Below are 49,669 nucleotides of genomic sequence, written 5' to 3' on the forward strand. Positions count from 1 at the left end.
CGGGACGGGGCGGGCCGCCCGCCGGCTCCGGCGGCGCGGCCGGCTTGAGGCCGGCGGCGGCGAGCCGCAGCGTCAGCGCGCGCAGCCGGTCGCGGGTCGGCGCGTCGTGCACCTGCTCGGCCAGCGCCCGCAGCTCGGCGTGCACCGCGCGGACCTCCTCCCACCGCGCCGCCGCGTCCGGCGGGACGGTGGGCGTCCGCGCCAGCGCCTCGTCGGCCCGGTCGCGGACGGCGAGGTCCTGCTCCAGGTCGCGGGCCGCCTGCACGGCAGCGCCGACGATCCGGTCGGCGAGCGACAGCGGCTCGCGCAGCGCCCCGTACAGCACGCCGCGGACGCGCCGCCGCACCACGACCGGCACCGCGACGATCGACAGCAGCCCCTCGCGCCCGACCGGCTTGTCGTAGTCGTGGCTGATCGACGCCGCGCACGGGTAGTTGCTCACCCACATCGGCCGGCCCGTCGCCATCGCCTTGCCGCCGAGCCCGTTGCCGTGCCGGACGACCAGGCCGTTCAGCGAGTCGGTGGTGTTGCCGACGAGCTCGGTGATGCGCAGCCGCTCGCGGCCGCTGAGCGCGCCGCCGAACACCATGGGCAGGCCCGTCGTGCGGTGCAGCGTCAGCACCGCCGACCGGACCGCCCCGGCGTCGTCGCCCATGGTGGACAGCATGCCCGCAGGCGGCCGATCACGGAAGGTCACGCGCGCGGAAATCGCACCGGCGCGACCTCACGCGTGCTCGCGGGCGGCCACGTCGCCGAGCCCGAGGATGTCCACCGCCTCGGCGCGCATCTGCACCTTGCGGATCTTCCCGGTGACGGTCATCGGGAACTCGTCCACGACGTGCACATACCGCGGGATCTTGAAGTGCGCGAGCTTGCCCCGGCAGAACGCGCGCAGCGCCTCGGCGGTGAGGTCCGGCGCGTCCTGGCGCAGCCGCACCCACGCCATCAGCTCCTCGCCGTACTTCTCGTCGGGGACGCCGATGACCTGCGCGTCGACGATGTCGGGATGGGTGTAGAGGAACTCCTCGATCTCGCGCGGGTACACGTTCTCGCCGCCGCGGATCACCATGTCCTTGATCCGGCCGGTGATGTTGACGTAGCCCTCGTCGTCCATGACCGCGAGGTCGCCGGTGTGCATCCAGCGGGCCGCGTCGATCGCCTCGGCCGTCTTGTCCGGCTCCTCCCAGTAGCCGAGCATCACCGAGTAGCCGCGCGTGCAGAACTCGCCGGGGGTGCCGCGCGGGACGGTGACGCCGGTCTCCGGGTCGATCACCTTGATCTCCAGGTGCGGCATGACGGTGCCGACCGTGGAGACGCGGCGGTCCAGGGAGTCGCCCGCGCGGGTCTGCGTCGACACCGGCGAGGTCTCCGTCATGCCGTAGCAGATCGCGACCTCCGCCATCCCGAGGCGGTCGATGACCTGCTTCATCACCTCGACCGGGCACGGCGACCCGGCCATGATCCCGGTGCGCAGGCACGACAAATCCAAGGTGTCGGCGGACGGCTCGTTCAGCACCGCGATGAACATCGTCGGCACGCCGTACAGCGACGTGCAGCGCTCCGCCGCGACCGCGTCCAGCGTCGCCTTCGGGTCGAACGCGGGCGCCGGGATCACGATGCACGCGCCGTGGCTGGTCGCCGCGAGGTTCCCCATCACCATGCCGAAGCAGTGGTAGAAGGGCACCGGCACGCAGATCCGGTCCTCCTCGTCGTAGCCGCACAGCTCGCCGACGAAGAACCCGTTGTTGAGGATGTTGTGGTGCGACAGCGTCGCGCCCTTCGGGAAGCCGGTCGTCCCCGACGTGTACTGGATGTTGATCGGGTCGTCCGCGCCGAGGCCCTCGCCGATGCCGTGCAGCAGGTGCCGGTCGCCGGCCCGGCCCGTCTCCACCAGCGCGTCCCAGGCGCCGGTGCCGACGAGGATCACGTCGGTCAGCCCGGCGCAGCGCGGCCGGACCTCCTCGATCATCGCCGCGTAGTCGGACGTCTTGAACGACTCCGCCGCGACGAGCGTGCGGATGCCCGCCTGGTTCAGCACGAACTCCAGCTCGTGCACCCGGTAGGCGGGGTTGATGTTGACCAGGATCGCGCCGAGCTTCGCCGTCGCGTACTGGACGAGCATCCACTCCGCGCAGTTCGGCGCCCAGATCCCGACCCGGTCGCCCTTCGTCACGCCGAGGTCGCGCAGGCCGAGCGCGACCGCGTCGACGTCGGCGGCGAACTGGTCGTAGGTCCAGCGGCGGCCCGTCGCCATCTCCACGAGCGCTTCGCGGTCGGCGAACGCGGCGACCGTCTTATCCAGGTTGGCGCCGATCGTGTCGCCGAGCAGCGGCGTCGCCGAAACGCCGGACGCGTACGAGAGGGTCATCGGTGGTCCTCCTCGCGGAACTCGCCGGGCGGCCGGTCGTCCGCGCCGGGATGCTTGCCGATCTCCGCGGTCCGCAGCTCCACCCGGCGGATCTTCCCGGAGATCGTCTTCGGCAGCTCGCCGAACTCCAGCAGCCGCACCCGCTTGTAGGGCGACAGCTGCGCCCGGCTGTGCTCGAAGATCGCCTGCGCGGTCTCCGCGGTCGGCTCCCAGCCCGCCGCGAGCGTCACGTACGCCTTCGGCACCGCGAGCCGCACCGGGTCCGGCGACGGGACCACCGCCGCCTCGGCCACCGCCGGATGCTCGATCAGCACGCTCTCCAGCTCGAACGGGGAGATCTTGTAGTCGGACGCCTTGAACACGTCGTCCGCGCGCCCGACATAGGTGATGTATCCGTCCTCGTCCCGGGAGCCGATGTCGCCCGTGTGGTAGAAACCGCCCGCCATCGCCTCCTCGGTGCGCGCCTCGTCGCCGTGGTAGCCCGTCATCAGCCCGAGCGGCCGGTCCTCCAGATCGAGGCAGATCTCGCCCTCCTGGCCCTGCTCCCCGGTCAGCGGGTCGATCAGCACCACCTGGTAGCCCGGCACGGGACGTCCCATCGAGCCGGGCTTCACCTCCTGGCCCGGCGTGTTGGCGATCTGCACGGTCGTCTCGGTCTGCCCGAACCCGTCGCGGATCGTCCGGCCCCACGCGTCCTTCACCCGCTGGATGACCTCGGGGTTCAGCGGCTCGCCCGCCGCGACCACCTCGCGCGGCGGCGTCGCCAGCCGGCCGAGATCGGACTGGATCAGCATCCGCCACACCGTCGGCGGCGCGCAGAAGCTCGTCACGCCGCACCGCTCCATCGCGTCCAGCAGCCTGTCGGCGTCGAACCGCGCGTAGTTGAAGATGAACACGCACGCCTCGGCGTTCCACGGCGCGAAGATGTTGCTCCACGCGTGCTTCGCCCATCCCGGCGACGAGATGTTCAGGTGGACGTCCCCGGGCCGCAGCCCCAGCCAGTACATCGTCGACAGATGCCCGGCCGGGTAGGACGCGTGCGTGTGTTCGACCAGCTTCGGCTGCGCCGTCGTCCCGGACGTGAAGTACAGCAGCAGCGTGTCCGACGACATCGTCATCCCGTAATGGGACAACTCGTCACCGCCCTCATAGGCGTCGGCGTACCGCAGCCACCCGTCCACCGGCTCGCCGACCGCGATCCGCGTGAACTCGCCCTCCAGACCGTCGAACTTCCCGGCATCCGTCGAGGCCGCCACCACATGGCGGGCCCGGCCCCTCGTGAGCCGGTCCTGGAGATCCGCCGGGCCGAGCAGCGGCGTGCACGGGATCAGCACCGCGCCGAGCTTCATCGCCGCGAGGACCGTCTCCCACAACTCGACCTGGTTGCCGAGCATCAGCACGATCCGGTCGCCGCGCCGCACCCCGGCCGCCCGCAGCATGGTCGCGACCTGGTTCGACCGCCGCGCCATCTCCGCGAACGAGTACCGCTCCTCCGCCCCGTCCTCCTGGACGATCCACAGCGCCGGCGCGTCGTTCCCCTCGGCGATCTTGTCGAACCAGTCGAGCGCCCAGTTGAACCCCGTCAGCACCGGCCAGCGGAACTTCTCGTACGCGGTCGCGTGGTCGTCGCGATGCGCGAGCAGGAAGTCGCGCGCCGCGCGGAACTCGACAGCGGGCATGATCTCTCCTCGTCACCGCACGGACACCTGGTCAGGGGCATGGTCGGACATCCCGAGTGACCCACGCCACCCCCGAACGGGGGTAGGCGAGTCAATCTGGGAGGGGCGACCCCCCAGACCCCCCGGCAACTGCTTCCTACCCGCCCGCGACGAACGTGGACCGCAGAAGACGCGCCATGTGCTCGCCGACGGCCGCCATGGTCGTCGCCGCCATGCCGTGCTCCTCGACGAGCTCGCGCGCCGCGCGCGGCAGCGCCCCCCGGGACCGCCGGCTGCGCGCGTTCCGCGGCTCCTCGATCGACCTCGCCATGGCCCCATGCTCGCACCCGGTGCCGCCGCCGTAGGGTCGTCGTCCATGACCGCCTCCCACCTGGACGGCACCCGTACCGCCTACGACGGTGTCGCCGACCTCTACGCCCGCCTGTTCACCACCACGTTCCTCGACCGGCCGCTGGATCTCGCGATGATCAACGCGTTCGCGCAGCTCACGCGGGATTCCGGGCCGGTCGCCGACCTCGGCTGCGGGCCCGGGCACTTCACCGGCCACCTGCGCTCGCTCGGCTGCGACGCGTTCGGCGCGGACGTGTCCGCCGAGATGATCCGGATCGCCCGCGCGGCGCACCCGGGCGTCCGGTTCGACCAGGCCCCGATGACCGAGCTGGACGTGCCGGACGGCTCGCTCGGCGGCGTCCTGGCCTGGTACTCGATCATCCACACGCCGCCGGAGGAGGTGCCGGAGCTGCTCGCCGCCTTCCACCGGATGCTGGCGCCCGGCGGCCACCTGCTGCTCGGCTTCTTCACCTCCGACACCGCCGAGTGCGTCCCGTTCGACCACAAGGTGGCGCCCGCGCACCGCTGGCCCATCGACACCGCCGCCGAACTGGTGGAGAAGGCCGGCTTCACCGAGATCGGACGGCTCCGCCGCGAGCCCGCCGAGGGCGAGCGCTACCGCCAAGGCCACCTCCTCGCCCGCAAGGAGCCGCGACGGCGAGGGTGAGGCGGCGGAGGCGCGGCGGGTCGGCGATCACGGTGTAGCCGGCGACGCGGTCGCCCTCGACGGTGATCTGGAGGACGGCGGCGAGGCGGCCCCGCGGCGCGACGACCAGGCCGATCGCGCCGTCGACCAGGGCGATGCGGGCGTTCCGGGCGCGCGCCGGGTTGGCGGCGGTCTCCCCGGCGATGCGGTGGGCGCCCCGGAGCTCCGCCGCCGGCTCGGCCCGCCGGAACGCGTCCGGCGCCAGCACCGCGAGCAGCGCGTCCATGTCGCCGGAGCGGGACGCGGCGAGGAACGCCTCCACCACCTTCCGCTGGCGCGCGAGGTCGGCGGCGGGCAGCGCGGGCGCCCCGTGCACGCGCAGCCGCGCGCGGCTCGCCAGTTTCTTCGCGGTCGCGGGCGTCCGCTCCACGATCCCGGCGATCTCCGCGAACGGCACGGCGAACAGGTCGTGCAGGACGAACGCGACGCGCTCGGCGGGCGCCAGCCGGTCGAGGACGACCAGCATCGCCAGCCCCACCGCGTCGGCGAGCAGCGCCTCCTCCTCGGGGTCGCGGCCGTCCGCCCGCTCGACTCCGGTGAGGCCGCCGAACTCCTCGCCCCTGCGCCGCCGCGCCCGGAGCATGTCGAGGCAGATCCGCCCGGCGATCGTGGTCAGCCAGCCCGTCACGTTGGCGACGTCTCCGGCGCCCGCGCGGGACGCCCGTAGCCAGGTCTCCTGGACCGCGTCGTCCGCCTCGTCCAGCGATCCGAGCATGCGGTACGCGACCGCCCGCAGGTGGCCGCGGCACTCGTCGAACCGCTCGGCCAGCGCCTGCTCGTCCATCGGTCCCCTTTCGTCGTCGCGGGTCGTCATATCGGTGGGAACCAAGGACGACATCGGAACGAAGGGGCGCTCACTCATGCTATCGGCCCGTGACCAGGCCACCTCGCTGCTGCACCTGGACTCCAGCCACTCCGGCGACTCGATCACCCGGCGGCTGTCCGCGCGGTTCGCGGAGGTCTGGAAGGAGCGGCACGGCGCGTCCGAACACCGGTACCGCGACCTCGTCGCCGAGCCGGTGCCGCCGATTTCCGCGGCCTATTGCGCGCTGGGACGCCGCGTGGAGAGGAACGGATACGTCCCGCCCGCGAAGGTGGACGCGCTCATCGAGAACGGCGCCGAGGAGCGGGAATGGGCGCTGACCCTTCCGCTGATCGAGCAGTTCCGGGACGCGGGCACCGTGCTGATCGGCGCGCCGATGTACAACTTCTCGGTGTCCGCGTCGCTGAAGGCGTGGATCGACCGGGTCACCTTTCCCGGCGCGTACTCCGACCCGGACACCGGCCAGAGCCTGCTGCGCGGCAAGCGGATCGTCGTCGTCACCGCGCGCGGCGGCGCCTACGGCCCCGGCGCGCCGCGCGAGGGCTTCGATTTCCAGGAGCCGTATCTGCGCGCCTACTTCGCCAATCTCGGCATCGCCGACGACGACGTGGAGTTCGTCAACGCCGAAATGACGCTCGCCGACCTCGTCCCGCACCTGGCGCGGTTCAGGGAAATGGCGGCGGAATCGCTCGCCGCGGCGCGGGAGGCCGTGACCGAACTGGCCTCCCGCTAGCGGCGGCGGGTCACTTGGACGGGACGTACGGCGGGGCGACGCCCCAGCCCCAGTGCGGCATGGGCGCTTCGAGGGGCGGCGTCGCGCCGGGCTGGGAGTTGGCCAGCGCGATGCGGGTACCCCACTCGATGTAGGACGCGAACGCGGCGCGGAACTCGGGGTCGGCGGGCAGGCCGACCTCGTCCGCCGCGTCCATGAGCAGGGTCGCCCAGCGGCGGCGCTGCGCCTCGGTGATCGCCTTGCCGAGGTGCTGGCGGACCATGTGGTGGTAGCCGCCGCGCTCCTGGCTGTAGCGGTCGGGGCCGCGGAACACCTCGCTCAGCCAGATCGCGACCCACGTGGGGTGGTCCGGGGGCATGTGCTCGAACAGCGGGATGAGCAGCTCGTCCTTGAGGACCTTGCCGTAGAAGACCTTGGTGAGGTTCTCCAGTGCCTCCGTGCCGCCGGCCCAGTCGTACATCGTCGGGACGGACGAGCCGGCGCCGCGTACGGGCGTCCGCTCGTAGTGCCGCATCTCCTCGATCTGCTGGACGTACGGCTTGATCTCGGCGAAGAAGGCGGGGAAGTGCTCGCCGGAGCGGAAGCCCTGCGAGTGGTCCTCGGCGGACGTCCAGCAGATCCGCAGGATGTAGCACTCGGGCTCGTCCACGCAGCGGGACAGTTCGAAGTCGACGCACTGCGGCGCGGCGGCGAGGGGGACGGCGGCGCGCGCGTAGGCGGCCTCGAACTCCTCCGCCTTCGCCCGGTCGATCCGGTAGCGGATGTACTCGACGATCACTGAACCCCCAAGGCGCGAGCTTCCGGTCGGGTCATCAATGTAATCCTGTAATCACCCGACCGGAAGCCCCATGATCATTTTTCGCCGGAAGCTCCCGACGAGCGCCGGTACCAGGCGAACCCGCCGCCCACGACCACCACGACGGCGGCGATCAGGCCGATCCACAGCCACCCGGACGAGCCGTCCGAGGCCCGCCCGGACGCCTTGGAGGCCGACGCCGAGGCCGACGCAGCCGGTGCCGCGCCCGCCGATCCGGTGACGGTGAACTTGTAGGTACCGCTGATGGGGTGGCCGTCCGGCGACACCACGCGCCAGCCGACCGTGTAGACCCCGTTCGGCAGCGTGCCCTTCACCGCCTCGGTGACCTTGTTGTCCACCGCCTGCGGCGCGCCCGACTCGTGCCGGCCGCCCTTGGCGTCGGTGATCACCACCTGCGGCAGCTGCACCGGGTCCGCGTAGGTCAGGACGACCTGCGCGGGCGGCGCGACCGTCGCGTCCTGCCCCGGGCTGGCCCCGGTGAGCGAGGTGTGCGCGGAGGCGGGGGACGCGGTCAGGGCGAGCGCGGCGCCGGCGGCGGCGATCCCGGCGGCGGCGCGCCGGACGGCCCGGGTCACGCCCGGCTCCGCGCGCGGGACAGGCCGTAGCCGCCGACCGCGATGCCGATCACGCCTACGCCGATGCCGACGCCGCCGAGCACCCGCGCGGTGCCGTCGTCCGAGTCCGCCTCGGCCTTGGCGGCGGCGGGCTTCGACTGCGCGGTGAGCCCGGCGGCCGCGGTGTCGGCGGCGCCCTTCGGGGTGAGCTTCAGCGTGGGCGCCGGGTGCTCGGGCTCGTTCGAGCCGTCGCCCGGGTCCTGCTCCCACTTGACGACCTGGCCGTCGGAGTAGGTCTGGTCGGCCTTGAAGGTCATCGTGTCGGTGTTGGTGGGCAGCGGGCCGAGCGAGACGTCGAACTCCTGGAACTGGCCGGGTTCGATCTTCCCGCCGGACCAGGTGATCTGGGTGACGGCCTTGGTCAGCTCGCCGCCCTCGGTCTTGACCGGCGCCGGGAGCTTGGACTCCACGACCTTCGCCGTCCAGCCGGGGACGGGGCGGACCGACACCGACGAGACCGGGTGGTCGGCGGGGAGGTCGACGACGAGCTTGGTCGTGTCGGCCTTGTCCTCCTCGTTCGGCACCCGGAACGAGATCTTGGCGTAGGAGCCCTGCTCGGCGGTCTTGGGGTTGACGGTGACGTGCGCGGACGCGGCGGTGGCGAGCGCGATGACGCCGAGGCCGGCCAGCGACGCGACCGCGCCCAGGCGGCGGGCGTGCGACAGGGAAGGCAAAACGGAACTCCGTTCGAGTCGTACGGGTCGGACCGGACACGCCGGGACCGGCGTCCGGTGACGTACGGCGCTCCGCTCAGAGGTGAGCGAGCGCCCTCGAACGCGGCGGGGGTCCCCGCCGGACGACCTGGTGCCGGAGCGCACGTCCCGTGGCCATGGCGCCGGCCGCCACCGGCACCACGGGGGTACGGACCGGACGCTCCGCCGGTTCAACGAGCAGCAGGGCGAGCAGCAGCCGGATCGGGCGGTCGGCGGCGGACGCCACGCGCCGCGCCAGCGACCACGCGGCCCGCTCGCCGCGCCGCAGCCACCACGCCGCGACCACGGCCGCCGCGCAGTGCGCGAGCGTCATCGAGGTGCCGGGGCCGTGCATCGGCATCGCCGCGCCGTGCCCCGCCTGGACGGCGGCCTCGCAGTGGCGCATGCCGTCGGTCGCGCCCGTGAACAGCGCGTGCAGCGCGAACTGCCCGCCGAGCAGCCCGCCCGTGATCGTCGGGAGGGACCGCTCGTGGCCCGCGAGCGCCAGCGTGACCACCAGCACCGCGCCGAACCCGGCGAGCACCGCCCAGCCGGGCACCGGCTCGTGCGACGCCAGGGCGTGGCCGAGGGTCGCCAACGACACGCAGACGGTCGCGAAGACGACTGCGCGCGCGGTGCGGAAGACCGGCTGCCGGGGACGCGGGGACATGACGGGGACATCGTCCCACCTCCGTCCGGCCGGCCGCATCCGACCCCGGGAACCGGTCCCGACGCGCCCTACATGTTGGGGTTGCGCAATGAGGATCAACAAGATGTAGGGTTCAACCCCGTGCTGGTTCGCCCCCGCCGCTCGCGGCGGGGGCGTCGTGAGAGGGAACCCGGTGAGAGTCCGGGACTGCCCCGCAGCGGTGAGCGGGAACGACCGCCGTCACAGGCACTGAACCGGGCGACCGGATCGGGAAGCGACGGCCAGTAGGTCGCGTCTCCGGCAGGAGGCGCGGGCGCCCGCGAGTCCGAAGACCTGCCATGCACGCCGTACGTCCGAGGCTTCGCGGGTGAGCCGGGGGACGGTGCGCGGCAGCATGCCGTCGCGCCCGTTCGCACGCCCTCGCGAGGCCGGCTCACGAGGGAGAGAACGTGACAGTCACCATGCGGGCTCCGGCGGAGGCGGCCGCCACCGGGGGGATCGCCGCCGAGGTCGCGGCGGCCTGCGCCGGCATCGAGGGGACCGCGCCGGAACGGGTGCTCGGCGCGGTCCGGGGCGGCGCCGGCGCGAGCGCCGCCGACCTGCGCGACCTGGCGACCCGGGAGGCCGCCGCGCTCGTCGCGGTGGAGCCGGGGTACTCCCGGGTCGCCGCGCGGCTGCTGGCCGCCCGCGTCCGCGACGAGGCGGCCGAGGCCGGCGTCCGGACGTTCGCCGGGTCCGTCGCCGCCGCGCACGCCGAGGGCCTCCTCGCGGACGGCCCCGCCGCGTTCGTCGCCGCCAACGCCGCGGCCCTGAACGCGCTCATCGACGAGGACGCGGACGACCGGTTCGGGTACTTCGGGCTCCGCACCCTCTACGACCGCTACCTGCTGCGGCATCCGCGCACCCGGCTCGTCCTGGAGCGCCCGCAGCACTTCCTGCTCCGCGTCGCCGTCGGGCTCTCCGAGAGCGTGGACGAGGCGGCGGAGCTGTACGGGCTGCTCAGCACGCTGTCGTATCTGCCCAGCTCACCGACGCTGTTCAACTCCGCGGCCCGCCGCCCGCAGCTGTCGTCCTGCTTCCTGCTGGACTCGCCGCGCGACGAGCTGGAGGCGATCTACGAGCGGTACGGGCAGGTCGCGCGGCTCAGCAAGTACGCGGGCGGGATCGGGATCTCCTGGACGCGGGTCCGCTCGCGCGGGTCGCTGATCCGGGGGACGAACGGGCACTCGAACGGGATCGTCCCGTGGCTGCGCACCCTCGACGCGTCCGTCGCCGCCGTCAATCAGGGCGGCCGCCGCAAGGGCGCCGCCTGCGTGTACCTGGAGCCGTGGCACGCCGACGTCGAGGAGTTCCTCGAGCTGCGCGACAACACCGGCGAGGACGCGCGCCGCACCCACAACCTGAACCTGGCGAACTGGATCCCGGACGAGTTCATGCGCCGCGTCGAGGCGGACGAGACGTGGTCGCTGTTCGACCCGAAGGAGGTCCCGGAGCTGACCGACCTGTGGGGCGACGCCTTCGACGCCGCGTACCGGGCGGCCGAAAAGGAGGGCCGGTACGTCCGGCAGGTCCCGGCCCGCAAGCTGTACGGGCGGATGTTGCGCACGCTGGCGGAGACCGGCAACGGGTGGATGACCTTCAAGGACGCCGCGAACCGGGCCTGCAACCAGACCGCCGAGCCGGGCCGGACCGTCCACCTGTCCAACCTGTGCACCGAGATCCTGGAGGTCACGGGGGACAACGAGGCGGCCGTGTGCAACCTCGGGTCGGTGAACCTGGCCGCGCACGTCTCGCCGTCCGGGGTGGACTGGGACCGGCTGCGCGCGACCGTCCGGACCGCCGTCCGGTTCCTGGACCGCACCATCGACCGCGGCTTCTATCCGACGCCCGAGGCGGAAACGGCCAACCGCAAATGGCGTCCCGTCGGGCTCGGGGTCATGGGCCTCGCCGATGTGTTCTTCACGCTGCGGCTGCCGTTCGACTCCGCCGAGGCCCGCGAGCTGTCCACCCGGATCGCCGAGGAGATCGCGCTCGCCGCCTATGCCGCGTCCGCCGACCTCGCGGAGGCGCACGGGCCGCTTCCGGCCTACGCCGAGACCCGCACCGCGCGCGGGAAGCTGCACCTCGACCACTTCCCGGACGCCGCGCCGACCCGTCCCGCCGAATGGGACGCGCTCCGCGCCCGCATCGCCGACGTCGGCCTGCGCAACTCGCTGCTGATCGCGATCGCGCCGACCGCCACGATCGCGTCCATCGCTGGCTGCTACGAGTGCATCGAGCCGCAGGTGTCCAACCTGTTCAAGCGCGAGACGCTCTCCGGCGAGTTCCTGCAGATCAACGGCTACCTCGTCGACGACCTGAAATCGCTCGGGCTGTGGAACGACGCCGTCCGCGAGGCGATCAAGCGCGCCAACGGCTCGATCCAGGGCCTGGTCGACCTGCCGGAGGAGATGCTCAGCCTCTACCGGACGGCCTGGGAACTGCCGCAGAAGGCGCTCATCGACCTCGCCGCCGCCCGCACCCCGTACATCGACCAGTCCCAGTCGCTGAACCTGTTCATGGAGACCCCGACGATCGGGAAGCTGTCCTCGATGTACGCCTACGCGTGGCGCAGCGGCCTCAAGACCACCTACTACCTGCGCTCCCGCCCCGCCACGCGGATCGCGCAGACGACCGTCGCCGCGGCGGTCTGCTCCCTGGAGAACCCCGAGACCTGCGAGGCCTGCCAATAATGCCGCTGCTCGACCCGGGCATGGACCTGACCCTGCGGCCCATGCGCTACCCCGACTTCTACGAGCGCTACCGCGCCGCGATCCGCAACACCTGGACGGTCGAGGAGATCGACCTCGCCTCCGACCTGCCGGACCTCGCCCGCCTCACGCCGGCCGAACGGCACCTGGTCAACCGGCTGGTCGCGTTCTTCGCCACCGGCGACTCGATCGTGGCGAACAACCTCGTTCTCAACCTCTACAAGCACGTCAACGCGCCCGAGGCTCGGCTGTACCTGTCGCGGCAGCTGTTCGAGGAGGCCGTGCACGTCCAGTTCTACCTGACCCTCCTCGACACCTACCTGCCCGACCAGGACGAGCGGGCCCGCGCGTTCGCGGCGATCGAGCACATCCCGTCCATCCGGGCGAAGGCGCGATTCTGCTTCCGGTGGATCGACGCGCTCGGCTCGCTCGACGAGCTGAGCACCGCCGCCGACCGGCGCGCGTTCCTGCTCAACCTGATCTGCTTCGCCGCCTGCATCGAGGGCCTGTTCTTCTACGGCGCGTTCGCCTACGTCTACTGGCTGCGCTCCCGCGGGCTGCTGAACGCCCTCGCGTCCGGGACCAACTGGGTCTTCCGGGACGAGAGCGCCCATATGGCCTTCGCGTTCTCCGTCGTCGACACCGTCCGGGCCGAAGAACCCGGCCTGTTCGACGCGGAGATGACCGCGCAGGTCACCGCCATGCTGGAGGAGGCGGTCGAGGCGGAGCTGGCCTTCGCCCGCGACCTGTGCGGCGACGGCCTGCCCGGGATGGGCGCGGACGACATGCGCGCCTACCTGGAGTACGTCGCCGACCAGCGCCTCGTCCGCCTCGGCCTGCCCGTCCGCTACGGGACGGCCAACCCGTTCGCGTTCATGGAGCTGCAGGACGTCCAGGAGCTGTCGAACTTCTTCGAGCGCCGCGTCTCGGCCTACCAGATCGGCGTGGAGGGCAGCGTCGCGTTCGACGAGGCGTTCTGACGAACTTTCCGGCCCGGGTGCTCGTTGAACTGGGAGAAGCTAGGCCGAGGAGGAAGAACGTGGCTTCTCTCATCGACCGGATCATGAAGTTCGTCCGGGGACCGCAGGGGCAGAAGGCCCGGGCGAAGGCGGAGCAGTTCGCCCATAGCCCCCAGGCTCAGAAGGCCCGCACGAAGGCGGAGCAGTTCGCTCACGGCCCTCAGGGGCAGAAGGCGCGGGCCAAGGCCGAACAGCTGGCCCGCAGCCCGCAGGCCCAGAAGGCGCGCGCGAAGGCGGAGCAGCTCATCAGCGACCCGCGCAACCAGGAGAAGGCTCGCAAGCTCCTGTCCCGCCTGCGCGGCGGCCCTCGCCGCTGACGTGCACGGACGGCCCGCCCCGGCATGCCGGAGCGGGCCGTCCCGTGCGGGTCACGCGGTGTCGAGGTTGGCCAGGTACGACTCGTTGCCCTGCGCGCCCGCGACCGCGTCCGGCGGGACGATCTCCTCCAGCCGCTCGAACGCCGACGCGTCCAGCGCGAGATCGCCGGCGGCCGCGTTGGCGCGGGCGTTGGCGGCCTTCCGCGTCCCCGGGATCGGCAGCGCGCCCCGGTCCACCAGCCAGGCCAGCACCAGCTGCGCCGACGTGACGCCCTGCTCGGCGGCGAGCGTGGCCACCCGGTCCGCCAGCGAGACGTTGCGTTCGAGGTTGCCGCCCTGAAAGCGCGGGTTGTTCCGCCGCCAGTCGCCCGCCTCGAGATCGTCCGCCGCGCGGACCTGGCCGCCGAGGAGCCCGCGCCCGAGCGGGCTGTAGGCGACGAACGCGATGCCCAGCTCCGCGCACGCCGGGATCAGCTCGTCCTCCGGCGCCCGCTGGAACGGCGAGTACTCGGTCTGCAACGCCCTCACGGGGTGGACGGCGTGGGCGCGCCGCAGCGTCCGCGCGGACACCTCCGACAGCCCGTACCCGCCGATCTTCCCCGCCTGGACCAGCTCGCCGAGCGCCCCGGCCGTCTCCTCGATCGGGGTCGTGGGGTCGAGCCGGTGCAGGTAGTACAGGTCCACGTGGTCGGTGCGGAGCCGCGACAGGCTGGCGTCCAGGGCCTGCCGGACGTACTCGGGCCGGCCCATCCCGGGGATCAGGATGCCGTTCGCGTCCTGGTTCCCGCCGAACTTGGTGGCCAGCACGTACTCGTCCCGCCGCTTCTCCAGCGTGCGGCCGATCAGGGTCTCGCTGTACCCGGCGCCGTAGATGTCGGCGGTGTCGACGAACGTGACACCGGCGTCCAACGCGGCCAGGAGCGTCTCGGTAGCGTCGCGCTCCTCGACGCCGCCGTAGACCGGCGCCACGGTCATCGCGCCGAACCCCACCACCGACACCTGCGGCCCGTTCGTTCCAAGGGTGCGATAGCGCACTGAAAAGTCACCTCTTGTCTCTCATGGATGTGCCTCCACCCTGCCCCGCGCGCCCCCGGCCAACCAGTGCCCGCCGATGCCTAGGCTCCGGAGGGCCAGCCTGCTGCCTGGGCGTTGGCGCGCCCTTGCGTAAGTCTTGCTAAATCTTTTTGCAGCAAAAGGTAACTGGACCTTTTTCTGCGGGGTGGGGGACGGTGGCGGCATGCTTTCCCGCTTCGGTTCCGCCCACGTTCTCGCTCTGGCGGGCACCGTCGTGCTGTGGGCCTCGGCCTTCCCCGCCATCCGGGTCGGCATCGACGGCCTCGGTGTGGCGGCGCTGTCGTTCCTGAGGATCGTGATCGCGGCCATGGCGCTCATCCTGGCCGCCCCGTTGGCCAAGGTGCGTCCGCCGCGGCGCCGCGACCTCCCGATGATCGCCTTGTGCGGAGCCACCGGCATCACCGCCTACCAGGTACTGCTCAACTGGGGTGAGGTCCAGGTGGAGGCCGGGACCGCGAGCCTGCTGATCGCGACCGCCCCCGTTTTCAGCGTCCTGCTGGGAAGCCTGCTCCTGGAGGAGCGGCCGACCCGCACCGTCATCGTCGGCAGTGTCGTCGCACTCGCCGGCGCGGCCATCGTCGGCCTGGCCGAGGGCACCGGCGGATTCACCGTCTCGGCCCTCATCGTCCTGGCCGCCGCCGTCGTCCAGGGGACGTACCACTTCGCGACCAAGCCCCTGCTCCGCCGCTACACCGGCCTGGAGGTCGCCACCTACGCGATGGTCGCGGGAACCGTCTTCGCCCTGCCCCTGGTCCCCGCCGCGTGGCCCGCGACCCTCCACGCACCGGCGGACGCGTTGGCCTCCGCGGTGTACCTGGGCCTGCTGCCGTCCGCGCTCGGCTTCGTCATCTGGGCCTACGCCGTCGCCCGCCTGCCGCTCGCGGCCTCCACGGCGGCCCTGTACCTGGTGCCGCCGGTGGCGCTGATCGTCTCCTATGGCTGGCTCGGCGAGGTGCCCCACCCCATCGAGCTGGTGGGCGGCGCGGTCAGCGCGGCAGGGGTGATCCTCATCCACCGGAGCAGGGCGGCTCCACCTCCCGGCGCGGACGGCGACGCTCCCGAGGCCGCGACCGATCAGCCGGCCGGCCGCCCGGCGCCGACACGGTGAAGGTTCTGCCGGTCCCCGGGACACACTGGGAGCTGCCGTCCCGATCCGAGCCATCCGAGTAAGGAGCCCGTTCGTGCTCGACGTTCGCCGTCTGCGGATCCTCCAGCACCTGGCCGCCTATGGCACCGTCGCAGCCACCGCCGAGGCCCTGCACCTGACGCCACCGGCCGTTTCCCAGCACCTCGCCGCCCTGCAGAAAGAGGCGGGCACGCCCGTGGTGGAGAAGGTCGGCCGCACGCTGCGGCTGACCGCGGCCGGCGAGCTGCTGGTGGCCCACGCCGAGATCATCCTGGCGGAACTCGCGGCGGCCGAGTCCGGCCTGGCCGCCCTGCAGACCGGCCGGCACGGCATCGTGCGGATCGCCGCCTTCCCCTCCGCCGCCCGCACCCTCATCGCGCCCCTCTGGCAGCGCCTGGCCGATACGGACGCTTCCCCGGCCCCTTCGCTGCGACTCTCCGTCCTGGAGCCCGAGGAGGCCCTCGACCAGCTGCGCAAGCGCTCCACCGACCTCGCTGTGGTGCACAGCTACACGGTGCTGCCGCGCAACTTCCCCGCCGCATGCGAGCAGGCCGTCCTGATGGAGGAGCCGGTGCTGCTCGCCCTGCACCCCCGCCAGGCCGAGGCACTGCGACTGACCGCCGGACAGCCCGCGGATCTGTCCCGCCTGTCGGACGTGCCGTGGCTGACGCCCGGGCCGGAGACCTCGTGCCAGGAGATGATCCAGCGAGCCTGCGGCACCGCCGGCTTCGTCCCGGACGTCCGCGCCTGCAGCAGTGACTTCTCCGTGCTGACCGCCCTGGTCGCGGCAGGAGCGGGCGCCGCCCTGATCCCCCGCATGGCCCTGCCGGAGACCAGTGCGGCCCTGAGCCTCCACCCCCTCGTCCACCCCGTCTCGCGGACCATTTACACCGTGAGCCTGGCGGGCACCGCCAAGCGCCCGGACCTACGCCACGTCCTGGACCTGCTCCACGCCCCGGCCGGTCAGGGGTCGGTCAGCCGGTGAGGAGCTGGGCGCGCAGGTCGCGCAGGTCGTGGGAGGTCAGTCCCAGGCCCTGGGCGAGGTAGCGGTCGAACGAGCCGTACTTGGCTTCGACCTCGTCGAACCCGGAGTTCAGGTACTCGGGGCGGACGTCGAGGAGCGGCTTGTAGATCGCCCGCTGCGCCTCCGGCAACTGCGCCAGCGTGGCCGCGTTCTCGGCGGCCCGGTAGGTGTTGCTGAGCAGGTAGTCGTGCATGACGGTGTCGCGGGGGACGCCGAGCGCGGTCAGTATCGCGGCGGAGGCCCAGCCGGTGCGGTCCTTGCCGGCGGTGCAGTGGTACAGGAGGGCGGCGGACGTCCGGTCGCCGGCGGCGCCCAGCAGGGAGCGGTAGGCGGCCCGGCCCGTGTCCGAGGACACCATGCCCTTCTCTCCGTCGACCATGAGCTGCGCGGCGGCCTCGGGGGTCGTGATCGAGATGTTGGTGTCCGCGGTGCCCGACACGTTCGCCGTGACCGTCCTGGTGCCCGCGGGCAGGCGGTCGGGGGACGCGGCCTGCTCGGTGGGCGTGCGCAGGTCGTAGACGGTGCGGAGGCCGAGGCGCTTCAGCTTCGCGACGTCGGCGCCGGTGAGGCGGCCGAGGTCGCCCGAGCGGTAGAGGACGCCCATGCGCACCCAGTGCCCGTCGGCGGTGCGGTAACCGCCCGCGTCGCGCAGGTTGGGGGCGGACGCCAGGTGCAGCGACCGGTCGGCGAGGGTCAGGGACCCGCCGCGGTCGGGCACCAGCTCGAACCACCACCGGTCGGCCCTGCCGAGGCCCCGGACGGTGATGGTCGCCCTGCCCGATCCGGTGGCGACGGGGCGCCGGTGGGAGATGCGGTCCCGCGTGGTGCCCGCGTACACCTGGACGCGGTGGACGCCCGGGGACGTCCAGGCGATGGTGAAGGAGCCGTCGTCGTTCTGGGTGACGTTCGCGGCGGTGAACGGGATCTGCCGCGCGGCCTGGTGCCGGGCCGGGGCGTGGGCGCCCGTTTCGGAGGCCAGCGCGGGGACGGGGGTGACGGCGCCGGCGGTCAGCAGCGCGCCCGCCAGCGCGGTGGTGCCGAATCGGGCTGCATTTTTACGGTTGAACACGTGGACCGAAACTAGGGGCGCGCGGGCAACCGGAGATGGACGGAAGGTGGCGTCCGGGTGGTTGCGGAAGCAACACCTGCCGGAGCAGACGTCAATGGTGGCCGGTCAGGCGGTCGAGGAGGGCGGGGAGTTCGGCCAGGCGGTCCTGTTCTTCGGGGGTCAGTGTCGTGGCGATCGCGGTGGCGAGCCAGTCGCGGCGGGCCTCGCGGTCGCGGTCGAGGGCGGCCCGGCCTTCGGGGGTGAGGGCGATGACGACGCCGCGCGCGTCGTGGGGGTTGGCGTGGCGGCGGGCGTAGCCGAGGTCTTCGAGGTCCTTCACCGTGCGGCTCTGGCTCTGGTGGCGGACGCCGCGCCGCTGGGCGAGGGAGGCGATGCCCGCCTCGCCCTCGCGGTCGAGGAGGCCGAGCGTCTGGGCGAGCGGGGGAGGCAGCGCGTCGGCTCGGGCGCGGGTCGTGCGGACGAGCCCGGCGATGGACGTCCGCAGCCGTTCGGCGAGGTGGTCGTGGTTCGTCATGGGGTCCTCCGGGGGCGTCCCCGATCATCCTACACAGCAAAGGTGTACAGTTGTGGCTGTACACCTTTGCTGCTCAAATAAGGAAGATCGCCATGCAGTTGACCAAGCACGCCCACGCCTGCGTCGTCCTGGAGAAGGAGGACACGACGATCGTGCTGGACCCCGGCACGTTCACGCCGGACGCGGAGTCCGCCGTCGCGGCCGCCGACGCCGTCCTGATCACGCACGAGCACTTCGACCACTTCGACGACGCGCTGCTCGGCGCGGCCCTGGAGAAGCGTCCCGACCTGCACGTCTACGGGCCGGCGGCGGTGCGGGAGAAGCTGGGCGACCACGGCGGGCGGGTCCGGGCCGTCGCCGACGGCGACGCGCTGGCCATCGGCGACTTCGCCGTGACCGTGCACGGCGAGCAGCACGCGCTGATCCACCCGGACATCCCGCTCGTGGACAACTCCGGCTACCTGATCGACGGCCGGGTGTACCACCCGGGCGATGCCTACTACGTGCCGGACGTCCCGATCGAGACGCTGCTGCTGCCCACCAGCGGGCCGTGGACCAAGCTCGGGGACGCGGTCGACTACGTCCGGAGCGTCCGGCCGACCCGGCTGCTGCAGATCCACGAGCTGATGCTCAGCGACCTCGGGCAGAACTCGGCCGCCATGTTCCTGGAGGGCCTGACCGGCCTCACGATGTCCCTCCTCGCGCCGGGGAAGAGCACCGAACTCTGAGCGGGGCCGGAACCCGCGTTCCAGCCTGCTGTACCGTCCGCCTCCAGCGCGCCGGTGGCGGATTCGAGCAGATGGCGGGAGGGACCCGAGGGGGCGGTCGGTGATGCGATGTTCACATCGAAATCACCCCCTGCCAACGGAGGATCCGACCGATGAGCATGCCCACCCGGCAAGACATACCGGTCCACGTCCGGGGCTACGCGCCGCGCCACGTGGGCACGCTCGAGTTCCCCGTGGGCGCCCCGGCGTCGCCACCGCCCCGGCGCGGGCCGTTCGGGCTCGTCCGGCGGCACCCGCTGATGGCGTTCTTCGTCCTGGCGTACGCGGCGAGCTGGCTGGCCTGGCTGCCGTACGTGCTGTCCGCCGACGGGCTCGGCGTCCTGGACTTCCGGTTCCCCGCGCTCCTGGGCGACAGCCAGATCCCGGGCGTCCTGCCCGGGGCGTACATCGGGCCGCTCGGGTCGGCGCTGGTGGTCACGGCGATCACCGGCGGCCGGGCCGGGCTGCGCGACTGGCGGCGCCGGCTGCTGAGGCTGCGGGTCCGCTGGTACTGGTACGTGATCGTGCTGACGGGCGTCCCGGCGCTGCTGGTGGGCGGCGCACTGCTGCTGCCCGGTGCCGCCGCCACCCTCAAGGCGCCCTCCGCGATAGTCCTGGCCGCGTTCCTGCCCCTGCTCCTGCTGCAGGTGGTGACGACCGGTCTGGCCGAGGAGCCCGGCTGGCGCGACTTCGCGCTCCCGCTGCTGCAGCGGCGCCACGGCCCGGTCCTGGGCACCCTGTTCCTCGGCGTGGTGTGGAGCCTCTGGCACCTGCCGCTGTTCTTCACGCACTGGTCGCTCGGCGGCACCCGTCCCGACACCGTCCACTGGTGGACGACGCTGGGCGCCTTCCTGTTCATGTCCGTGGCGATCAGCTACCTGATCACCTGGGTGTTCAACCACACCAGGGAGAGCCTGCCGGCCGCGCTGGTGCTGCACGCGACCAACAACACCGTCGCCAGCATCGTCCTGCCGGAGCTGTTCCCCCATGCCGAGGGCTCCTGGATGCTGACCGGAGGCGCCATCGGCTACGGCGCCGCAGCCCTCGTCCTTCTCGTGGTCACCCGGGGCCGCCTCGGGTACCGCGGCCCCCGCGACTGACCCCGCCGCACGTTTCGTCGTCGACCTGTTCCATTCCGTAGTCGAGACGAAGAGCTGCGGGCCTATCCTCCCCTTCGGCGGGCGCGCTCAGGGGGGTGCGGGCCCGAGACGTCTCAGCGTGATCCTTCGGAGGAGATGGCATGGTCGTGGCGCACTACGGGGACGACGGACGGACCGGCGTGTACGGGGTGTCCGGGCTTCCGGAGGCGCCGAACGCGTCCCGGCTAGCCCGGACGGCGGCGCCGGTGCTCTGCCCGCCGGTCCTCGCCGGTGACGCGCTGGTCGTCGCCGACATCGCCGGCACGGTGTACACGTTCGACGCGAGCACCGGTGAGACGCGCTGGCGCGTGCCAGGAGAGAACGCCGAGCTCTGGGTGCAGGACGAGAACGGCGAGTGGCCGGACGTGCTCACCATGGCGGTGGCGGTGTGGCGCGACCGGGTGTTCGTGGCCGAGACCGAGGACGGGACGTTCGAGTACTACGCGGACCTCAGCCGGAAGGTCAGGATCCACGACCTCGCGACGGGAGAGCTCACCGGAACGGTGCCGGGAGGCGGGTACCCGGCCGTGGTCGGCGACACCCTCCTGCTGTACGGCCTCAACTCCGGGATCAGGGTGTTCGGCCTGCCGGACCTGGCGCCGCTCTGGCACGCGGCGGGCGCGACCGGTCGCGTCCAGACGGTTCCGGCGGTCGGCCCCGACGGCTCCGTCCACGTCCCGGGCGGCTTCGAGATCGAGCACGTCCACGGCGGCGTGATGCGCCTGGACCCGCTGACCGGCCAGGTCACCGACCTCGATGGGAACCCGGACGTCGACCCCGACGAGATGGACGACGACTTCGACGACCTGGACGGGGAGTACGAAGCCCGGGACGTGACCAGGGCCGTCCACGCCGTGGTCGCCGAAGGCCTGGTGTGGATGCCGGTCGACCGGGGGCCACACCCGTACGAAGGGGCGATCACCGGCCAGGATCCGCGCACCGGGGAGATCCGCTGGAGCCACCGGATGCTGGAGACGCCGGCCGGCGCGGTGGCGGTGGCGGACGGGACGGTGTTCGCCGCGGTGAACCGCCGAGGCGGCGGGGGCCGAGGCGAGCCTTCGTTCGCCAAGGCGCTGACCGCCATCGACATCGCCGGGCGGGCCGTCCGGTGGACGCGCCCGCTGCCCGGTACCGGCGCGGGCTCTCCCGTCCTCGCGGACGGGGTCGTCTACATGGCCGTGCGCGAGGGCCGGGTGCTCGCGCTCGACGCCGCGTCCGGGGACGTCCGGTGGGAGTTCGATCTGGGGGAGCCGATCCTCGACAAGGAGGAGACGGGGTACTTCGACGAGGAGTGCGCCTACGAGGAGGACGCGCAGGTGATCGTCCCGGGCGACGGCGTCCTGTACGTCCGCACCGCCGCCGGCGTCATGTCCCTGCGCTGACCCCGGAGGGCGCCGTGCTGCGTGTTACCGGCGGGTACATAGACTGGCGCGCGTGATGAGCGACTACCCGCACCAGGTCGGCGTGCCGACGCGCTGGAAGGACAACGACGTCTACGGGCACGTCAACAACGCCGTGCACTACTCGCTGATGGACACCGCGATCAACGAGTGGATGATCACCAAGGCGGGGTTCGCGCCGCTGGACGCGCCGTGCATCGCGCTGTGCGTGGAGTCGCACTGCCAGTACAAGGCCGAGGTGGCGTTCCCGGACACGATCCGGCTCGGCCTGCGGATCGGCAAGCTCGGCAACTCCAGCGTCCGCTGGGAGATCGGGATGTACCGGGCGTCGGACGACGCGCTCATCGCCGAGGGCCACTTCGTGCACGTGTTCGTGGACCGGGAGACCCGCCGGCCCGTGCCGATCGCCGGCCCGATGCGCGCCGAGATGAGCAAGCTGGTGGTCACTCCCGGTTGAGGAGCGAATGGCGGCGGCTGTAGGCGAAGTAGATGACGCAGCCGATGACGAACCACACCACGAACCGCACCCACGTCTGCCATTGCAGGAACGTGATGAGCCAGACCGAGAAGACGATCCCGATGGCGGGGACGGCCGGCATTCCGGGGGTCCGGAATTCGCGCGGCAGCTCGGGGTGCCGGTAGCGCAGCACGATGACGGCGATGCACACCACGATGAACGCCAGCAGGATCCCGATGTTGGTGAGCTCCGCCGCCTCCGCGATCGGCAGGAACCCCGCGATGACGGCGGACGCGGCGCCCAGGATCCAGGTGATCCGGGTCGGCACGTGCCGGGTCGGATGCGTTCTGGCGAACCAGCCGGGCAGCAGCCCGTCCCGGCTCATCGAGAACCACACCCGGGTCGCGCCCATCATGAACGTGAACAGCACCGTCAGCACGCCCAGGATCGCGCCGATCGCGATGATGATGCCGACCGTGTCCAGACCGACCGACTTGAACGCCGACGAGAACGCCGCGTTCGGGTTGATGTCCCGGTAGTCGACCATTCCGGTCAGCACCAGGCAGGCCATGACGTACAGCACCATCGCGATCGCCAGCGAATACAGGATCGCTTTCGGCATGTGCTTGCGCGCCTCTTTCGACTCCTCCGCCGCAGTCGACATCGCGTCGTATCCGAAGACCGCGAAGAACACGGTCGCGGCGCCGGTGAAGGCCCCGGAGAGGCCGAACGGGAAGAACGGCGAGTAGTTCCCCGACCGGATCTTGAAGACCCCGACCACGATCACCAGCAGGACGATGGCGACCTTCAGGTAGACCAGGAACGTCTCGAACCGCGCCGCGTTCTTCATCCCGAGGTTCAGCACCCACGCGATGAGCAGGCACAGCAGGACCGCGATCAGGTTGACCTTGTAGCTGCCGTCCGCGACGCCCTTCGGCTCGGTGCCGGGCGCCCCGCTCATCCACAGCGGCAGGTCGACGTGCATGAACCCGAGCAGGTCGTCGAAATAGCCGGAGATGCCGATCGCGACCACCGCCACGATCGCGGTGTACTCCAGCAGCAGGTCCCAGCCGATCGCCCACCCGGTGAACTCGCCGAGCACCGCGTACCCGTAGGTGTACGCCGAGCCCGCCTTCGGGATCAGCCCGGCGAACTCGGCGTAGGAGAACGCCGCCGCCGCGCTCGCGATCCCCGCGACCAGGAACGAGATCAGCACCGCCGGGCCGGCCTTCTCGTTGGCCACCGCGCCGGCGAGCGAGAAGATCCCGGCGCCGATGATGCCGCCGACCCCGATCGCGGTCAGCTGCCACAGCCCCAGCGTCCGGGTGAGGCCCGCGCCGCCCGTCTCGTCGTCGATCTGCTCGATGGGCTTGCGCCGGACCATCCCGTCCAGGACCGAGGGCATGCAGCCACCTCCCAGGCACCGTTGCCGCCGAAGATCATGTGCCCGCCCGCGCGTCCCATGAACCGGCCGCCGCCGCCCATGTCCGTTACCGCAGTTGAAAGACCGGACAGGCGTTGCTTTCGAGTCATGGGCCGACCGATGTGACGGGGCGCACCCCGCGCGTAGGCTGGGACCAGTTGGGCCTCGCCCAGCGCGAGGGGATGGGCGGGACCCGCCGGCATTCCCCCTCGCAACGGCCCAACGGAGCACGACATGAAGAAATTCGTCGTAGCGGCAGTGGCCACAGTGGCGGCGGTGATCGTGATCGTCGCCGGCGTCGTCGCGTTCGTCGCGGTGAACAACGGCGGCTCGCACACGGCGGGCCGGGCCGCCCAGTCCGCGCCCGCGGCCACGCCGTCCGCATCCCATCAAGCGGCCAAGCCACGGCCGACCGTCACCGTCACCCGGCCCGCGCCGCAGCACACCGTGGTGGTCCCGCCGCCGACTCCCGGCAACGACGAGGACGCGAACTTCCTCTCGCTGATCGCCGCGGACGGCATCAAGGCCCCGGACGACTGGGCGATCAAGGCCGGTCACGCCACCTGCGGAGAGGACTACTCCACGGCCTACGCCTACCTGACGGACGGCGGCATCTACCCGTACCACGTCCAGACCTTCCTGAACGACTGGACGACGACCCACACCGGCTGCTGACCGGGCTCCGCCAGCCGGGCGGAGCCTAGGAAGGGCCACCCGCCGCCTTCTGGCCGTCGGCCGCGTCGTAGGTCCGCTGGGCCTCGATGATCTCGGAGGCGTTGTCGCGGATCCAGCCGGTGAGCGTGCGCAGGGACGCGGTGATGCCGCGTCCCAGCGGCGTCAGGCCGTACGTGACGGACGGCGGGACGGTCGGCTCCACCGTCCGGACGATCAGGCCGTCCCGCTGGAGCGTCCGCAGCGTCTGGGACAGCATCTTCTCGCTGACCCCCTCGATCCGGTTCCGCAGCTCGAAGAACCGCAGGTCGGAGGCGTCCAGCGAGGTCAGGACGAGGACGCCCCAGCGGCGTGCCACATGGTCGAGCACCATGCGCGCGGGACAGTCCCGCCGGAAGACGTCGTCCACCAGGGCACCTACCTTCTCTTCCAAGGCTTACGTCGAGGTATGTACTTACGAAAGGTTAGTCCAGGCCCTTAGCGTGGCGGCCATGGAACCAGTCGCACTCGTCACCGGCGGCGGCCGGGGCATCGGCGCCGCCACGGCCCGGGAGCTCGCCCGGCGCGGATACCGCGTCGTCGTCAACTACCACCGCGACCGGGAGGCCGCCGAGCGCGTCGCCGCGGAGACCGGCGGGACCGCCGTGCGCGCGGACGTCCGCGACCCGGACGACGTGGCGCGGCTCGTCGCCGCCTGCGGGCCGGTGGACGCCCTGGTGTGCAACGCCAACATCACCCCGCCGTTCGGCCCGGTCCGGTCGATGCCGTGGGAGACGTTCATGGGCAAGGTGCACGACGAGCTGGCCGCCGTCTACCACGTCACCTGGGCCGCCCTCGAGCGCATGCCGGAGCGCGGACGGATCGTGTACGTGTCCAGTCTCAGCGCCGACTTCACCCGTCCGGGGGCGGCCGCCCACGCCACCGCGAAGGCCGCGCTCGACGTTTTCGCCCGCTACGTGGCGGCCGAGGCGTGCCCGGTGACGGCCAACGTGGTGGCGCCGGGCGCGGTGCGCACCGAGGGGTCCGCCGCCGCGCGGACGCCGGAGCTGGAGGCGTCGCTGGCCGGGCGGTCCGTCCTCGGCCGGCCGGTCGAGCCGGACGACGTCGCGGCGGTGATCGCCGCGGTGGTGGACGGGTCGCTGCCCGCGGTGGCCGGCGCCCGCATCCCGGTGGACGCCGGGTTCCGCGTCCTGACCGGGCCGTGAGCCGGGTCTAGGTGAGGACTTCGCTGGTCAGGAGGTCGGCGAAGTCCTTCTCGAAGCGTTCGTAGGCGGTGCGGAGGGCGGGGCCCGGCCAGTCGGGCGGCAGCAGGCCGGGCGGGAGAAGCGGGTCGTCCAGCAGGTGGCGCAGGGCGGCGGCGGCGAGCGTGAAGCGCTCGGCGATCGTGCCGGCCTCCGCGATGGACGCGCGGAGGGCGCGGGCCGTGGCCGTCCAGCCGTCGAGGTCCCAGAGGGTCCGGGCGAGGGCGGCGGGGTCCGCCTCCGGGCGGCCGTCGAGGAAGGTGCACTGCCGGACGACCGTCTCGGGGCGCGGCCGGACGAGGTTGGCGGGCCGCAGCCAGGTGCCCTCGCGCAGTTCGGCGAGGCGGAGCGCGGACATCGCCTGGCGGAGCGCGGCGCGGTCGGCGGCCGGGCGGCGCTCGGCGGTGATCACGGCGATCTCCCAGGAGCCGTCCCAGGGGCGGGTGCGGGGGCGGCGCGACTCGTCCTGCCGGGCCTGGCGCTGCAGGAGCCGGTCGGTGAGGGCGTACATGCCGTCGGACTGGACGAGGTCGCCGGAGGTGACCATGCGGGAGAGGGCGACCCGGATGGTCCCCTCGGCGATGCCGAACAGGTCGCCGGCGCGGACCAGGTAGCGGGCGGGGAGCCGGGGCGGATGGACGCCCAGCAGGGTGCTCAGCACGACCGAGCGGGCGGTGAGGGGGCGGATCTCCAGCGTGTCCATGGCTGTTCGGGACTTTATCCGGTGCGGCCCGGCGGGACGCGCGGACCGGAGCGGCGGACGGTGAGATTACAGTCTTCCATCGTGTGAAACGGAAGTGTAATGTCCGGGGCATGGCCTCTTACCTGACCGAGCCGTTCGACCGGCTCCCGTTCGGCGGCGCGGAGAAGGCCCGCCGGTACGCGACGGAGCGCTACCAGGGGGCGGCGGGCCTCAACTGGTACGACTGCGACCCGACGCTGCGGTTCCTGATGCGGCGCCACCTCGGGGACGGGTTCGGCTGGGCCGAGCCCCGGCTGCGCGAGCTGGGTGCCCTGATGGGCGGGCCGGTGAACGCGTGGGCAGAGCAGACCGACCGGAACCCGCCGCGGCTGGAGAAGTACGACCGGTGGGGGCGCGACGTCAGCGAGGTCGTGATGCCGGCGTCGTTCGAGGCGGCGCGGCGGGAGCTGGTCGCGACGTCGTTCACCCGTCCGGGCTTCATCGCCGAGGCCAGGGCGAACGGCGTCGACCCGGCGCCGATGGCCGTCGCCTGGAGCTACCTGCTCGACCAGGCCGACATCGGCATGGCGTGCGCGCTCGGCACCGGCGGGGACATGGTCGTCGGCCTCACCGAGATGTTCGCGCCCGACGACGTGAAGGCGCGCGTCCGGGAGATCTTCGCGGCCGGCGAGTTCTCCGGCGAGGCGGCGCAGCTGCTCACCGAGCGGTCGGGCGGCTCCGACCTCGGCGCGCTGGAGTCGACGGCGGCCCGCGACGGCGACGCGTGGCGGCTGAACGGCCTGAAGTGGTTCGCCTCGAACGCCAACGGCTCGGCGTTCGTCGTCCTCGCGAAGTCGGAGGGCGGCGCGGACGGGGTGCGCGGCATCGCGCCGTTCCTGGTGCTGCGGGAGCGGCGGGACGGGACGCGCAACGGCGTGCGGGTCCGCCGTCTGAAGGACAAGCTCGGGACGCGGTCGGTGGCGTCCGCGGAGATCGAGTTCACCGATGCGGAGGCGTTCCTGCTTGCCCCGGCGTCCAGCTCGGGCCAGGGCGGGGACGGCAGGGGCCTGGCGCGGATGATGGAGCTGACGAACGGCGCCCGGCTCGGCATCTCGATGATGGGCGTCGGCTGCGCGCGCCGCTCGCTGGTCGAGTCGCTCTGCTACACGCGGGTCCGCGAGGCGTTCGGGGCGCCGCTCGACGAGCAGCCGCTGATGCGCCGCAAGCTCGCCGAGATGATCGTGGAGACCGAGGCCGCCCAGGCGCTGGTCTTCGACGGTTACCTGGGCAAACCCCGCCTGCGCATCGGTGCCGCGCTGATCAAGCTGCGGGCCGCGCGGCTCGGCGTGACGTCCGCCAGCGACGCCATCGAGATCCACGGCGGCAACGGCTACATCGAGCAGTGGCCGGTCGCGCGCATCCTGCGGGACGCGCAGGTCAATCCGATCTGGGAGGGCGGCGACAACATCCTGTGCCTGGACGTCCGGCGCGCCATCGAGCGGCAGGACGCGCACGAGCCGTTCCTCGACCGGCTCACCGAGGCCGTCCGGAACGCGCCGGACGGCGACGACGCGACCGCCGACCTGGTCAATGAGCGGATCGGGCACGTCCGCGAGGCCGTCGAGACGTGGCGCGGCCTCGACCGGGCGACGGCGGAGGCCCGGCTGTTCCCCCTCGCCCAGTACATGGCGGACGTGTACGCGGCGGCGCTGCTGCTGGAGCAGGCCGGCTGGGAGCGCGCCGATTCGGGCGCCGACCGCAAGGCGCTCGTCGCGCGGCTCTACGCTCGAAGGCACCTGGCCGACGCGGGACCGCTGCGCGCGATCGACGCACCCGCCGAGGACCTCGAACGGTTCAAGGAGCTGGCGGACGGCGCGTTCGTCCACGTTGGGGAGTGAGATGCCGGTAAGGAGCGAACGCCGCGGGCCCGTGACGACCGTCGTCATGTCCCGTCCGGAGGTGCGCAACGCCGTGGACGGGGCGACCGCGCGCGAGCTCGCGGCGGCGTTCCGGGCGTTCGACGCCGACCCGGACGCGAGCGTCGCCGTCCTGTGGGGCGAGGGCGGGACGTTCTGCGCGGGCGCCGACCTGAAGTCGATCGGCACGCCGGACAGCCCGCGCGTCGACGCCCCGCCCGCCGACGGCCCGCTCGGCTGCACCCGCATGCGGCTGTCGAAGCCGGTGATCGCGGCGGTCGCCGGGCACGCGGTCGCCGGCGGCCTGGAGCTGGCGCTCTGGTGCGACCTGCGGGTGGCCGAGGAGGACGCGACGTTCGGCGTGTACTGCCGCCGCTGGGGCGTCCCGCTGGTGGACGGCGGGACGTTCCGGCTGCCCCGGCTGATCGGGACGAGCCGCGCCATGGACCTGATCCTGACCGGCCGTCCCGTCGCCGCGCGCGAGGCGTTCGACATCGGCCTGGCGAACCGGCTCGTCCCGACGGGGACGTCCCGCGAGGCGGCCGAGGAGCTGGCGGCGGAGATCGCCCGCTTCCCGCAGGCCTGCCTGCGCAACGACCGCATGTCCGTCCTGGACGCGGAGGGCCTCCCGGAGGAGGAGGCGCTGGCCGCCGAGTACCGCCACGGCCTCGGCTCCCTCACCGACGCGCTCAACGGCGCCGGGAAGTTCGCCGCCGGCCACGGCCGCCACGGCACCTTCACTGACCTCGGCTGATGCCGCGGGCATGCGGTACCACCGGCCCCGTCGAGTAACCCGCCACTTACGGTCATGGGCGCGGCGCTCTAAGCTCGCTTCATGACCTCGACGGTGGAAGAGGCGGGCCGGGCGCTCGCCGATCCGAAGGCGTACGCCGACGAAGCGCGGCTGCACGAGGCGCTCGCGCTGCTGCGGCGCGAGTCGCCGGTGCAGTGGGTGGAGGCGCCGGACTACACCCCCTTCTGGGCGATCACGAAGCACGCGGACGTGCTGGAGATCGAGCGCAACCACGAGATCTTCCTGAACGCGCCCCGCCCGCTGCTCGGCACCGCCGAGTTCGACGAGCTGAACCGGCAGCGGGCGGAGCAGGGCATCGCGCTGCGCACGCTGATCCACATGGACGACCCCGACCACCGGGTCATCCGAGCGATCGGCGCGGACTGGTTCCGTCCGCGCGCGATGCGGGCGCTCGAACCGCGGGTGAAGGAGCTGGCGAAGCGGTACGTCGACCGGATGGTCGAGTTCGGCAGCGAATGCGACTTCGCGCAGCAGGTCGCGGTGCATTTCCCGTTGTACGTGATCCTGTCGCTGCTGGGCCTGCCCGAAAGCGACTTCGACCGGATGCTCAAGCTGACGCAGGAGCTTTTCGGCGGAGACGACGACGAATTGCAGCGCGGCCAGTCCAACGAGGAGAAGCTCCAGGTCCTGCTGGACTTCTTCGCCTACTTCCAGAGCCTGACCGACGAGCGCCGCAAGCACCCGACCGACGACCTCGCGTCCGCCATCGCGAACGCGAGGATCGACGGCGAGCCGCTCAACGACTTCGACACCGCCTCCTACTACGTCATCATCGCCACGGCCGGGCACGACACGACGAGCGCGACGATCGCGGGCGGCCTGCAGGCCCTCATCCAGCACCCCGACCAGCGCGAACGGCTCACCAAGAACCCGGAACTGATGCCGCTGGCGGTGGACGAGATGATCCGCTGGGTCACGCCGGTCAAGGAGTTCATGCGGACCGCGACCCGCGACTACGACCTGCGCGGCGCCACGATCCGCAAGGGCGACGCGGTGCTGCTGTCCTACCCGTCGGCGAACCGGGACGAGGAGGTCTTCGACGAGCCGTTCCGCTTCGACGCGGGGCGCGACCCGAACAAGCACCTGGCGTTCGGCTTCGGCGTGCATTACTGCCTGGGCGCGGCACTGGCCCGCATCGAGGTCCGCGCGTTCTTCGAGGAACTGCTCCCGCGGCTGGGCTCCATCGAATTCGCGGGCCCGGCGGAGAGCATCGCGACCACGTTCGTCGGCGGCCTCAAGCGGCTGCCCGTCCGCTACTCGCTGGCCTGAGAGGAACACCCCCGTGCAGATCGACGCCGCGGTGCTGCGCGCCGCAGACGCCCCCTACACGATCGAGCGCGTCGAGCTCGCCGACCCCGGGCCGGGCGAGATCGTCGTCCGGATCGCGGGCGTCGGGATGTGCCACACCGACCTGATCGGGCGGGTGCCGGGCGACCTGGTCGCCAAGCCGGTGATCCTCGGGCACGAGGGGTCCGGGGTGGTCGAGGCGGTCGGGCCGGGCGTCGCCGGCGTCACCGGGGGCGACCACGTGGTCATGTCGTTCGACTCCTGCGGGACCTGCGCCAACTGCCGCGACGCGGTGCCCGGCGCCTGCCCGCAGATGGCCGCGCTGAACATGATCGCGATCCCGCTCGACGGCCGGGTCCGCGTCACCGACGCCGAGGGCGACGCGGTCAACAACCGGTGGTTCGGGCAGTCGTCGTTCGCGTCCCACGCGCTCGGCACCGTGCAGAACGTCGTGCCGGTGACCAAGGACGTGCCGCTGGAGAAGCTGGGCCCGCTCGGCTGCGGCGTGCAGACCGGCGCCGCGTCCGTGCTGATCTCCCTCGGCGTCCGCGCCGGCGACAGCATCGCGGTGTTCGGCGCGGGCGCGGTCGGGCTCTCCGCGGTGATGGCGGCGCGGGTCGCGGGCGCCACCACCATCGTCGCGGTCGACCTGAACGACGCCCGCCTCGACCTGGCCCGCGAACTCGGCGCCACCCACACGATCAACGGCGCCGACGAGGACATCGCGGGTCGGATCCGTGCGCTGTCGGGCGGCGAGGGCGTCCAGTACTCCTTCGACACGACCGCCGTCCCGTCCGTCGTGTCGGCCGCCGTCGCGTCGCTGCGCACCACCGGCGTCTGCGGCCTCGTCGGCGTCGGCTCCGAGGAGTACCGCCTCGACCCGAACCTGCTGCTGATGGGACGGACGGTCAAGGGCATCATCGAGGGCGACGCCGTCCCGCACACCTTCATCCCGAAGATGATCGACCTGTGGCGGCGCGGCCTGTTCCCCTTCGACCGGCTCATCGCCGAATACCCGCTCGACCAGATCAACCAGGCCGAGGCGGACGCCATGTCCGGCAAGGTCGTCAAGCCGGTGCTCATCCCCTAGACGACGCGGTGCAGGAGGTCCTGGCCGGAGGCGAGGCGGCGGCAGTTCTCGGCCGCGACCTCGAAGTAGCGGTCCCACGTCTCGCCGGTCAGCCACGCGACATGCGGCATCACCACGACGTTGTCGAGCGCGAGCAGCGGGTCGCCGGCGTCGAGGGGCTCGCGCTCGAACACGTCCAGCCCGGCGCCGCCGAGGTGCCCGGACGTCAGCGCCGCGACCAGCGCGGACTCGTCGATGACCGCGCCGCGCGCGGTGTTCACCACGATCGCGCCGGGCGGCAGCAGCGCGAGCCGCCCGGCGTCCAGCAGGTGGTGCGTCTCGTCGGTCAGCGGGATGTGCACCGACAGCACGTCGCTCGCCCGCAGCAGGTCGTCCAGCTCCCGCCAGGCCGGGTCGTCGCGGCGTGGGCGGCGCGAGGTGTACAGGACGCGGGCGCCGACCGCCTCCAGCATCCCGCGCAGCAGCCCGGCGACCTCGCCGCCGCCGAGCAGCCCGACCGTCCGGCCCTTCAGTTCGCCGCCGACCAGCGACCGGTCGGCGGGCCAGCCCTCGCCCCGCCGGGTCCGCGCGTCGAACGCGACCAGCTTGCGCAGCGCCGCGAGCGCCAGCAGCAGGCTCGTCTCCGCCACGGCCTGCGCGTTGCGTCCCGGCATGTTCGCGACCGCGATGCCGCGCTCCGCGGCGGCGTCCAGGTCGATGGTGTTCACCCCGGTGCCGAGCTTCTGGATCAGCCGCAGCTTCGGCGCCCGGTCCATGTCGTCGCCGGTCAGCGGCCGCAGCACGTGCCAGATGACCTCGGCGTCCGGCAGCAGCTCGGAGAGGCGGGCGTCGTCCTGCTCCGAGCAGCTGACGATGTCCAGGCCGGGCTCGGCGTGGTCCATGTCGTAGTGCAGCAATACCCGCATCCCGGCCTCTTCCCTGTCGTTCACGTTCGCTGAATCCGGCGGCCGCGCCCGGCGCCCCGCGGGCTATCTTTCCGAACGCGGCGTCGAGGGGACGCGCCGCCCTCGGTTGCTCCGCCGCGCTCCGGAAAGGGAGACCGTATGACGGCACCCTGGCTTCCCGGCCCGCCCATCGTCCAGGCGCCGATGGCGGGCGGCCCGTCCACGCCCGAACTCGTCGCCGCCGTGTCGGACGCCGGCGGGCTCGGCTTCCTCGGCGCCGGCTACAAGACGGCCGGCGCGATGCGCGCGGACATCGACCGGACGCGTGCGCTGACGTCCCGCCCGTTCGGCGTCAACCTGTTCATGCCGTCGCTCGACGAGATCGACCCCGTCGCCGTGTCCGCCTACCGCGACCTCCTCGCGCCGGAGGCGGAGCGGCTCGGCGTCGAACCCGGCACGCCGTCCGCCCGCGACGACGCCTACGACGCGAAGATCGCCGACCTGCTGTCCGATCCGCCCGCGTTCGTGAGCTTCACCTTCGGCTGCCCCGGCACGGATGTCATCCGGGCGTTCCAGGAGCGCGGCACCGTCGTGGTCGTCACCGTGACGACCACCGAGGAGGCCCGGCGGTCGTCCGCCGTCGACGCGCTGTGCGTGCAGGGCACCGAGGCCGGCGGGCACCGCGGCTCGTTCACCAACACCTTCGACGGCGCGCTCCCGCTCCGCATGCTCCTGCGCGACGTCCTGGCCGTCACCGACCTGCCGGTCATCGCCGCCGGCGGCCTCGGCACACCGGACGACGTCGCCGAGGTCCTCGCGCTCGGCGCCGTCGCCGTCCAGCTCGGGACGGTGTTCCTGCGCTGCCCGGAGAGCGGCGCGAGCGCCGTGCACAAGGCCGCGCTCGCCGACCCGCGGTTCACGTCCACCGCGATGACCAGAGCTTTCAGCGGACGCCCGGCCCGCGGCCTGGTCAACCGCTTCCTGAGCGAGCACTCCGACGACGCGCCCGCGGCCTACCCGGACGTCCACTACGTCACGTCGCCGCTCCGCAAGGCCGCCGCCGCCCAAGGCGACCCGGACACCGTGAACCTGTGGGCCGGCACCGCTTTTCGCGCCGCCGCCGATACCCCGGCCGCCGAGCTCGTCGGGCACCTGGCGTCCCGCCTCTGACCTGCGCAGTCGCGGCGCGTCAGCCGACCGGGTCGTCCCGCAGGTTGCGCGGATGGCAGCCGACATGGCGCCCGTCGCGAATGAGGGCCGCGCGGCGCACGAGGTGGTCGGTCCCGTAGCCGCGGCGCTGCTGGTACGCCCAGTAGGCGGCGCGGGACGCGCCCGTCCACCGCTCGAAGATCATGACCTCGCGGGCGTCGGGTCCGCCGGTCGCGTTGACGACGAGGTCGCCGGGCCCGAGCCGCGCGGGCGGGACGCGGTCGCAGTAGGACGCCAGGAGCGCGGCCGAGTTCGGGCCGGGCGCCGGTAGGCCCAGTGCCATGGAGGCGTATCCCGAGCCGTCGGCCCGGTAGCCCTGGTAGCTGCCCGCCTGGTCGTACGGCACCCGTCCCGGCGCGTGCGGATGCCAGCTCTTCGCGCGGGCGAGGACCTCGTGCCGGTAGGTCGTGCGGACGGCGGCGCGGGTGGCGTGCGCGGGCGACGCTCCATGGCGCGCCGAGGGGCCCGGTGCCTCCTGCGCGTTCGTGCGCAGCGTCGTTCCGAGCAGCACGCCGACGGCCCCGCAGGCGAGCGCGCACCCCGCAACGGCGCCGATGAGCACCGTCCGCGGAACGCGTTTCCTCGGCGGCGCGGCCTCCGGCGCGGCCTCCGGCGGGGGCTCCTCCGTGGTCGGCTCCGCCGGGTCGGGCGCGTCCGCGTCGGGCGGCGCGGGCGGCGTCTCGGGCGCGGCCGACGTCCGGGCCTGGTCGGCGACGTCCCAGAGCGCCTCCAGGCGGGGCCGGTCCCCGCCGCACACCTGCGCCAGCGCCGTGACCGCGGTGCGCGGCAGGAAGGTCTCCCCGCCGAGCCACCGGCTCCACGACGACCTGCTGGCGTGCGTCCGGCGCTCCAGGGACCGCAGGTCGTGCCCGGACGCGCTCCTCAGCTCGCGCAGCTCGGTGAGCAGGACGCGCACCGCGTCCGGCAGGTCGTCGGGCAGTGGGGCCGGCGGGCGGCTTCGGCTCATCGGTGCATCTCCTGCAGGTCGGACCGCAGGCCCGGCATCGGCCGCGGATAACGCCCAGAACTCTCCGTCGCGGCGGCTCATTATGCCCAGTCCGGCCGCCGGAATGGCCGGAACCGCGATCATCGCCGTGCGCTTTCGAATGTGCACCAAGAGTGATCGGCGGCGGTGTCCCGCAGGCTCCGGCATGTCCCGCCCACGTCCCGGCAGGATCGATGTCTCCGCTGGTCAGAGCCCTGTGACTGTCTCTTTGTCCCGACCTCGCCGCCGGGTCTGCACAACGGCGGAAAGCGTTCCCTAGCGTCTGCCGGGTCGATCGACGAACCCCTCAAGGCGTCCGCCGCGGACGCAATTCAACGACCATTCACGGAGGTTCACCAATGGCTTCCCCTCGGGCCATCCTCATCGGGGCCGGCTCCCTCGCGCTCGCCGCCGGCACCGCCGCCGGACTGATCGGGCTCACGTCCCCCGCCGAGCACTCCGCCGCGCCGCAGGGCGCGCAGATGCAGGCCGACACCGGCCGGACCGTCGCGGTGGCGGCCGTCCCGAAGGTCACCCGCGCACAGGTCATCGCGCGGGCCAAGACCTGGCACCCGCACACGAGCAGCCGCGTCCCCTACAGCCAGAGCAAGACCCACGGCGGCTACCGCACCGACTGCTCGGGCTACGCGTCCATGACCCTGCGGCTGCCCAAGCCCGGCCCGAACACGGTCGGCCTCGCGTCCTCGACCTACAGCAAGCGCATCGCCATGTCGCAGCTCAAGACGGGCGACCTGGTGATCGACGCGATCGGCAGCAACACCACCCGGCACGTCGTGATCTTCGAGAAGTGGACGAGCAGCAAGCACACGGCCTACTGGGCCTACGAGCAGCGCGGCCACTACGGCACGGACCACCGCACCCGCACCTACGGCCTGGCCAAGGGCAGCCAGTACAAGGCGTACCACCCCAAGAACATCACCTGACCCGCCGCATGACAGGCCCGGCCGGACCCGCCTCCGGCCGGGCCTCCCGGCGCCGGATCCCTCCGGCGGGGGACGCGGATCGTGCCGGTGGGGGAGGCGCGGCGCGGGGCGTGCGCGCGACCGTCGGGGCATGACCGATTCCGCCGTTGCCGCTCCGCGTCCCGGGCAGGTGCGGGCCGCGTGGGCCTCCGTGCACGCACCCGCCGCCGGGACGCCTCGCTGGGCGCGGACCGCCGCGCTGGCCGTCCCGCTCGCCGTGCTCCCGTCCAGCCTGTGGCGGATCGCGGCCGTCGCCCTGCACCTGCCGATCATCCGGGACTCCGGTGCCGACGCGAGCGGCAACCTGCCGCCGTGGCTGCCGATAGAGCTTTACGTGGTGCTCCTGTCGGTGGCGTCCGAAATGCTGGCGTTCACCGCCGTCGGGCTGGTGTCGACTTGGGGCGAGGTGTTCCCGCGATGGGTGCCGTTCCTGCGCGGGCGGCGCGTGCCGACGCTCGCCGCGGTCGTCCCGGGGGCGATCGGCGCGACCGTCCTGACCGTGCTGTGGACGTGGGTAACCGGCATGCTGGCGTTCGGCCGCAACCTGACGGGCGACCGGCTCACCGCCGACGCGCCGGTCAACTTCGACACCTGGCAGGGCCTGCTGGCCGTCGTCGCCTACGTGCCGCTGCTCGCCTGGGGGCCGCTGCTCGGCGCCGTCACGTTCGCCTACTACCGGCGCCGCGCCCACGGCGCCTGAGACACGGTGCCATCGAGGTCGCCCCCGGCCGCCGGATCGTCCTGACGCCGATGTCAGTGGAGTGAGCGGGCGCGGAGCAGGAGGCCCTGGAGGGTGTCCTGCTCGTCCTGGTCCAGGGCGGCCAGGGGCGAGTCCTTGGTGAGCAGTTCCAGGAGGCGGTCGCGCAGTTCGGTGCCGTCCGGGGTCAGGACGAGCTGCTTGGCGCGGCGGTCCTGCGGGTGGGGGCGGCGCTCGACCAGACCGCGCTTCTCCAGCTTGTCGACGACGAACGTGGCGTTGGACGGCTCGCAGCTCATCCGGTCGGCGAGGTCGCGCATCGTCATCGGGCCGGTCAGCTCGCGCAGCGCCGTGGCCTGCGGGCCGGTCAGCCCGAGCGTCGCGGCGCGCTCGCGGACGTGCTCCTCGATCTGCCGGGACAGCCCGTTCACCAGCCCGCACAGTTGCCGCTCGGCCGCCGCGGCGGCCTCCGGATCGCTGCTCATGCCCCGAGTTTACATCAAGCTGCAATGGTTGCAGCTTGAATAGTTCTAGTTGTAAGTTTCCCGGTGTGCGGCGGCCGCAGGGTGCGGCCGTCCCGGAGGGAGACACCCATGCCCGCCACCACCCGCGACCGCCTCGCCACCGAGGCCGGCATCAGGACGATCCACCTCGGCGACCTGCGGATCAGCTACGTCCCGGACGGCGCCGTCGCGCTCAGGCCCCGCGCCTGGCTCCCCGGCTCGACCGCCGAGTTCTGGGACGCGCACCCCGAGTACCTCGACGCCACCGGCAACCTCGTCGCCAGCATCGGCGGGCTGCTGGTCGAGCACGGCGACCGCGCCCTGCTGATCGACGCGGGCGTCGGCCCGCGCTCCTGGCCCGCCGACCCCGCCGACCCGTTCGGCGTCGGCGCCGCGCACGGCGGCGCGCTGCTCGACGGCCTCGCCGAGCTCGGCCGCGACCCCGCGGGCATCGAGGCCGTAGCCGTCACCCACCTGCACAGCGACCACGTCGGCTGGCTCTGGCCCGCGGCCCCCGCCTGCCGCCCGCCATTCGCCGACGCGCGGGTCCTGCTCACCGCCGCCGAGTGGGAGCACCGGCACCTGTCCGGCACCGGCGACGACATCCTCGACGGCTTCGCCGACCAGGTCCAGGCGGTCGCCGACGGCGAGGAGGTCTTCCCCGGCGTCCGGGTCCGGGCGACGCACGGCCACACCGCCGGGCACACCACGTACGAGATCACCTCGGGCGGGCGGCGGCTCATCGCGTTCGGCGACGCGCTGCACAGCCCCGCCCAGATCGACCACCCCGAATGGTCCGCCGCGCCCGACCACGACCCGGTGCTGTCCGCCGAGGTCCGCCGCCGCCTCGTCGCCGACCTCGCCGAACCCGGCACGCTCGGCTTCGGCGTCCACTTCGCCGACGTCCAGTTCGGCCGCGTCGCCCCCGGCACCCCCGCCTGGCGCCCGGAGCACCCGTGACCGGCCCCGTCCCGCGCGGAGGGCCCTGGCCCGCCGTCGTCACCGCCGCCCTCACCGCGACCGCGGCGGTGATGCCCGGGTTCGCGGTCGGCGCCTTCGCCCCGTCCATGCAGGACACACTGCACACCACGCGGACGACGCTGGGCCTGGCGATGAGCGCGTTCTACGCGGCGAGCGCACTCGGCTCGCCCGCCGCGAAGCGGCTGGCCGCGCGCCTGCCGGTCCCGGCCGTCCTGCCGGCGGCGGCGATCGTCGCGGCGCTGGCGATGCTGGCCCTCTCCCGTGCCGGGCACGTCGCGGTCCTGTTCCCGGTGCTGGTCGTCGCGGGGTTCGCCAACGGGCTCGTCCAGCCGGCGGCCGGACGGCTCATCGCCGCCCGCGCCCCGGCCCGCCGCCGTTCGCTCGCCGCCGGGACGGTCGGCGCCGCGCTCGGCGCCGGCACCCTCGTCCCCGGCCTGCTCGTCGCCCTGGTCGTCCACCCCTACGGCTGGCGCGCCGCCATGACGATCGCCGGGCTGCTGGCGCTCGTCCCCGCGGCCCTGGCCCCGCTCACCCGCACGCCTCCGGCCGGACGGCGGCGCGTGACGTACGCGCCGCAGCCCATGCCGCGCGCCGTCCGGCGGACGCTGGTCCTGTGGGCGGCCGCGGCGGCGCTGTCGGCGACCGGCAACAACGCGGTGGCCTCCTACTTCGTGCAGCTCGGCGCGCATTCCGGGGTCCCGGACGCGCTGACCGGCGACCTGCTCGCGATGAGTGCGCTCATCGCGATCGCCGTCCGGCTGGCCGCCGGCGCGCTGGCCGACCGGGCGCCGCGCGGCGACCGCGCGGTCATCGCCGCGATGATGCTGAGCGGCGCCGCCGGGCTCGCGCTGATCGCGGCCGGCTCCCCGGTCACGTTCCTCGCCGGGGCCGTCCTGGCGTTCTCCGCCGGATGGGGCTGGACGGGCCTGCTGCTGTCGGCGGCGCTGCGCCTCCTGCCGGACCGCGCCGAGAACGCGGGACACACCGTCCAGGTCGGCGTCTACACCGGCGCGACGATCGCCCCGTTCACGTTCGGCGCCCTGTCGGCGTCGTTCGGGTTCGCTGCGGCGGCTCTGCTCGCCGCCGTGGCCGCGCTCGCAGCCGCGTCCCTCATGGCCACGACCACGAACCTCCCCCAGCCCGGTGCCTCGTTGAGTTGCGGCGAGTCGTCGTTATGCGGCTCGCCATAACGACGACTCGCCGCAACTCAACGCGCGGGGAGGACGTGGCCGGTCACTTCGCCTAGGCCGATGCGGGCGGGGCCCGGGCCGGGGGCGGTGGCGGAGATCGTGACCGTGTCGCCGTCCTCCAGGAACGTGCGCGGTTCGCCGCCGACCTCGATCGGTTCCTTGCCGCCCCAGGTCAGCTCGATGAACGCGCCGCGCTGGTCCTTCTGCGGGCCCGACACCGTCCCGGACGCGAACAGGTCGCCGGTGCGGGACGAGGCGCCGTTCACCGTCATGTGCGCGAGCATCTGCGCGGGCGACCAGTACATCTCGCGGTACGGCGGACGCGACACCACCTGCCCGTTCCACTCCACGACCAGATCGAGGTCGAGGCCCCACGGGTTCTTCTCGCGCAGGTAGGGGAGCGGTTCGGGGTCTTGCAGCGGCGTGGGGACGCGGGCGGACTCCAGCGCGAGCAGCGGCACCACCCACGGCGACACCGACGTCGCGAAGCTCTTGCCGAGGAACGGACCGAGCGGCACGTACTCCCAGGCCTGAAGGTCGCGCGCCGACCAGTCGTTGACCAGCACGACCCCGAACACGCGCTCGGCGAACTCGTCCACGCTCACCGGGGTGCCGAGCGGCGAACCGGTGCCGACGACGAACCCGACCTCCGCCTCGATGTCCAGGCGGCGGCACTCCCCGAACGCCGGGGCGGGCTCGTCCGGCGCCTTGCGCTGCCCGCTCGGCCGGACGATGCCGGTGCCGGACGGGACGACGGTGCCCGCGCGGCCGTGGTAGCCGACGGGCAAGTGCTTCCAGTTCGGCATCAGCGGCTCGGCGTCCGGCCGGAACAGCCGCCCGAGGTTCGACGCGTGGTGCTCGGAGGCGTAGAAGTCGACGTAGTCGGCGACCTCGAACGGCAGATGCAGCGTCACCGCGTCCAGCGGGTGCACGGCGTCGCCGGGCAGGTCGTCGGCCACGACGTCCAGGACGTGCTCGCGGACCTCGACCCACCGGCCGTGCCCCTGCTCCATGAACGCGTTGAGCGACGGCCAGGAGAACACGTCGTCGCCGAGGACGGCGGCGAGGTCGACGACCGAGTCCGCCACCCGGACCCCGACGCGCGGCTCCCCGCCGGGCGGCGAGAACACGCCGTACGGCAGGTTGTCGAGCCCGTAGAGCGAACCATCCGGAACGGAAATGCGGGTCACGCGTCTTCCTTGAGGAGTGAGGACGGGAGGAGGCCGAGGGCGGCGAGTTCGGTCAGCGGGTCGGTGATGCTGCACGTGCCGAACGACAGGAAGCGGGAGCGGGCGAAGGCCGCGCGGGCGTCGCCCAGGCCGGCGATGCGGGCGGCGATCGACGCGGCGTCGCGGTCGGCGAGGACCGCGGTCAGCTCGGCGGGCCCGGCGCCGTGCATCGCGGCGTCGGTGGCGAGCAGCAGGTTGAGGAATCCGTGCTGGTGGAAGCCCGTCTCCGGGTCGGTGTTGCGGACCGGGTGGTGCAGCCCGGCGGTCGCCTTGAACGGGACGCCGGCGCGCACGGCGGCGACGACCCCGGCGGCCAGCTCGTCCGGCGCCGGGTACAGGTTCGCGTGGACGCCGCCGGTGCGGAACTTGGCGCGGTGCCCGGTCGCGGCGAGCGCGTCGATGACCGCGGGACGGCGCTCGTCGCGCGGCACCTCGACGTACACCGGGACGTCGAGCAGTTCGAGCCCGTGCACCAGGTCGGACGCCGTCATCCCGGTGGGCACCGCGACCTCGACGGCGTGCACCACGACGGGCAGGTCGGCGGCGGCCGCCACGGCGTTCGCGGCCTGCGCGGGGCCGTTCGGCGCGGTGATCGACAGGTCCAGCGGGTCGCTGGTGACCAGCGGGTACAGCTGGTCCAGCGCGGTCGCGGGCAGCACGAGCGGCCCGACGAGCGCGGCGTAGGGGGCGGCCCGGTGCCGGCGGTGGGCCGGGACGGCGTCGGCGAGCGGCGCGAGGCCGGGCGGGAACACCGCCGCGTCGTCGCAGAGGCCGCGCGCGAACGCGGGCAGGTCGGTCATGGGTTCCGCCTCCCCGCCCAGGTCCACGCGTACGCGGGGTCTTCGCAGGCCTGGCCGCCTTCGCCGAGTTCGAGCGGGCGGAAGGTGTCGACCATGACGGCCAGCTCGTCGAAGGACTCGACGCCGATGCTGCGTTCGTACGCGCCGGGCTGCGGGCCGTGCGCGAGGCCGCCGGGGTGGACCGAGACCGAGCCCTGCCCGATGCCGGAGCCCTTGCGCGCCTCGTAGTCGCCGCCGCAGTAGAACATGATCTCGTCGGAGTCGACGTTGGAGTGGTAGTAGGGCACCGGGATCGACAGCGGGTGGTAGTCCACCTTGCGCGGGACGAAGTTGCACACCACGAAGTTGTGGCCCTCGAACACCTGGTGGACGGGCGGCGGCTGGTGGACGCGGCCGGTGATCGGCTCGAAGTCGTGGACGCTGAAGGTGAACGGGTACAGGCAGCCGTCCCAGCCGACCACGTCGAACGGGTGCCGCGCGTAGACGAAGCGGGTGCCGCCGACGCCGCGCGAGGTGCGGTGCTTCACCAGGACCTCGACGTCGGTGCCCTCGGCGGTGAGGGTCTCGCCGGGGCCGTGCAGGTCGCGCTCGCAGTAGGGGGCGTTCTCCAGGAACTGCCCGAACCGCGACAGGTACCGCTTCGGCGGCGCGATGTGCCCGGTGGCCTCGATGACGTAGGCGCGCAGCGGCTCGCTGTTGCCGGTGTCGGAGCCTTCCGGCAGCCAGCGGTGCGTGGTCGAGGTCGGAATGACGACGTAGTCGCCCGCCTTTGCGGTGAGCGCCCCGAAGATCGTCTCGACGGTCGCGGCGCCGGACTCGACGTACACGATCTCGTCGCCGGTCGCGTTGCGGTACAGCGGCGACTCGGCCGCGGACACGACGTAGGAGAGCCGGACGTCGTCGTTGCCGAGGATCAGCCGGCGGCCCGTCACGGCGTCGGTGTCCGCCCACGTCTCCTTGGGGAACAGCTCGTGCAGCCTGAGATGGCGCGGCTTGAGGGGGTGGTTGGGCGTGGTGGCCGCGTCCGGGACGTCCCAGACCCGCGAGTCGACGATCGCGGACGGGATCTCCCGGTGGTAGAGCAGCGAGGAGTCGGCGGTGAAGCCCTCCTCGCCCATCAGCTCCTCGAAGTAGAGCCGGTCCGACGCGTCCCGGTGCTGGGTGTGCCGCTTCGGCGGCACGTCCCCGACCCGCCGATAGTGGGCCATGGCTCCCTCGCCTCCCCTGGATGATTAATGCGTGTACTACTTTCTTGTGACACTACGTCGCACGGCGGGGGCTGAAAAGGCCCACATTCCGCCCGGGCGCGCTCAGGCCGGAACCGGCCCGGTGCCCGGGCCGGCGCCGGGCCGGCTCCGGGCTAGCTCCGCTCGCGGACGTCGAACCGGTGCCGGTTCGCGATCAGCTTGTCCAGCAGCATGATCAGCATCCGCTGCTCGGTCTCGGTGAGCACGCCCGCCCACTGGCGTTCCCGCTCGTGCTGGCCCGCAAAGATCTCCAGCATCCGGCGGCGGCCGTCCTCGGTCAGCGAAAGGATCACCGAGCGGCCGTCCCGCTCGCCCGGCGTGCGCACCATCATCCCGTCCGCGACCAGCGTCTTCGCCAGGTTCGACACGGCGGCGCGGCTCATCCCGGCGAGCGTGGCGGCGCGGCCCGGCTCCAGCGGGCCCGCCAGCCAGGTCACGAACAGCAGCCGGAACCCGGCCCAGGAGTGCCCGCGCGGCCGGTGCACCGTGGACTCCAGGTCGTAGGTGACGATCGCCGACGCCCGGTTCAGCGTCAGCAGGAGCCGGGTCGCGAGCCGGTGCGGGAAGCCGAACTCGTCCGCCAGCCGGCCGCCCGCGAGATCGACGAACGACCAGAAGTCCAGGTCCTCGTGCTCGTCGTCCATGCTCGCCACCCTAATCCCGCGTCCCGGAGCCGATTGGTTCAAGGATTTATCATCTCCCCTCCGGCGCTCGGGGCACGCCAGGCCCGTCCGGTCAGGTGTCGCCGCGGCGATCATGGGCAGGCTCCTGCTCGACGCGGGGAGTTCGGAGGGGACATGGCGACGGTCGCGGACCAGTTCATCCAGGTGCTGCGCCAGGCGGGCGTGCGGCGCATCTACGGCGTGGTGGGCGACAGCCTCAACCCGGTCGTGGACGCGGTCCGGCGCACCGGCGGCGACATCGAGTGGGTGCACGTCCGCAACGAGGAGGCCGGCGCGTTCGCCGCCGCCGCCGAGGCGCAGACCACCGGGCGGCTCGCCGTCTGCGCGGGCAGCTGCGGGCCCGGCAACACCCACCTGATCCAGGGCCTCTACGACGCGCACCGCTCCGGCGCGCCCGTCCTGGCGCTGGCCTCGCAGATCCCGAGCACCCAGATCGGCAGCGGCTATTTCCAGGAGACCCATCCTGAGCGGCTGTTCACCGAATGCAGCCACTACTGCGAGCTGATCAACGGGCCGGGGCAGATGCCGCGCATCCTGCGCACCGCGATCCAGCACGCCGTCGGACTCGGCGGCGTCGCCGTGCTCGCCCTTTCCGGCGACATCGCCAGCAAGGACGCCGAGAACCCCACGGGCGAGCACGATTTCCTCGTCCGCAAGGGCATCGTCAAACCGCCCGCCGACCAGGTCGACCAGTTGGCGCACGCGCTCAACCGGGCGCGGAAGCCGATGCTGTTCTGCGGGTCCGGCGTCCAGGACGCGCACGCCGAGGTCATGCGGCTCGCGCACAAGCTGCTGTCGCCCATCGGGCACGCGCTGCGCGGCAAGGAATGGATCCAGTACGACAACCCGTTCGACGTCGGAATGAGCGGGCTTCTCGGCTACGGCGCCTGCTACGAGGCGATGCAGGAGGCCGATCTCGTCCTTCTGCTCGGCACCGACTTCCCGTACGACCCTTTCCTTCCTGGACGGCACACCATCCAGGTGGACGACGATCCCGCCAAGCTGGGCCGCCGCACGCCGCTCACTCTCGCCGTCCACGGTGACATCGGCGAGACCCTCCGCCTCGTCATGGACAAGGTCGAGCAGAAACGCGACCAGTCCTATCTCGACGAAATGCTGCACCGGCACGCGCGCTCACTGGAGAACGTCGTCTCCGCCTATACGCGCGACATCGAGAAGCACTCCCCGATCCATCCCGAATACGTCGCGGACGTCCTGGACGACCTCGCCGCCGACGACGCGATATTCACCGTCGACACCGGTATGTGCAACGTCTGGGTCGCCCGCTACATCACCCCGAACGGCCGCCGCCGCGTCATGGGCTCATTCGTGCACGGGTCGATGGCGAACGCCCTGCCGCACGCGATCGGCGCCCAGTACGGCGCGCCCGGCCGCCAGGTCATCTCCGTTTCCGGTGACGGCGGCCTCGGCATGCTGCTCGGCGAACTCCTCACCGTGAAACTGCATCGCGTCCCGGTCAAGATAATCGTGTTCAACAACGCGTCGCTCGGCATGGTCCGCCTCGAAATGATGGTGGACGGCCTGCCGTCCTACGAGACCGACCACGAGGCCGTCGACTACGCCGCCATCGCGCAGGCCGCCGGAATCGAGGCCGCCCGCGTGGAGCGGCCCGCCGACGTCCGCGACGCGATGGCGGCCGCCCTCAACGCGCCCGGCCCCTACCTCCTGGACGTCGTCACCGACCCCAACGCCCTGTCGATCCCGCCGCACATCACGCCGGCGCAGGTCAAGGGCTTCGCGCTCGCCGCCGGCAAGACCGTCCTCACCGGCGGCGTCGGCAAGATGCTGGACCTGGCCCGCAGCAACCTCCGCAACATCCCGCGCCCCTGATCACGGCCACCCGAGCTGCGTCACCTCGGTGCCCTCGGGCAGCGGGCGCCGGATCGTCCACAGCGGCCGGACGTGCGACTTCGCCATCTTCCACCGCCCGTCCTCCAGGACGTACGCGTCGTCGTACTCGGCGGTCATGAGCAGTTCGGTGCCGTCGACCCGGTTCAGCTGCCGGAAGCGCAGCGTCCAGGCACCGGACGCGGAGACCTCGTCGATCAGGGTGATGACCGGGTGGAAGCCGTGGTGCATGTCGAGCACCGCGTACCGGCCGCCGACCTCGCTCAACGCGATCTCGGCGAACACCCGCGCGAGCTCGTCGGCGTCCTCGAACGTGCCGAGCGAGCCGTAGTCGATCGACGCGGGGCCCTTGACGAAGCAGTCCCGGAACGCGGCCGGGTCCTTGCCGTCGCACGCGCGCCAGTACCGGTACTTGAGTGCCTTGATCGCCTCGATCCGCTCCAGGTCGGCCGTCCGCTGCTCCAGGGAGCGTTCCGCCATGTCCGTGCCCCTCTCAGAGTGGATCACCGAACGCTAACCGCGCGGCGCCGGCGGGGAGGCGGACGCTCCCGCCCACCGGGAACCCGAGCCCCGGTCGCCCGTCCCGCCGGACGTGGTGGGATGGGGACGTGAGCGGGGCAGTGGAGGAGAGCAACCGCCGGATGCTGCGGGCGCGGGACGCGATGGACCGCGCCTACGCGCAGCCGCTGGACGTCCCGGCGCTGGCCCGGATCGCCCACGTGTCGCCGGCGCACTTCACGCGGACGTTCCGGGCGGCGTTCGGCGAGACGCCGCACCGCTACCTGCAGCGCCGCCGCGTCGAGCGGGCCATGTTCCTGCTGCGGGAGACCGACCGCAGCGTCACCGACATCTGCTTCGCGGTCGGCTTCGGCAGCCTCGGCACGTTCAGCCGCACGTTCCGCGGCATCGTCGGCCGGTCGCCGCGGGAGTACCGCCGGGAGGCGGTCGCCGCGAACGTGCCGACCTGCTTCACCATGGCGTGGACCAGGCCGAGCGCCTGAGCAGTTTCGGAGAAGTCTTCCCGGCCGATCCTCACTAGCGTGAGACGCATGTTCAACGCGATCACGCATTCCCAGATCTACGTCCTCGACCAGGACGAGGCCCTCGACTTCTACGTCGGCAAGCTCGGCCTGGAGGTCAACGCCGACGTCGACATGGGCTTCATGCGCTGGCTGACCGTCAGCGTCCCGGGAGAGCCCGGCCGGCAGGTCCTGCTGGAGCGGCCGGGTCCGCCGTCGCTGTCGGAGGAGACGGCCGCGCAGGTCCGCGAGCTGCTGACCAAGGGCGCGACGGGCGGGTTCCTCATCTTCAGCACCGACGACTGCCGCAAGACCTACGAGACGCTGCGGGACCGGGGCGTCGAGTTCACCGAGGAGCCCACCGAACGCCCCTACGGGATCGACGCCGCCCTCCGCGACCCGTTCGGCAACAGCATCCGCTTCACCCAGCTGAAGTCCTAGTCTTCGATGGTGATGTCCATGGCGGCGGCCAGGGCGAACAGGAGGCCCTGGGCGTCGGCGGCGGGGACGATCGCGCCGGCGAAGCTCTGCACGCCCCGGACGCCGTAGAGGTCGCAGTCGTACAGGCGGGTGCCCTTCATCGTGGCGTTGCTGAACTGGGCGCCCGTCAGCCTGCAGCGTTCGAAGCGGACGCCGGACAGGTCGGCCTCCTGGAAGTTGGCGTCGGTGAGGTTGCAGTCGCGGAACACGACGTTCTTGAACCGGCTGAAGCGGTAGGACGACAGGTCGGCGCGGCAGTCGCGGAACAGGACGTCCCGCAAGGCCGACCCGGTCATCGAGGTGCCGGTGAGGCGGCTGCCATCGACCAGCGTGCGGAGGAGCCGCGCGTCGGTGAGGCGGAGGTTCGCCAGGTCGCAGCCGGTGAACTCGGCGTCGGAGAACTCGGCCCGCCGCATGGACGTGCCGGCCAGGCGCGTCTCGCGGAAGCGGCAGCGGTCGAACTCGACATCCTCCACGTCATGGGCGGACAGGTCGAGCGGCCCGTAGTCGGCGGACAGGTACACGCCGTCGTCGGCGAGGCCGCCGTCCGCGGGCGCGAGGGTGCCGGGGAGCTTGGGGGCGGCGGGTTCCTTGGGGCGCGTGGCGCGCGTGTTGGCCGGCATCCGCCCGACCTTAGCGGCGGGGTCAGACGAAGCGGGCGGCCATCTCGGTGAGGGCCTCGTCGGTCACCTCGGCCATGGGGCGGGGCGGGTCCTCTTCGGCCCAGGCGAGGGCGCCGATGCGCAGGGCCGTCATGAAGGCGCCCGCCATGACGACGGCGCGGGTGGAGCGGGGCGGGAGCCCGTCGCGGTCGGCGACGAGGTCGGCGAGGGCGCGCTCGAACGTGGCGTAGTGCGAGAGCTGGCGGGCCAGGACGGACGGGTGGGCGCGGGCGAGCCGGGTCTGCGCGGCCCAGCGCGGGTCCGGCTCGCCGATCTCGCCGGACAGGCCGTGGAACGCGGCGCGCAGCGCGGCCCAGGACGTCTCGCCGGGCGGGCGGGCGGCGAAGCGGTCGAGGAGGCCGCGCATGCGCTGCTCGTCGCCGTAGAGGAGCGCGTCCTCCTTGCCGTCGAAGTAGTTGGAGAAGGTGCGGCGGGACACGCCGACGGCGTCGGCGATGGCCTCGACCGTGACCTCGTCCAGACCGTGCTCGACGGCGAGGCGCATCGCGGCCTCGTGCAGGGCCGTGCGCGTCGCCTCCTTCTTGCGCTCGCGCAGCCCGCCGGCCGTGGTCTCCATGGTGCCTTCCACCCTAGCGGGGCAGATTTTTTCTCGATGCGAAAACTTGCGCAGTGGGAATAATGTGGGCCGCTGACGCCTTGTAGAGGGCGTTCCCACTCACCTCGGAGGCGTCCCTTGACCGTGTCCGCCGACCAGCCGGCCCCGCCGGCGCCGTCCGCGAAGATGTCGCGCAGATCGATCTTCGAAGCGCTCAGCGGCCTCATGCTGGTGCTCTTCGTCGCGATGCTGAGCGAGACCGTCGTGTCCACCGCGCTGCCGCAGATCATCGGCGCGCTCAAGGGCACCCAGTCGCAGTACACCTGGGTCGTCACCGCGACCCTGCTGGTCGCGACGGCCAGCACCCCCATCTGGGGCAAGCTCGCCGACCTGTACGACAAGAAGAGGCTGCTGCAGGTCTCCATCGTCATCTTCGTCGTCGCGTCGATCGCGTCCGGGTTCGCGCAGAACAGCGCGCAGCTCATCGCGTTCCGCGCGCTGCAGGGCCTCGGCGTCGGCGCGCTGCAGATCCTCGTCCAGATCGTCATGGCGGCGATGATCAGCCCGCGCGACCGGGGCCGCTACTACGGCTACCTCGGCGCGGTCATGGCGGTCGCCACCGTCGGCGGCCCGCTGCTCGGCGGCCTGATCGTCGACACGTCCTGGCTCGGCTGGCGCTGGTGCTTCCTCATCGGCGTGCCGTTCTCCGTCGTGTCGTTCGCCCTGCTGCAGAAGACGCTGAAGCTGCCGGTGATCCGGCGCGACGACGTGAAGATCGACTACTGGGGCGCGACGCTGCTGGCCGGCGGCGTCAGCCTGCTGCTGATCTGGGTGACCTTCGTCGGCGACAAGTTCTCCTGGACGTCCTGGCAGACCGGCGCGATGGTCGGCGCGGGCGTGCTGATCCTCGCCGTCGCGGTGCGGGTCGAGTCGCGGGTGGCCGAGCCGATCATCCCGCTCGGCATCGTCGCCCGCCGCAACACCGCCCTGGCGATCCTCGCCAGCCTCGCGGTCGGCATGGCGATGTTCGGCGGCGCGGTCTTCCTCGGCCAGTACTTCCAGATCGGCCGCGGCTACAGCCCGACCGAGGCGGGCCTGCTCACGATCCCGATGATGGTCGGCGTGCTCGGCTCGTCCACGATCGTCGGGCGGCTCACCACCCGGACCGGCAAGGTCAAGTCCTACATCGTCACCGGCGCGGTCGTGCTGACCGCCGGGTTCGCGGCGCTCGCCACCATCGACCAGAACACCTCGCTGGTGTTCGTCGGCGCCGGGATGTTCCTGGTCGGCGCCGGGGTCGGCATGGCGATGCAGAACCTCGTCCTGGTCGTGCAGAACTCGGTGCACCTGAACGAGATCGGCGCCGCCAGCGGCACCGTCACGTTCTTCCGCTCGCTCGGCGGGACGATCGGCGTCTCGGTGCTCGGCGCCGTCCTGGCGAACCGGGTGTCGAGCAACATCGCCGACGGCCTCTCCCGCATCGGCGTCAACCCGTCCGCGGGCGGCGGCGACACCGGGAACCTGGACGTCGGCGCGCTGCCCGGCCCGATCCGGGAGATCGTCCGCGCCGCCTACGGCGACGCGACCGGGCACATCTTCCTGTTCTCCGCGCTGATCGCGGTGGTCGGGATCGTCGCGGCGGCGTTCCTGAAGCCGGTGACGCTGCGCGACAGCCTCGACCTGCCGGACGACGGCGCGACGCCCGCCGCGCCCGCGGCGCCCGCCGAGGCTCCGGCCATGGTGCCGGCGGCGGCCGTCAGTGAGACGGGGAGTGCAGCAAGCCGGTGATGTCCGGCTGAATCGGGGGCCGACGGGCCGCTGCGTTCGACGCAGCGGCCCGTCGCCGTGACTAGGTAGTTCTCCGGGTCGTTAGCAGGAGTGCGCGGAGTGGCCCGCGCATTTGCTCACGATCCTGACAACCAATCGGCGGGCCCGTGCGCCATCCTTGTGGGACTCGGGGTATCACAAGGTTCCATCGAGCCGAGGAGCCGTTCGATGACACACGCCGTGCTGGACGTCCGTCCGTTCGAGCAGATCCCCCGGCGGCTGGCCCGCCGGATGCGGCCGCTGGTCGCGGGCGCCGCCGACGAGGTCCTCGCCGACGTGCGCCGGGGCGGGCCGGGCGGCGTCCCGCCCGGCGACGGGCGCGGCGCCGCGGAGATCCGGGCCGAGATCGTCGCGGGCCTCGGGCACTTCCTCGACCTGGTGGAGGACCCCGGAACGGCCTGGGGCCGGGTCGCTGCGGCGCACCGCGCGCTCGGCCGGGGCATGGCGGCGCGGGGCCGCGACCTCGGGGAGACGCACCGGGCGCTGCGCCGCACCGCGCGCGCCGCCTGGCGCGCCCTGACCGCGCTCGCCGAGTCGCTGGAGGTCGACCGGGAGACCCTCGGTCTGATCGCCGACGCGCAGTTCGCCTACATGGACGCCGTCACCGCCGACGCCGTCCGCGACCAGGAGGCCGCCCGGCCGGACGGCGCGGCGGACGGCGGGGACGCGCTGC

At 72.6% G+C, this 49,669-nt stretch carries 51 protein-coding genes, 1 pseudogene and 1 riboswitch; of the genes and pseudogenes, 27 read left to right on the forward strand and 25 right to left on the reverse strand.

Annotated elements, in window-relative coordinates; genetic code table 11:
• The 4 genes from ABD296_RS34120 to ABD296_RS34135 form a co-directional block, all read right to left on the reverse strand.
• Positions 1 to 667: GAF domain-containing protein (locus tag ABD296_RS34120; RefSeq protein WP_344276918.1), on the reverse strand; the 667-nt coding region annotated here is incomplete at its 3' end.
• A 57-nt stretch (positions 668 to 724) separates the two neighbouring features.
• A complete protein-coding gene (locus tag ABD296_RS34125; protein ID WP_344276921.1) occupies positions 725 to 2,368 on the reverse strand; it encodes an AMP-binding protein in 1,644 nt (547 codons plus the stop codon).
• On the reverse strand, positions 2,365 to 4,047 hold the full coding sequence (locus ABD296_RS34130) for an AMP-binding protein (protein WP_344276924.1): 1,683 nt from the start codon (positions 4,045 to 4,047) through the stop codon (positions 2,365 to 2,367). Before ABD296_RS34130 ends, ABD296_RS34125 begins: the two co-directional genes overlap by 4 nt.
• 136 nt (positions 4,048 to 4,183) lie before the next feature.
• Positions 4,184 to 4,357, reverse strand: coding sequence for a hypothetical protein (locus tag ABD296_RS34135; RefSeq protein ID WP_344276927.1), 174 nt, complete (start codon positions 4,355 to 4,357; stop codon positions 4,184 to 4,186).
• 45 nt (positions 4,358 to 4,402) lie between these two features.
• Here ABD296_RS34135 and ABD296_RS34140 point away from each other — a divergent pair, with 45 nt between their 5' ends.
• Positions 4,403 to 5,044, forward strand: a complete 642-nt coding sequence (locus tag ABD296_RS34140) for a class I SAM-dependent methyltransferase (protein ID WP_344276930.1) — start codon at positions 4,403 to 4,405, stop codon at positions 5,042 to 5,044.
• Here ABD296_RS34140 and ABD296_RS34145 read toward each other — a convergent pair.
• Positions 4,947 to 5,867 (reverse strand): sigma-70 family RNA polymerase sigma factor, encoded by a 921-nt coding sequence (locus ABD296_RS34145; protein WP_344277053.1) that lies wholly within the window; start codon positions 5,865 to 5,867, stop codon positions 4,947 to 4,949. The two genes, ABD296_RS34140 and ABD296_RS34145, sit on opposite strands and share 98 nt — an antisense overlap.
• Positions 5,868 to 5,943: 76 nt before the next feature.
• Between ABD296_RS34145 and ABD296_RS34150 the strand changes: the two genes are divergently transcribed.
• Entirely contained in the window at positions 5,944 to 6,639 is a 696-nt protein-coding gene (locus ABD296_RS34150; RefSeq protein WP_344276933.1) for an FMN-dependent NADH-azoreductase, read from the forward strand.
• A 10-nt stretch (positions 6,640 to 6,649) separates the two neighbouring features.
• On the opposite strand, the gene ABD296_RS34155 is transcribed toward ABD296_RS34150, so the two are convergent.
• The 4 genes from ABD296_RS34155 to ABD296_RS34170 form a co-directional block, all read right to left on the reverse strand.
• The gene (locus ABD296_RS34155; RefSeq protein WP_344276936.1) at positions 6,650 to 7,417 is read right to left on the reverse strand and encodes a group II truncated hemoglobin; all 768 of its coding nucleotides are present in this window, start codon (positions 7,415 to 7,417) and stop codon (positions 6,650 to 6,652) included.
• Positions 7,418 to 7,491: 74 nt separating this feature from the next.
• Positions 7,492 to 8,031 carry a copper resistance CopC family protein gene (locus ABD296_RS34160; protein WP_344276938.1) on the reverse strand — a complete coding sequence of 180 codons (540 nt, stop codon included), beginning with the start codon at positions 8,029 to 8,031 and terminating at the stop codon, positions 7,492 to 7,494.
• The gene (locus ABD296_RS34165) at positions 8,028 to 8,744 is read right to left on the reverse strand and encodes a YcnI family copper-binding membrane protein (RefSeq protein ID WP_344276941.1); all 717 of its coding nucleotides are present in this window, start codon (positions 8,742 to 8,744) and stop codon (positions 8,028 to 8,030) included. The genes ABD296_RS34160 and ABD296_RS34165 overlap by 4 nt, the downstream gene beginning before the upstream one ends.
• Before the next feature lie 76 nt (positions 8,745 to 8,820).
• Complete coding sequence (locus ABD296_RS34170) at positions 8,821 to 9,432, reverse strand: hypothetical protein (RefSeq protein ID WP_344276944.1); 612 nt, start codon at positions 9,430 to 9,432, stop codon at positions 8,821 to 8,823.
• Between the two features lie 107 nt (positions 9,433 to 9,539).
• A riboswitch (cobalamin riboswitch) is annotated at positions 9,540 to 9,767 on the forward strand.
• Between the two features lie 93 nt (positions 9,768 to 9,860).
• Here ABD296_RS34170 and ABD296_RS34175 point away from each other — a divergent pair.
• Genes ABD296_RS34175 through ABD296_RS34185 form a run of 3 tightly spaced genes read left to right on the forward strand, consistent with a single transcriptional unit; the run spans position 9,861 to position 13,497 of the window.
• The gene (locus tag ABD296_RS34175) at positions 9,861 to 12,143 is read left to right on the forward strand and encodes a ribonucleoside-diphosphate reductase subunit alpha (protein ID WP_344276946.1); all 2,283 of its coding nucleotides are present in this window, start codon (positions 9,861 to 9,863) and stop codon (positions 12,141 to 12,143) included.
• Positions 12,143 to 13,141, forward strand: a complete 999-nt coding sequence (locus tag ABD296_RS34180) for a ribonucleotide-diphosphate reductase subunit beta (RefSeq protein WP_344276948.1) — start codon at positions 12,143 to 12,145, stop codon at positions 13,139 to 13,141. Before ABD296_RS34175 ends, ABD296_RS34180 begins: the two co-directional genes overlap by 1 nt.
• 59 nt (positions 13,142 to 13,200) lie before the next feature.
• Positions 13,201 to 13,497 (forward strand): hypothetical protein, encoded by a 297-nt coding sequence (locus ABD296_RS34185; protein WP_344276951.1) that lies wholly within the window; start codon positions 13,201 to 13,203, stop codon positions 13,495 to 13,497.
• 51 nt (positions 13,498 to 13,548) lie between these two features.
• Here the strand turns inward: ABD296_RS34185 and ABD296_RS34190 are convergent, their stop codons facing one another.
• Positions 13,549 to 14,532 carry an aldo/keto reductase gene (locus ABD296_RS34190; protein ID WP_344276954.1) on the reverse strand — a complete coding sequence of 328 codons (984 nt, stop codon included), beginning with the start codon at positions 14,530 to 14,532 and terminating at the stop codon, positions 13,549 to 13,551.
• Positions 14,533 to 14,734: 202 nt separating this feature from the next.
• Between ABD296_RS34190 and ABD296_RS34195 the strand changes: the two genes are divergently transcribed.
• A complete protein-coding gene (locus ABD296_RS34195) occupies positions 14,735 to 15,679 on the forward strand; it encodes a DMT family transporter (RefSeq protein WP_344276957.1) in 945 nt (314 codons plus the stop codon).
• Positions 15,680 to 15,752: 73 nt separating this feature from the next.
• Positions 15,753 to 16,682: a LysR family transcriptional regulator gene (locus ABD296_RS34200; protein WP_344276960.1), complete on the forward strand. Its 930-nt coding sequence runs from the start codon at positions 15,753 to 15,755 to the stop codon at positions 16,680 to 16,682.
• On the opposite strand, the gene ABD296_RS34205 is transcribed toward ABD296_RS34200, so the two are convergent.
• Both ABD296_RS34205 and ABD296_RS34210 read right to left on the reverse strand, forming a co-directional pair.
• A complete protein-coding gene (locus ABD296_RS34205; RefSeq protein WP_344276963.1) occupies positions 16,672 to 17,790 on the reverse strand; it encodes a tyrosine-protein phosphatase in 1,119 nt (372 codons plus the stop codon). The genes ABD296_RS34200 and ABD296_RS34205 overlap by 11 nt on opposite strands.
• 91 nt (positions 17,791 to 17,881) lie before the next feature.
• Positions 17,882 to 18,304 carry a MarR family winged helix-turn-helix transcriptional regulator gene (locus ABD296_RS34210; protein WP_344276966.1) on the reverse strand — a complete coding sequence of 141 codons (423 nt, stop codon included), beginning with the start codon at positions 18,302 to 18,304 and terminating at the stop codon, positions 17,882 to 17,884.
• A gap of 92 nt (positions 18,305 to 18,396) precedes the next feature.
• Here ABD296_RS34210 and ABD296_RS34215 point away from each other — a divergent pair, with 92 nt between their 5' ends.
• The 4 genes from ABD296_RS34215 to ABD296_RS34230 all read left to right on the forward strand — a co-directional run bounded on the left by ABD296_RS34215 (position 18,397) and on the right by ABD296_RS34230 (position 22,067).
• Positions 18,397 to 19,032 carry an MBL fold metallo-hydrolase gene (locus tag ABD296_RS34215; protein WP_344276969.1) on the forward strand — a complete coding sequence of 212 codons (636 nt, stop codon included), beginning with the start codon at positions 18,397 to 18,399 and terminating at the stop codon, positions 19,030 to 19,032.
• Between the two features lie 152 nt (positions 19,033 to 19,184).
• Entirely contained in the window at positions 19,185 to 20,171 is a 987-nt protein-coding gene (locus ABD296_RS34220; protein ID WP_344276972.1) for a CPBP family intramembrane glutamic endopeptidase, read from the forward strand.
• A gap of 140 nt (positions 20,172 to 20,311) precedes the next feature.
• Positions 20,312 to 21,592, forward strand: a complete 1,281-nt coding sequence (locus ABD296_RS34225; RefSeq protein ID WP_344276975.1) for an outer membrane protein assembly factor BamB family protein — start codon at positions 20,312 to 20,314, stop codon at positions 21,590 to 21,592.
• Between the two features lie 55 nt (positions 21,593 to 21,647).
• Positions 21,648 to 22,067, forward strand: coding sequence for an acyl-CoA thioesterase (locus tag ABD296_RS34230; protein ID WP_344277056.1), 420 nt, complete (start codon positions 21,648 to 21,650; stop codon positions 22,065 to 22,067).
• Here ABD296_RS34230 and ABD296_RS34235 read toward each other — a convergent pair.
• Entirely contained in the window at positions 22,054 to 23,472 is a 1,419-nt protein-coding gene (locus ABD296_RS34235; protein WP_344276978.1) for an amino acid permease, read from the reverse strand. The two genes, ABD296_RS34230 and ABD296_RS34235, sit on opposite strands and share 14 nt — an antisense overlap.
• 252 nt (positions 23,473 to 23,724) lie before the next feature.
• On the opposite strand from ABD296_RS34235, the gene ABD296_RS34240 reads away from it, so the two are divergent.
• Positions 23,725 to 24,165 carry a DUF732 domain-containing protein gene (locus ABD296_RS34240; RefSeq protein ID WP_344276981.1) on the forward strand — a complete coding sequence of 147 codons (441 nt, stop codon included), beginning with the start codon at positions 23,725 to 23,727 and terminating at the stop codon, positions 24,163 to 24,165.
• Between the two features lie 25 nt (positions 24,166 to 24,190).
• On the opposite strand, the gene ABD296_RS34245 is transcribed toward ABD296_RS34240, so the two are convergent.
• Positions 24,191 to 24,571, reverse strand: coding sequence for a winged helix-turn-helix transcriptional regulator (locus tag ABD296_RS34245; RefSeq protein ID WP_344276983.1), 381 nt, complete (start codon positions 24,569 to 24,571; stop codon positions 24,191 to 24,193).
• An 82-nt stretch (positions 24,572 to 24,653) separates the two neighbouring features.
• On the opposite strand from ABD296_RS34245, the gene ABD296_RS34250 reads away from it, so the two are divergent.
• Positions 24,654 to 25,367 (forward strand): SDR family oxidoreductase, encoded by a 714-nt coding sequence (locus ABD296_RS34250; protein WP_344276986.1) that lies wholly within the window; start codon positions 24,654 to 24,656, stop codon positions 25,365 to 25,367.
• 7 nt (positions 25,368 to 25,374) lie between these two features.
• On the opposite strand, the gene ABD296_RS34255 is transcribed toward ABD296_RS34250, so the two are convergent.
• Positions 25,375 to 26,106 (reverse strand): PaaX family transcriptional regulator C-terminal domain-containing protein, encoded by a 732-nt coding sequence (locus ABD296_RS34255; RefSeq protein WP_344276989.1) that lies wholly within the window; start codon positions 26,104 to 26,106, stop codon positions 25,375 to 25,377.
• A gap of 110 nt (positions 26,107 to 26,216) precedes the next feature.
• Here ABD296_RS34255 and ABD296_RS34260 point away from each other — a divergent pair, with 110 nt between their 5' ends.
• The 4 genes from ABD296_RS34260 to ABD296_RS34275 all read left to right on the forward strand — a co-directional run bounded on the left by ABD296_RS34260 (position 26,217) and on the right by ABD296_RS34275 (position 31,192).
• Positions 26,217 to 27,983 carry an acyl-CoA dehydrogenase family protein gene (locus tag ABD296_RS34260; RefSeq protein WP_344276992.1) on the forward strand — a complete coding sequence of 589 codons (1,767 nt, stop codon included), beginning with the start codon at positions 26,217 to 26,219 and terminating at the stop codon, positions 27,981 to 27,983.
• A gap of 1 nt (position 27,984) precedes the next feature.
• Complete coding sequence (locus ABD296_RS34265; RefSeq protein WP_344276995.1) at positions 27,985 to 28,755, forward strand: crotonase/enoyl-CoA hydratase family protein; 771 nt, start codon at positions 27,985 to 27,987, stop codon at positions 28,753 to 28,755.
• An 81-nt stretch (positions 28,756 to 28,836) separates the two neighbouring features.
• The gene (locus ABD296_RS34270) at positions 28,837 to 30,084 is read left to right on the forward strand and encodes a cytochrome P450 (RefSeq protein ID WP_344276997.1); all 1,248 of its coding nucleotides are present in this window, start codon (positions 28,837 to 28,839) and stop codon (positions 30,082 to 30,084) included.
• A 13-nt stretch (positions 30,085 to 30,097) separates the two neighbouring features.
• Entirely contained in the window at positions 30,098 to 31,192 is a 1,095-nt protein-coding gene (locus ABD296_RS34275) for an NAD(P)-dependent alcohol dehydrogenase (RefSeq protein WP_344276999.1), read from the forward strand.
• Here ABD296_RS34275 and ABD296_RS34280 read toward each other — a convergent pair.
• On the reverse strand, positions 31,189 to 32,121 hold the full coding sequence (locus ABD296_RS34280; RefSeq protein ID WP_344277001.1) for a 2-hydroxyacid dehydrogenase: 933 nt from the start codon (positions 32,119 to 32,121) through the stop codon (positions 31,189 to 31,191). The genes ABD296_RS34275 and ABD296_RS34280 overlap by 4 nt on opposite strands.
• Before the next feature lie 114 nt (positions 32,122 to 32,235).
• On the opposite strand from ABD296_RS34280, the gene ABD296_RS34285 reads away from it, so the two are divergent.
• Positions 32,236 to 33,246 (forward strand): nitronate monooxygenase, encoded by a 1,011-nt coding sequence (locus ABD296_RS34285; RefSeq protein WP_344277003.1) that lies wholly within the window; start codon positions 32,236 to 32,238, stop codon positions 33,244 to 33,246.
• 19 nt (positions 33,247 to 33,265) lie between these two features.
• On the opposite strand, the gene ABD296_RS34290 is transcribed toward ABD296_RS34285, so the two are convergent.
• Complete coding sequence (locus ABD296_RS34290) at positions 33,266 to 34,252, reverse strand: helix-turn-helix domain-containing protein (RefSeq protein ID WP_344277006.1); 987 nt, start codon at positions 34,250 to 34,252, stop codon at positions 33,266 to 33,268.
• A 377-nt stretch (positions 34,253 to 34,629) separates the two neighbouring features.
• Between ABD296_RS34290 and ABD296_RS34295 the strand changes: the two genes are divergently transcribed.
• Complete coding sequence (locus ABD296_RS34295) at positions 34,630 to 35,214, forward strand: NlpC/P60 family protein (RefSeq protein ID WP_344277009.1); 585 nt, start codon at positions 34,630 to 34,632, stop codon at positions 35,212 to 35,214.
• A 130-nt stretch (positions 35,215 to 35,344) separates the two neighbouring features.
• Positions 35,345 to 35,953, forward strand: coding sequence for a hypothetical protein (locus tag ABD296_RS34300; RefSeq protein ID WP_344277012.1), 609 nt, complete (start codon positions 35,345 to 35,347; stop codon positions 35,951 to 35,953).
• Between the two features lie 53 nt (positions 35,954 to 36,006).
• Here the strand turns inward: ABD296_RS34300 and ABD296_RS34305 are convergent, their stop codons facing one another.
• Complete coding sequence (locus ABD296_RS34305) at positions 36,007 to 36,435, reverse strand: MarR family winged helix-turn-helix transcriptional regulator (protein WP_344277015.1); 429 nt, start codon at positions 36,433 to 36,435, stop codon at positions 36,007 to 36,009.
• A 108-nt stretch (positions 36,436 to 36,543) separates the two neighbouring features.
• Here ABD296_RS34305 and ABD296_RS34310 point away from each other — a divergent pair, with 108 nt between their 5' ends.
• Together ABD296_RS34310 and ABD296_RS34315 are read left to right on the forward strand one after the other, a co-directional pair.
• Positions 36,544 to 37,413, forward strand: coding sequence for an MBL fold metallo-hydrolase (locus ABD296_RS34310; RefSeq protein WP_344277017.1), 870 nt, complete (start codon positions 36,544 to 36,546; stop codon positions 37,411 to 37,413).
• On the forward strand, positions 37,410 to 38,624 hold the full coding sequence (locus ABD296_RS34315) for an MFS transporter (protein WP_344277020.1): 1,215 nt from the start codon (positions 37,410 to 37,412) through the stop codon (positions 38,622 to 38,624). The genes ABD296_RS34310 and ABD296_RS34315 overlap by 4 nt, the downstream gene beginning before the upstream one ends.
• Before the next feature lie 17 nt (positions 38,625 to 38,641).
• On the opposite strand, the gene fahA is transcribed toward ABD296_RS34315, so the two are convergent.
• The 4 genes from fahA to ABD296_RS34335 form a co-directional block, all read right to left on the reverse strand.
• A complete protein-coding gene (gene fahA, locus ABD296_RS34320; protein ID WP_344277023.1) occupies positions 38,642 to 39,814 on the reverse strand; it encodes a fumarylacetoacetase in 1,173 nt (390 codons plus the stop codon).
• Positions 39,811 to 40,653 (reverse strand): hypothetical protein, encoded by an 843-nt coding sequence (locus tag ABD296_RS34325; RefSeq protein WP_344277026.1) that lies wholly within the window; start codon positions 40,651 to 40,653, stop codon positions 39,811 to 39,813. Before ABD296_RS34325 ends, fahA begins: the two co-directional genes overlap by 4 nt.
• Complete coding sequence (locus ABD296_RS34330) at positions 40,650 to 41,861, reverse strand: homogentisate 1,2-dioxygenase (protein ID WP_344277029.1); 1,212 nt, start codon at positions 41,859 to 41,861, stop codon at positions 40,650 to 40,652. The genes ABD296_RS34325 and ABD296_RS34330 overlap by 4 nt, the downstream gene beginning before the upstream one ends.
• Before the next feature lie 152 nt (positions 41,862 to 42,013).
• A complete protein-coding gene (locus tag ABD296_RS34335; RefSeq protein ID WP_344277032.1) occupies positions 42,014 to 42,544 on the reverse strand; it encodes a MarR family winged helix-turn-helix transcriptional regulator in 531 nt (176 codons plus the stop codon).
• Positions 42,545 to 42,697: 153 nt separating this feature from the next.
• On the opposite strand from ABD296_RS34335, the gene ABD296_RS34340 reads away from it, so the two are divergent.
• The gene (locus ABD296_RS34340) at positions 42,698 to 44,434 is read left to right on the forward strand and encodes a pyruvate dehydrogenase (protein WP_344277035.1); all 1,737 of its coding nucleotides are present in this window, start codon (positions 42,698 to 42,700) and stop codon (positions 44,432 to 44,434) included.
• Here ABD296_RS34340 and ABD296_RS34345 read toward each other — a convergent pair whose 3' ends face one another.
• Positions 44,435 to 44,932, reverse strand: a complete 498-nt coding sequence (locus ABD296_RS34345; RefSeq protein WP_344277038.1) for a nuclear transport factor 2 family protein — start codon at positions 44,930 to 44,932, stop codon at positions 44,435 to 44,437.
• 161 nt (positions 44,933 to 45,093) lie between these two features.
• Between ABD296_RS34345 and ABD296_RS34350 the strand changes: the two genes are divergently transcribed.
• Together ABD296_RS34350 and ABD296_RS34355 are read left to right on the forward strand one after the other, a co-directional pair.
• On the forward strand, positions 45,094 to 45,453 hold the full coding sequence (locus ABD296_RS34350; protein ID WP_407061544.1) for a helix-turn-helix domain-containing protein: 360 nt from the start codon (positions 45,094 to 45,096) through the stop codon (positions 45,451 to 45,453).
• Between the two features lie 48 nt (positions 45,454 to 45,501).
• Positions 45,502 to 45,912, forward strand: a complete 411-nt coding sequence (locus ABD296_RS34355) for a VOC family protein (RefSeq protein ID WP_344277044.1) — start codon at positions 45,502 to 45,504, stop codon at positions 45,910 to 45,912.
• Here the strand turns inward: ABD296_RS34355 and ABD296_RS34360 are convergent.
• Both ABD296_RS34360 and ABD296_RS34365 read right to left on the reverse strand, forming a co-directional pair.
• Positions 45,909 to 46,574 (reverse strand): pentapeptide repeat-containing protein, encoded by a 666-nt coding sequence (locus ABD296_RS34360; protein ID WP_344277047.1) that lies wholly within the window; start codon positions 46,572 to 46,574, stop codon positions 45,909 to 45,911. The two genes, ABD296_RS34355 and ABD296_RS34360, sit on opposite strands and share 4 nt — an antisense overlap.
• A 22-nt stretch (positions 46,575 to 46,596) precedes the next feature.
• Positions 46,597 to 47,190 (reverse strand): TetR/AcrR family transcriptional regulator, encoded by a 594-nt coding sequence (locus tag ABD296_RS34365; protein ID WP_344277050.1) that lies wholly within the window; start codon positions 47,188 to 47,190, stop codon positions 46,597 to 46,599.
• Between the two features lie 165 nt (positions 47,191 to 47,355).
• On the opposite strand from ABD296_RS34365, the gene ABD296_RS34370 reads away from it, so the two are divergent.
• Entirely contained in the window at positions 47,356 to 48,957 is a 1,602-nt protein-coding gene (locus tag ABD296_RS34370) for an MDR family MFS transporter (protein ID WP_344277059.1), read from the forward strand.
• 207 nt (positions 48,958 to 49,164) lie between these two features.
• Positions 49,165 to 49,669: pseudogene (locus ABD296_RS34375) on the forward strand (PucR family transcriptional regulator); the annotation flags it as partial.

The sequence above is a fragment of the Actinomadura napierensis genome (genome assembly GCF_039529375.1).
Taxonomy (GTDB): domain Bacteria; phylum Actinomycetota; class Actinomycetes; order Streptosporangiales; family Streptosporangiaceae; genus Spirillospora; species Spirillospora napierensis.

What these genes read in the sequence shown, in the direction of transcription:
- ABD296_RS34125 (WP_344276921.1), bottom strand. Translation starts at nt 2,368, where the DNA reads ATGACCCTCTCGTACGCGTCCGGCGTTTCGGCGACGCCGCTGCTCGGC.
- ABD296_RS34130 (WP_344276924.1), bottom strand. Translation starts at nt 4,047, where the DNA reads ATGCCCGCTGTCGAGTTCCGCGCGGCGCGCGACTTCCTGCTCGCGCAT.
- ABD296_RS34135 (WP_344276927.1), bottom strand. Translation starts at nt 4,357, where the DNA reads ATGGCGAGGTCGATCGAGGAGCCGCGGAACGCGCGCAGCCGGCGGTCC.
- ABD296_RS34140 (WP_344276930.1), top strand. Translation starts at nt 4,403, where the DNA reads ATGACCGCCTCCCACCTGGACGGCACCCGTACCGCCTACGACGGTGTC.
- ABD296_RS34145 (WP_344277053.1), bottom strand. Translation starts at nt 5,867, where the DNA reads ATGGACGAGCAGGCGCTGGCCGAGCGGTTCGACGAGTGCCGCGGCCAC.
- ABD296_RS34150 (WP_344276933.1), top strand. Translation starts at nt 5,944, where the DNA reads ATGCTATCGGCCCGTGACCAGGCCACCTCGCTGCTGCACCTGGACTCC.
- ABD296_RS34170 (WP_344276944.1), bottom strand. Translation starts at nt 9,432, where the DNA reads ATGTCCCCGCGTCCCCGGCAGCCGGTCTTCCGCACCGCGCGCGCAGTC.
- ABD296_RS34180 (WP_344276948.1), top strand. Translation starts at nt 12,143, where the DNA reads ATGCCGCTGCTCGACCCGGGCATGGACCTGACCCTGCGGCCCATGCGC.
- ABD296_RS34195 (WP_344276957.1), top strand. Translation starts at nt 14,735, where the DNA reads ATGCTTTCCCGCTTCGGTTCCGCCCACGTTCTCGCTCTGGCGGGCACC.
- ABD296_RS34210 (WP_344276966.1), bottom strand. Translation starts at nt 18,304, where the DNA reads ATGACGAACCACGACCACCTCGCCGAACGGCTGCGGACGTCCATCGCC.
- ABD296_RS34215 (WP_344276969.1), top strand. Translation starts at nt 18,397, where the DNA reads ATGCAGTTGACCAAGCACGCCCACGCCTGCGTCGTCCTGGAGAAGGAG.
- ABD296_RS34220 (WP_344276972.1), top strand. Translation starts at nt 19,185, where the DNA reads ATGAGCATGCCCACCCGGCAAGACATACCGGTCCACGTCCGGGGCTAC.
- ABD296_RS34225 (WP_344276975.1), top strand. Translation starts at nt 20,312, where the DNA reads ATGGTCGTGGCGCACTACGGGGACGACGGACGGACCGGCGTGTACGGG.
- ABD296_RS34230 (WP_344277056.1), top strand. Translation starts at nt 21,648, where the DNA reads ATGAGCGACTACCCGCACCAGGTCGGCGTGCCGACGCGCTGGAAGGAC.
- ABD296_RS34235 (WP_344276978.1), bottom strand. Translation starts at nt 23,472, where the DNA reads ATGCCCTCGGTCCTGGACGGGATGGTCCGGCGCAAGCCCATCGAGCAG.
- ABD296_RS34240 (WP_344276981.1), top strand. Translation starts at nt 23,725, where the DNA reads ATGAAGAAATTCGTCGTAGCGGCAGTGGCCACAGTGGCGGCGGTGATC.
- ABD296_RS34250 (WP_344276986.1), top strand. Translation starts at nt 24,654, where the DNA reads ATGGAACCAGTCGCACTCGTCACCGGCGGCGGCCGGGGCATCGGCGCC.
- ABD296_RS34255 (WP_344276989.1), bottom strand. Translation starts at nt 26,106, where the DNA reads ATGGACACGCTGGAGATCCGCCCCCTCACCGCCCGCTCGGTCGTGCTG.
- ABD296_RS34260 (WP_344276992.1), top strand. Translation starts at nt 26,217, where the DNA reads ATGGCCTCTTACCTGACCGAGCCGTTCGACCGGCTCCCGTTCGGCGGC.
- ABD296_RS34265 (WP_344276995.1), top strand. Translation starts at nt 27,985, where the DNA reads ATGCCGGTAAGGAGCGAACGCCGCGGGCCCGTGACGACCGTCGTCATG.
- ABD296_RS34270 (WP_344276997.1), top strand. Translation starts at nt 28,837, where the DNA reads ATGACCTCGACGGTGGAAGAGGCGGGCCGGGCGCTCGCCGATCCGAAG.
- ABD296_RS34285 (WP_344277003.1), top strand. Translation starts at nt 32,236, where the DNA reads ATGACGGCACCCTGGCTTCCCGGCCCGCCCATCGTCCAGGCGCCGATG.
- ABD296_RS34290 (WP_344277006.1), bottom strand. Translation starts at nt 34,252, where the DNA reads ATGAGCCGAAGCCGCCCGCCGGCCCCACTGCCCGACGACCTGCCGGAC.
- ABD296_RS34295 (WP_344277009.1), top strand. Translation starts at nt 34,630, where the DNA reads ATGGCTTCCCCTCGGGCCATCCTCATCGGGGCCGGCTCCCTCGCGCTC.
- ABD296_RS34300 (WP_344277012.1), top strand. Translation starts at nt 35,345, where the DNA reads ATGACCGATTCCGCCGTTGCCGCTCCGCGTCCCGGGCAGGTGCGGGCC.
- ABD296_RS34305 (WP_344277015.1), bottom strand. Translation starts at nt 36,435, where the DNA reads ATGAGCAGCGATCCGGAGGCCGCCGCGGCGGCCGAGCGGCAACTGTGC.
- ABD296_RS34310 (WP_344277017.1), top strand. Translation starts at nt 36,544, where the DNA reads ATGCCCGCCACCACCCGCGACCGCCTCGCCACCGAGGCCGGCATCAGG.
- ABD296_RS34325 (WP_344277026.1), bottom strand. Translation starts at nt 40,653, where the DNA reads ATGACCGACCTGCCCGCGTTCGCGCGCGGCCTCTGCGACGACGCGGCG.
- ABD296_RS34330 (WP_344277029.1), bottom strand. Translation starts at nt 41,861, where the DNA reads ATGGCCCACTATCGGCGGGTCGGGGACGTGCCGCCGAAGCGGCACACC.
- ABD296_RS34335 (WP_344277032.1), bottom strand. Translation starts at nt 42,544, where the DNA reads ATGGACGACGAGCACGAGGACCTGGACTTCTGGTCGTTCGTCGATCTC.
- ABD296_RS34340 (WP_344277035.1), top strand. Translation starts at nt 42,698, where the DNA reads ATGGCGACGGTCGCGGACCAGTTCATCCAGGTGCTGCGCCAGGCGGGC.
- ABD296_RS34345 (WP_344277038.1), bottom strand. Translation starts at nt 44,932, where the DNA reads ATGGCGGAACGCTCCCTGGAGCAGCGGACGGCCGACCTGGAGCGGATC.
- ABD296_RS34350 (WP_407061544.1), top strand. Translation starts at nt 45,094, where the DNA reads ATGCTGCGGGCGCGGGACGCGATGGACCGCGCCTACGCGCAGCCGCTG.
- ABD296_RS34355 (WP_344277044.1), top strand. Translation starts at nt 45,502, where the DNA reads ATGTTCAACGCGATCACGCATTCCCAGATCTACGTCCTCGACCAGGAC.
- ABD296_RS34360 (WP_344277047.1), bottom strand. Translation starts at nt 46,574, where the DNA reads ATGCCGGCCAACACGCGCGCCACGCGCCCCAAGGAACCCGCCGCCCCC.
- ABD296_RS34365 (WP_344277050.1), bottom strand. Translation starts at nt 47,190, where the DNA reads ATGGAGACCACGGCCGGCGGGCTGCGCGAGCGCAAGAAGGAGGCGACG.
- ABD296_RS34370 (WP_344277059.1), top strand. Translation starts at nt 47,356, where the DNA reads ATGTCGCGCAGATCGATCTTCGAAGCGCTCAGCGGCCTCATGCTGGTG.